This window comes from Actinomycetospora aeridis (assembly GCF_037400275.1).
In the GTDB taxonomy this organism is placed as follows: Bacteria; Actinomycetota; Actinomycetes; order Mycobacteriales; family Pseudonocardiaceae; genus Actinomycetospora; species Actinomycetospora aeridis.
The window spans coordinates 632,758-689,368 of the sequence record NZ_JBBEGL010000004.1; the positions used below are offsets into that span (position 1 = coordinate 632,758).

Below are 56,611 nucleotides of genomic sequence, written 5' to 3' on the forward strand. Positions count from 1 at the left end.
GTTCTCCTCCAGCGTGCGCAGCACGCCGTCGAGCGACTCGAGCGTGGGTCGCAGCGTCGCCTCGTTGTCGGCGACGAGCCCGCGCAGCTGCTCGGCGAGCGCGATCGTCCCGGTGAGCAGGTTGTCGATCGCCGCCTTGCGGGCCCGCAGCTCGGAGAGCAGCAGGTTGCCGTCGTTGATGAGGCGCTCGATCTCGCCGTCGCGGTCGGCGAGCACCTGGGTGGTGGTCCGGGTGTTCGCGAGCAGGCGGGCGAGCTCCTGGTCGCGCGACGAGATCGTCCGCGAGAGACGGCTGAGGCCGTCCAGCGCGCCGCGGACCGGTCCGGCCGCCCCGTCGAGGGTCTCGGACAGCACCCCGAGGCTCTGGGCGAGCTGGTTCGTGTCCAGGTCCTCGACCGTCGTCGAGAGCTGGGAGAACGCCTGGATGACGTCGAACGGCGCCCGGGTGCGTGACCGCGGGATCCCCTGGTCGGGGTCCAGTGGCTGGTCGCCAGCGGGCTCGAGAGCGATGTACTTCTGCCCGAGCACCGTCTTGATCTCGATCGACGCCGAGGTCCGGTCACCGATCCACGCGTCGGGCGCCTTGAAGGAGACCACGACGTCGTTGCCCTCGAGGGTGAGGTCGGTGACCGTCCCGATCCGGATGCCCGCGATGCGGACGTCGTCGTCGGGCTGCACGCCCGCCGACTCGCTGAAGCGGGCCGTGTACGTCGCGCCCTGCCCGATGAGGGGCAGGTCGCGGATGTTCAGGGAGGCGGCGGTGAGCAGCAGCAGGATCACCAGGCTGGCCGCGCCGATGGGGAGGGGGTTCCGCTTGCGGAACGGCTTCATCCTTGGCATCGCTGCGCCGTATCCGGGAGTTGGATGACCGACCCGAGGTCGATCTCGGGCAGGGGGAGCGGGTCGAAGCTGACGGTGCCGCCCACCGCGCACAGGTAGAAGTTGAACCAGGAGCCGTAGCTGCCGGCCCGTCCGAAGTTGTTCGCCTTCTGCGGGGTTCTCACGAGGAAGTTCTCCACGAGGCCCCGATTGCGGTTGAGGTTGTCGGACAGGCGCCCCAGCTGGACGATGTCGTCGCGCAGTGGCGGCCGCGCCTCGTCGAGGAGTCCCGCGGTGGTCGTGGTCAGGTCCGCGATGGGTTGCAGGGTCTCCCCGATGCGCACCCGGTCGGCCGCGAGGCCGCTGACCAGCTGCTGCAGCGACACGATGAGCCCCGAGAGCCTCTCGTCGCGAGCGTTGACCGTGTCGAGCACCAGGTTCAGGTTGTTGATCAGCGACCCGATGACGGCGTCGCGGTCGGCGATCGTCGACGTCAGCGACGCGGTGCGCGCGAGCAGGGAGTTGACGGTCCCGCCCTCGCCCTGGAGGACCTGGATGATCTCGAACGACAGCTGGTTGATGTCGTTCGGGCTCAGCGCCTGGAACAGGGGCTTGAAGCCGTTGAACACCACGGTGAGGTTGAGCGGCGGGCGCGTCTGGCTCATGGGGACCGTGTCGCCGGGCCGCAGGGTCGCGTTCATCGGCCCGTTGCCGCGGGCCACCTCGAGGTACCGCTGCCCGACGAGGTTCTGGTACTTGATCGAGAAGATCGACCCGACCGGCAGCCTCCGCGCCTGGTCGACCTTGAACGTCACCTCGGCGACGTTGCGGTCGACGAGCTGGACCTCGGTGACCTGACCGACGCGGACGCCCGCGATGCGCACGTCGCTGCCGGCGATGAGACCCGAGGCGTCGGTGAACCGCGCCTTGTAGTCCTCGGTGCTGCCGAAGTAGCTGTTCTGGATCGCCGTGAGCAGCAACGCAACCGACAGCACGGTGACGATCGTGAAGATGCCCAGCTTGATCAGTGGTGCCGCGAGCCCCCTCACCGGACCACCGCCTGCGCTCCGCGCAGCGTCGCCGCGTTCATGTAGGGCGCGAACGACGGCACCTCGGACGGGCGCAGGCCCATCTGCATGGCCGTCACCTCGGTCACCAGCCGGCGCTCCTCGGGTGAGTTGGGGGTGTTGGGCAGGCCGATGTTGGCGCCGTCGACGCGGCCGGACGCAGACTGACCCTCGGTCCGCCCGCCGCCGGACGTCCCGCGTGCCGACGCGGGCGAGTCGTCACCGGTCTGCGAGTCCTCGTCGATCTCCTCGCCCTGACCACCACCAAGGGCGTCGTCGGTGGCACGTGACCCCGCAGGCGGGTTCGACCCGTCCTGGATCTGGCCGCCCGGCGGCTGCTGGGGCGCCTGGCCCTCGATCTGGTAGCAGCGCGGGCCGCGGTCGTCGAGGTACTGGGGCTCCTCGCCGGGCACGTACTTGCCGTTGTCGATCGTGATCTCGGCCTCGATGAGGACGCCGGTCGTCGGACTCAGGACATTGTTGATCTTCGGCGTGAGGTCCGTGAGCTGTCGCAGCAGGCACGGGAACTCCGAGCTGTAGCGCGCGAGCGTCTCCAGCGTCGGCCGGGCCGAGGCGGCCAGCGCGATGATGTTGTCGCGGTTCGCGACGAGGAAGTCCGTCGTCACGTTCGCCGCCGACGTCACCGACCGGAACGTCGACTCGAACGCCGCGCGCTGCTCGACGAGCGTGCGGCTCGTGGTCACCAGGTTGTCCAGCGCCAGGATCAGGTCCGGCGCGGCCTGGTTGTAGATGTCCGCCGTCGGCGCGAGGGCCCGCAGGTTCGCCTGCAGGTCGGGCAGGGCCGGCTGGAGCCCCTCGACGTACTGGTTGAGCAGCACGAGGGTGTCACCGAGCTGCTCGCCGCGGCCCGAGAGCGCCTGCGAGACCGCCCCGAGGGTGTCGGAGAGCTTCTGCGGCTGCACCGCCGTGAGCACCGGGAGCAGGTTGTTGAGGACCTCTTCGGTCTCGGTCGCGTTCTCCGAGCGGTCCTGGGCGATCGTGTCGCCCTCCTGCAGCGGCCGGGGGCTCGCGTTCGGCGGGATCGCGAGCGACACGTAGCGCTCGCCGAAGAGCGTCTTCGGGATCAGCGTCGCCGTCGTGTTGCTCGGGATGGTCGGCAGGAAGTCCGGGTCCATCGCCATCTCGACGACCGCCCCCGACCCGTCGCTGTCGACCGAGGTGATCTCGCCGACGATGACGCCGCGGACCTTCACGTCGCCCTGCTTCGAGAGCTGGTTGCCCACCGTCGCCGTGCGCAGGTAGACGGTCTCGGTCGACTTGAAGACCTTGTTGAAGTTGGCCAGGCACAGCCCGACGATCAGCGCCATCACCAGGAGCAGCGCCAGGCCGGACATCCGCCGGCGGAACGGGCTCAGCGGCGGACGCTTGTCCTTGACCGGCGGCTCGTACGCCTCGCGCTCCTGCGTCGGGGCGGTCATCCGGCGATCCTGATCGAGGTCGTGGTGCCCCAGATGGCCAGCGTCAGCAGGTTGTCGAGGACGGTGAAGATGACGATCGAGTTCCGCACCGCGTTGCCGACCGCGACGCCCACGCCGGCCGGGCCGCCGCTGGCGTTGTAGCCGTAGAAGCAGTGGATGAGGATGATCGCCAGGGCGAACACCAGCACCTTGCCGAACGAGTACAGGACGTCCTGCGGCGGCAGGAACAGGTTGAAGTAGTGGTCGTAGGTGCCCGGCGACTGCGTGTAGAAGTTCGTGACCAGCAGCCGCGCGGCCAGGTACGACGCCACCAGGCCGATGACGTAGAGCGGGATGACCGCGATGAAGCCCGCGACCACGCGGGTGGTGACGAGGAACGGCAGCGACGGCACCGCCATGACCTCGAGCGCGTCGATCTCCTCGGACACGCGCTGGGCGCCGAGCTGGGCGGTGAAGCCGGCGCCGACCGTCGCGGACAGCGCCAGCGCCGACACCAGCGGCGCGACCTCGCGGGTGTTGAAGTACGCGGTGACGAAGCCGGAGAACGCCGAGGTGCCGATCTGGTTCAGCGCCGAGTAGCTCTGCAGACCGACGACCGAGCCGGTGAAGAACGTCAGCGTCGCGACGATGACGACGGTGCCGCCGATGAGGGCGAGCGCGCCGGAACCGAACGCGACCTCGGTGAGCAGCCGGAGGACCTCGCGCTGGTACCGCGTCACCGACTTGGGGATCCAGCCGATGGTGCGCGCGTAGAAGGACGCCTGGTCGCCGAGGGTGTCGAGGACACCGAGCGGCGCGTCGACGGCACGACGTGCGCGAGAAGTGATCGTCATCGAATCCTGGCCTGGGGAGCGGCGGTCAGAAAACAGACCTTGGTCAGAACTGTCGGGGCACTCAGAACTTGGTCGGGGGAACGAGGTTGAGGTACACGGCCGTCACGATCACGTTGATCGCGAACAGCAGGATGAACGTGATGACGACGGCCTGGTTGACCGCGTCACCGACGCCCTTCGGGCCACCCGCGGGGTTGAGGCCGCGGTACGCGGCAACGATCCCGGCGGCGAGCCCGAACAGTGCGGCCTTGATGAAGCCGACGAGCAGGTCGGTCGGCTTGGACAGGGCGGAGAAGCCCTGCACGTAGGCGCCCGGGGTGACGCCCTGGAGCACGACGTTGAAGTAGTAGCCGCCGGCGACGCCGACGATCGAGACCAGCCCGAACAGCAGGGCGGACACGAGGATCGACGCGAGGACGCGGGGCACGACGAGGCGCTGGATCGGGTTGATGCCCAGCACCTCCATCGCGTCGATCTCCTCGCGGATGGTGCGGGCGCCGAGGTCCGCGCAGATCGCCGAACCACCGGCCCCGGCCACCAGGAGCGCACAGATGACCGGCGCCGCCTGCTGGATGACGGCCAGCGTGCTCGCCGCGCCCGAGAACGACTGGGCACCGAACTGCCGGATCAGCGACCCGAGCTGCAGCGAGATGACCGAACCGAACGAGATCGACACCAGCGCCGCGGGGAGGATGCAGACCCGCGAGATGAACCAGCACTGGTCGATGAACTCGCGGGTCTGGAACGGGCGCTGGAAGATGCCGACGACCACGTCGAGGCCCAGGGCGAACAGCTTCCCGGTGGACGACAGGGCGCCCGCGCCGGGGAAGTTGCCGGCCGCGAGGCGGTTGCTCACGAGTCACCCCGGCGGAACATGCGGCGCAGGCCGCCGAGGACACCCTCGTCGTTGTCCTCCCGGCCCCGCGGGACGCCCTGCTGCCCCTCGGACGGGCCGCGGCCCGTGCCGTCGCCGGCCGGCGGGGCCTGCTCCGGGGAGCCCGGGCCACCCTCCGCAGCCGGGTCGGACGTCGCCCGCCCCTCGGGGTCGGGAGCGGCGTCCTGCCCGGGCGTCGGCTGCGCCCAGCCCGAGCGCTCCGCCTCCCGGCCGGTGCGCTGCTGCTGGCCCTGCTGCTGCTGGCCCTGCTGCTGCTGCACCGGCTGCTGGGTGGTCGGCTGCTCGTCGTCCCGCGCCGGCCGCGCCGCCATGGGGACGAGGCCGGCCACACCCTGCTCGCCGGTCTGCTCCGGGTTCTCCGGCTCGTCGCCGCGCCAATGGTGTCGTCCGGCGCCGGCGGCCCCAGCCGCCCCGGCGGCCCCTGCGGCCGCCGCGCCCTGCTGCTCCTGGGTCTGCTGCTCCCCGGACTGCTGCTGGGTCTGCTGCTGCTGGGTCTGCTGCTCGCCGGAGCCGTCGACCGCCTGGAACTGCTCGGTCTGCGCGTCGTCGGGGCCCTGGTCGCCCTGGTCGTCGCTGTCCTGGTCGTCGCCGGGCGCGTTGCCGGCCTCGTCGGACTGCTCGTCCTCGCTCTTGGTGTGCTCGCCCGCCTGCGGCAGCACCACGGTGCCGCCGGCCTCCTCGTCGGCGGGGACACCGACGAGGGGCTCGTCGGACTCCGGCGGGGCGGGCGGCGCCTTGCGGGCCTCGGCGTCGGCGTCGGGGTCGCCGCTGCCGGCCTGGTCCCCCTCGCCCTCGCCCTCCTTGGAGCCGCCCTCGACCAGCGAGTTGTCCTCGGCCTCGGCCATCGCCTGGTAGCCGAACGGGTCGGCGTCCTCCGGCGGCTGGTTGTAGGTGATCTCGATGAGCTCGGTGCGGTCCTGGTCGCGGGAGATCCCGTACCGCTCCATGTCGTCCTCGGTCAGCGACTCGAGGATCGCGGTCTGCGCCTTCGGCGGGAGGGTGTGCAGGACCTGCATGACGCGGTCCTTGCGCCGCTGCACCGCCTTGCGCTCGGGCAGGCCCTCCGACGGGTCGAGCTGGGGGTCGATGAACGACTCCTCCGACTCCGCCGAGCCGCCCTTCTTCTTCAGCTCCTTCATCTCGGCCTCCATCTGGGCCGAGTCCTTCTCCTCGGACATGCCGATCGGGCCGATGCGCCGGCCCTGCAGGAACTGCTGGACCACCGGCTCCTCGGAGGTGAGCAGCACCTCGCGCGGGCCGAACATGACCAGGTTCCGGCGGAACAGCATCCCGATGTTGTCGGGCAGCGACCGCGCGGTGCCGAGGTGGTGGGTGACGATGAGGATCGTCGCGTCGAGCTGGGTGTTGAGGTCGACGATCAGCTGGTTGAGGTACGCGGTGCGCACCGGGTCCAGGCCGGAGTCCGGCTCGTCGACCAGGATGATCTCGGGGTCGAGCACCAGCGCGCGGGCCAGCCCGGCGCGCTTCTTCATGCCGCCGGAGATCTCGCCGGGGAGCTTGTCCTCCGCACCGCCGAGCCCGACCAGGTCGAGCTTCTCCATGACGATGTCCTTGATCTCCGACTCGCCCTTGCGCGTGTGCTCACGCAGCGGGAAGGCGATGTTGTCGAAGATGTTCATCGACCCGAACAGCGCACCGTCCTGGAACAGCACCCCGAACAGCTTGCGGATCTCGTAGAGCTTCGACTCCGAGCACCGCACGAGGTCGGTGTCGTGGATGAAGATCGAGCCCTTCTCGGGCTTGAGAAGGCCGATGATCGACTTCAGGAGCACCGACTTGCCCGTGCCCGACGGGCCGAGCAGGACGCTCACCTCGCCGGCCGGGAGCGTCAGCGTCACGTCGGACCAGATGTTGGAGCTGCCGAAGGACTTCGACAGGTTCTTGATCCCGACTTCGACGCCGGCCATGCAGTTCCTCCCGCGATTGCCGTTGGTGTCGACACGTGCAACGCCTCGCTACCGACGTCATCGAGCCGGCACCCCCGGAGAGGGGCGTCACGTCTTCAACGACGGGTGGTGAGGGAGGTTACTCGGACGGAAAGTTGGGCAACGGCCGGGTCGTCGTAGGCCTCACACCCCGCGTGTGCTGGGCCGACCGGGTGGCGACGAACGGAAGGGTCCACGCGTTCGGTGGAGCCTCGGAACCGTTCGTCCCAGGAATCGGCATCTCGTCGCCGGGCCGGGCGACACCCGTTCGAACGGATCTTCCCGGGCGCCGCGCGGGCTCCGGACGGCCCCGGAGACGACGACGGGGCGGGGACCCGTTGGTCCCCGCCCCGTGCGTTCCGTGCTGCGCTCGCGCGCGTCGATCAGGTCAGGCTGATCTTCGCGCCGGCCTCCTCGAGCTTGGCCTTGGCCGCGTCGGCGGCCTCCTTGTTGACGCCCTCGAGGATAGGCTTCGGGGCGCTCTCGACGAGCTCCTTGGCCTCCTTGAGGCCCAGGCCCGAGACGACCTCGCGGACGACCTTGATGACCTGGATCTTCTTGTCGCCGGCGCCCTCGAGGACGACGTTGAACTCGTCCTTCTCCTCCTCGGCGGGCGCGGCGGCACCGCCGGCGGCGGGGGCGGCGGCCGCGGCGACCGGGGCGGCCGCGGTGACCTCGAAGGTGTCCTCGAACTTCTTCACGAACTCGGAGAGCTCGATGAGGGTCATGTCCTTGAAGGCGTCGAGCAGCTCGTCGGTGGACAGCTTCGCCATGGTGGCGCTCCTAACGGATGAAACGGTGATGGGGGTGGGTGGGCCCGGTCAGGCCTCGGACGTGGCCTCGGACGGGGCCTCGGTCGCGGCCTCGGCGTCGGCGGACTCGACGGCGGCGACGGCGTCCTCGGTGCTGGCGCTGCCCTCGGCCGCGCGCTTGTCCTGCAGAGCGGCCGCGAGGCGGGCGATCTGCGAGGCCGGGGCGTTGAACAGGCCGGCGGCCTTGGCGAGGTTGCCCTTCATCGCGCCGGCGAGCTTGCCGAGCAGCACCTCGCGCGACTCGAGGTCCGCGAGCTGCGTGACCTCGGTGGCGGAGAGCGCGCGGCCCTCCATGTAGCCGCCCTTGACGACCAGCGCCTTGTTGTCCTTCTGGAAGTCGCGGAGCGCCTTGGCGGCGTCCACGGGCTCCCCGCTGACGAAGGCGATGGCCGTCGGGCCGACGAGCAGGTCGTCGAGGCCCTCGACCCCGGCGTCGGCGGCAGCCCGCTTGACCAGGGTGTTCTTGGCGACCGTGTAGTTCACGTCCGAGCCCAGCGACCGACGAAGCTGCGTGATCTGCTTCATCGACAGGCCGCGGTACTCGGTGACGACCATCGCCGAGGCGTCGCGGAACTCCGCGGCGATCTCGGCGACCGCGGCCACTTTGTCGGCAGCCGGAGCCCGGGTCTCATCTGCAGCCATGCGCGCCTCCTCTCTCGTACTCGGGCGACCGCGATGGCTCTCGGTGGCCCGGAACGACGAACGCCCCGTGCACAGGTGCACGGGGCGTCGGGACGGCGCACAGGTCCGAGACCTGGCGGTGTCGCGACCCTCGTCCTCCTGCGCGGGACGCCCCGTCGTGGGGCCTTCGTCCACCCCGGGCGGGCCCGGGGCGGAGACCAGCGGTCTCGGGTGGATCGGGGTGTTCGATCTGGTGCTCACTGTACGCGGCCCCTCGGGGCGCCCTGCGCAGCAGGGTCGCCCCGAGGGAGCGCGCTACGCCTCGGCGGAGAGCAGGTTCCGCGTGCGGTTCGGGTCGACCGGGATGCCCGGGCCCATCGTCGTCGTGACGGTGATCTTCTTGATGTAGCGGCCCTTGGCGGCGGCCGGCTTGGCGCGCAGGATCTCGTCCAGCGCGGCGCCGTAGTTCTCGACGAGCTTCTCGGTGTCGAAGCTCGCCTTGCCGATGATCAGGTGCAGGTTCGCCTGCTTGTCGACGCGGAAGTTCACCTTGCCGCCCTTGATGTCGCCGACGGCGCGGGCGACGTCCGGGGTGACCGTGCCGGTCTTCGGGTTCGGCATCAGCCCGCGCGGGCCGAGGATGCGGGCGACGCGGCCCACCTTGGCCATCTGGTCGGGCGCGGCGACGGCGGCGTCGAAGTCGAGCCAGCCGCCCTGGATGCGCTCGATGAGGTCGTCGGACCCCACGACGTCGGCGCCGGCGGACTCGGCGGCCGCGGCCGTGTCGCCGGTGGCGAACACGATGACGCGGGCGGTCTTGCCGGTGCCGTGCGGCAGGTTCACGGTGCCGCGGACCATCTGGTCGGCCTTGCGCGGGTCGACGCCCAGGCGCATGGCGACCTCGACGGTCGCGTCCATCGAGGTGGTCGTCGTCTCCTTGGCGAGGTTGACGCCCTCGAGGGGGGTGTAGAGCTTGTCGAAGTCCACCTTCTCGGCGGCCTGCTGGTACTTCTTGCTGCGCTTCATCTCTGTCCTTCGGGAACGGATCAGGTGTGGTCAGGGCTGCGCGGCCCTCCCACGGTGCCGACCGGCGCGTGCCGGTCGACGCGGGTGACGCCGGTCAGTCGGAGACGGTCAGACCCATCGACCGGGCGGTCCCGGCGATGATCTTCGACGCCTGGTCGAGGTCGTTGGCGTTGAGGTCCTGCATCTTGGTCTGCGCGATCTCGCGGACCTGGTCCTGCGTCACCGAGCCGACCTTCTTGCTGTGCGGCGTGGCGCTGCCGGACTTCACACCGGCCGCGGCGAGCAGGAGCTTGGCCGCCGGCGGGGTCTTGAGCTCGAAGGTGAAGGAACGGTCCTCGTAGACCGAGATCTCCACCGGCACGACCTGACCACGCTGCGCCTCGGTGGCGGCGTTGTAGGCCTTGCAGAACTCCATGATGTTGACGCCGTGCTGACCCAGGGCCGGGCCGACCGGCGGGGCCGGCGTCGCCGCGCCGGCGCTGATCTGCAGCTTGACGACCGCGGAGAGCCGTCGCTTCTTCGGGGGCATGACTTCCTCGTTGTTGCGGGTGGGTTCGGGTTCTAGATCTTGGAGACCTGGTTGAACCCGAGCTCGACCGGGGTCTCCCGGCCGAAGATCGAGACGAGCACCTTGAGCTTCTGCGCGTCGACGTTGACCTCGGAGATGCTCGCCGGGAGCGTCGCGAACGGGCCGTCCATGACGGTGACCGACTCGCCGACCTCGAAGTCGACCTCGACGGCGGGCTTGCCGGCGAAGTCCTCGGCGCCGGCCTTCTCGGCACCCTTGGTCTTCTTCGGCGTCTCCTGGCGGGGCAGGAGGAACTTGACGACCTCGTCGAGGGTCAGCGGCGACGGGCGCGACGTGGCACCGACGAAGCCCGTGACGCCCGGGGTGTTGCGCACCGCGCTCCACGAGGCGTCGTTGAGGTCCATCCGCACGAGGATGTAGCCGGGCAGCACCTTGCGCTGGACCTGCTTGCGCTGCCCATTCTTGATCTCGGTGACCTCCTCGGTGGGCACCTCGACCTGGAAGATGAACTCCTCGACGTCCAGCGTCTGGACACGGGTCTCGAGGTTGGCCTTCACCTTGTTCTCGTAGCCCGCGTAGGAGTGCACGACGTACCAGTCGCCGGGGGCGAGGCGCAGCGAGTCCTTGAGGGCCTGCGCCGGGTCGACCTCCTCCTCCTCCTCGACCTCGGCGGCCTCGGCGGAGACCGGCGCAGCGTCGGTCCGGGGGTCGACCTGGAGGTCGTCCTCGGTGTCCTCGCGGGCGGCGATGTCGCCGGTGCCGGCCGACTCCTCGGGGAGGTCGGAGTCGTCCTCGTCCGCCGGGGCACCGAGCGCGGCACGCGCCGCCTGCAGGTCGGCCTCGGGGTCGACCGTGTCCTCGGCGTCGTCGGAGTCCTCGTCCTCCGCCTCGCGCGCCTCCTTGGCCACGCGGGCCACCTCGGCGTCGTCGAGCGTGGCGGGGTTCTCCTCGGTGCTGAGGTCCCCGTAGGTGCCACTGCCCTCACGGACCATGACACCGCGCGTGCGCGACTCGCCGACGAGCTCGGGCTCGCCGCCGTCGGGGGTGCCGTTCTCGGACTCTGCGCCGGATCCTGCGGAGGTCACTTCTGTCTCACTTCCTTTGCACGGCGGGCACCGCGACGGTGCCCGGCCGGCCGCTCGGCGGAACGGTCAGCCGAAGAGGGCGAACACGGCCTTGGCGAAGACCCAGTCGAGGCCTGCCACCAGCGCCACCATGAACGACACGAACACGAGGACGACGAAGGTGTAGACCACGATCTGCCGCCGGGTGGGCCAGTGCACCTTGCGGAGCTCGGCCACCACCTCGCGCAGGAACCGCTGCAGGCGGGCGAACAGCGACCCCTGCGACCCGGCCTGGGTCCGGTCCCGCGTCGGGGTGGCCGTGCCCTTGCCCGTCGCGCGACCGCTCTCGGTGTCCGCGTCCGCGCCGGCGCCGTTCCCGGCCGCCCCGGCGCGCCGTCGACGGCCGGCTGCGGTGACCGGACGGGCGTCGTCGTCGTCGCTCGCGCGCCGACGCCGGCTGCTGTCCTCGCTCACTGCGCCGTCCTCACCGTCCTCGTCCACCACCCCGCCGGGCCGGCGGGCTTCACCGTCGCATCGGTGCAGGGGCGACAGGACTTGAACCTGCAACCTGCGGTTTTGGAGACCGCTGCTCTGCCAATTGAGCTACGCCCCTGTGGCGTTCCCGGAGGAGCGCCGTGGGACGGGGCGACGTCGATCCACACGACGACGAGCGCGCGGGAGCGACGGACGAACCGTCCCGAGCAGCAATGCTACGTCAAGCACCGGAGCCGTCCGGCGCCGGGCCCCGGGGACCGCCCGGGCGACGAAGAGAGATGCGGCCGTCTCCTAGGATACCGGGACATGGCATCGGTCACGTCGTCGTCCTCGGTCTCCCTGCAGCCCTCCGCCACCGATCGCCGCATCTCGGCGCGTGTCGGCGGGATCGCGGAGTCGGCGACGCTGGCGGTCGACGCGAAGGCCAAGGCCCTCAAGGCCGCCGGCCGTCCGGTGATCGGCTTCGGGGCCGGGGAGCCGGACTTCCCGACGCCCCAGCCGGTGGTCGACGCCGCCATCGCGGCGTGCTCCGACCCCAAGAACCACCGCTACTCCCCCGCGGCCGGCCTGCCCGAGCTGCGCGACGCGATCGCCGCGAAGACGGCGCGCGACTCGGGGTGGCAGGTCGAGGCCCGCCAGGTGCTCGTCACCAACGGCGGCAAGCAGGCCGTGTTCGAGGCGTTCGCGACGCTGATCGACCCGGGCGACGAGGTGCTGCTGCCCGCGCCGTACTGGACGACCTACCCCGAGGCCGTGCGCATGGCCGGTGGCGACCCCGTCCAGATCGACACCGACGAGTCCACCGGCTTCCTACCGACCGTCGAGGCCCTCGAGGCGGCCCGCACGCCGCGGACGAAGGCGCTGCTGTGGTGCTCGCCGTCCAACCCGACGGGCGCGGTCGCGCCGCGCGAGCTCGTCGAGGCCGTCGGGCGCTGGGCCGCCGAGCACGGGGTCTGGGTGATCGCCGACGAGATCTACGAGCACCTCGTCTACGACGGCGCCGAGCACGTCTCGATGCCCGTTGCCGTGCCCGAGGTCGCCGACCACTGCGTGGTGCTCAACGGCGTCGCCAAGACGTTCGCGATGACCGGGTGGCGGGTCGGCTGGATGATCGGCCCCGCCGACGTCGTCGCGGCCGGCATCAACATGCAGTCGCACCTGACCTCGAACGTCTGCAATGTCGCGCAGCGCGCGGCGCTCGCGGCCGTCACCGGGCCGCTCGACGCGGTCGCCGAGATGCGCACGGCGTTCGACCGTCGCCGCCGCCTGATCGTCGAGCTGCTCTCCGGCATCGAGGGCGTCACGTGCCCGGTGCCGCAGGGCGCGTTCTACGCCTACCCCTCGGTGGCCGGGCTGCTCGGCAAGGAGATCCGCGGCGAGCGCCCGCAGACCAGCGTCGACCTCGCCGCGCTCGTGCTCGAGCACGCCGAGGTCGCGGTGGTGCCGGGCGAGGCGTTCGGGAGCCCGGGCTACTTCCGGCTCTCCTACGCGCTCGGCGACGACGACCTGCGCACCGGCGTCACGCGCATGGGCGACCTGCTGGCGGAGGCACGCTGAGACCCGCGAACATCCGCGCCGACGGTCCCGCCGGGACCCCGAGTACGTCCGAGGAGTGCCGGTGGGCCGTCCCCCGATCGTCCTGCGCCTGTTCGTCGCCGTCGCCGTCGGGCTCCTCGGGCTCGCCGTCACGCCCGTGGCGATGGGCGCCCCGGCGGCCGCCGGGCAGGCCTACGTCGCGCTCGGCGACTCCTACACGGCCTCGCCGCTGACCGGCCCCCTCGCCGGTCCGCCGCCGGGCTGCCTGCGCTCGACGAACAACTACCCCCACCTCGTCGCCGAGGCCACCGGCGACCGGCTCACCGACGTGAGCTGCAGCGGCGCGCAGACCAAGGACTTCGCGGCCCCCCAGGCCGTGCAGGGCGGCGAGAACCCGCCGCAGTACGACGCCCTCGGGGCGGGCACCCAGCTCGTCACCGTCGGCATCGGCGGCAACGACATCGGGTTCTCCGAGATCGTCCAGGCCTGCGTGAGCCCGACGCCGTTCGGGACGCCGTGCCGCGACCGGTACACCCAGGGCCCGCACGACGAGCTCTCCGCGCGCATCGACGACCTGGGCGACCGGCTCGACGACGTCCTCGACGAGGTCCACCGCCGCGCCCCGGGCGCCCGCGTCCTGCTCGTCGGCTACCCGTCGGTGCTGCCGGCCGAGGGCCCGGGCTGCTACCCCGTGGTGCCCTACACCCCCGGCGACGTCGAGTACCTGCGCGGCGTGCTCTCCCACCTCAACGAGGAGATCGCCGACGCCGCCTCGGACGGCGACGCGACGTACGTCGACACCGCGACGCCGACCGTCGGCCACGACGTGTGCGCCCTGCCCGGCGAGCGGTGGATCGAGGGCCTCGTGCCCACCGCCCCCGCGGCGCCGGTGCACCCCAACGCCCTGGGCTCGGCGGCCCTCTCCCGCGCCGTCCTCGCGACCCTCGGCGTCCCCGCCCCGGCCTGACCGTGCGCGGCGCGGGGTCCGCAGCGAACGGGTATCTCGCTGCTTCTAGGCGCGCAAACACCGCGTTCGCGAACGCCGCGCGCTGCTGAGCCGTTCGCGAACGGGGACTTTCGACGCCTAGAAGCAGAGAACAGCACGTTCGCTGCACACCCCGAGCGAGCCGAGCCGGCGGTGCCTAGCGGGGGCGGACGGTGGCGACGGCCTTGCCCAGCACGCCGCGCCCGTCGAAGGTCGCCGTGACGCTCACCGTGCGGGTGCCGTCGTCGGCGACGTCGGTGACCTTCGCGCCGAGCTCGACGGACGCGCCGGCGTCGTCGTCCGGCACCACGACGGGCCGGGTGAAGCGCGAGGTGAAGGCGACGACGGCGGCGGGGTCGCCGGCGAGATCGGCGACGTAGCGCGCCGCCAGGGACATCGTGAACATGCCGTGCGCGATCACCCCGGGCAGCCCGACCTCGAGCGCCACGCGCTCGTTCCAGTGGATCGGGTTGAGGTCGCCGGACGCGCCGGCGTAGGCGACGAGATCGGCACGGGTGATCGTCACCGTGCGGGTCTCGAGCTGGTCGCCCGCGCTCGCGTCGAACAGCGCGCTCACGCCTCGCCGTCCTCGTCGCCGGCGCGGCCCACGAGGGTGGCGCGGGTGGTGGCCACGGTCTCGCCGTCGGCGTCGGCGACGTCGACGCGGAAGGTGATGACGTCGTTGCCCGCGAGCTCGCGGATCTCGTCGACGGCCACGACCGAGGTGACCACGTCCCCGGCGTGGAGCGGGCGGGTCAGCTCGAAGGTCTGGTCGCGGTGGATCACGCGCGAGAAGTCGAGGCCGAGCGCCGGGTCGTCGACCACGCGCCGGGTCGCGGGCCAGGTGAAGACCACCGGGAACGTCGTCGGGGCGACGACGTCCGGGTGGCCCGCCTGCCGGGCGGCCTCACGGTCGTGGTGCACGGGGTCGTCGGCGCCGACCGCCGCGGCGAACTCCCGGATCTTCTCCAGCGAGACCTCGTAGGTCTCCGCGGGCCAGGTCCGGCCCACGAAGGACGCGTCGAGCGGCACGGGGCCGCGCGTCAGCGGGTCTCGCGGTGGCCGCGGTGCGTGCCGCAGTGCGGGCAGAACTTCTTGATCGTGAGGCGATCGGGGTCGTTCCGCCGGTTCTTCCGCGTGATGTAGTTGCGGTTCTTGCACTCCTCGCAGGCCAGCGTGATCTTCGGACGGATGTCGGTGGTGGCCACGGAGGTTCCTCTCGTCACGGTGTTGCAGCACTGGCCGCGGGGCGGACCCACGACCCGGGTGGTAGCGGTGGCCGGACTTGAACCGGCGACACAACGATTATGAGCCGTTTGCTCTACCGACTGAGCTACACCGCCGCGGTGAGCACTCGCCACATGACACTGAGACGATCACGTGGCAGGGCGAACCCTGGTCCGCCGGCCTGCTCACCGAGAGCCCCTTTACGGAATCGAACCGTAGACCTTCTCCTTACCATGGAGACGCTCTGCCGACTGAGCTAAAGGGGCCTGCCCCGGAGGGCCGGTCATCAGAGTACATCGGCGGGTCACGCGATCAGTGTCCGGGGTCCCGGCGCCGCGCCCGGCTCGCCGGGGTGCACGTCGAGCGAGTCGAGCCAGGAGTCGAAGCACCGCGCGGGCAGCGGCCGGGACACCAGGTAGCCCTGGGCGACGTCGCAGCCCATGTCGACGAGCGCGGCCCGGACGGCAGCGCGCTCGACGCCCTCGGCGACGACGGTGAGGCCAAGCGTGTGGCCCATCTCGACGATCGCGCGGACGACGGCGACGTCGCCGTACTCCGTGCCCATGCCGAGCACGAAGCTCTTGTCGATCTTGACCTGGTCGACGGGGAGGCGGCGCAGGTGGGCCAGCGACGACTGGCCGGTGCCGAAGTCGTCGACGGCGAGGTGGCAGCCCAGCGCGTGCAGACGCCGCAGGACGGGCAGCGCGACCTCGCGCTCGGAGGACACCCCGGACTCGGTGAGCTCGAGGGTGAGCAGCTCGGCGGGCACGCCGTGGACGGCGAGCAGCGAGGCCACCTCGTCGGGGAAGCCGGCCGACCCGAGGTTGCCGACGGACACGTTGACCGCCACGGACAGCCGCATCCCGCGGTCGAGCCAGCGCCGGGCCGCGGCGAGCGACTCGTCGAGCACGAACGATGTCAGCTCGGCGATCTGGCCGGTGGCCTCGAGGACGGGGACGAACTCGTCGGGCAGGAGCAGGCCGAGCTCCGGGTGGTCCCAGCGCGCGAGCGCCTCGACCCCCACCACGGTGCGCTCGCCGAGGGACACGACGGGCTGGAAGTCGACGCGGACGTCGCGGCGCGAGACGGCCGCCGAGAACCCGCGGATGAGGCGCAGCCGGCGGGCGGCGCGCTCCCCCATGCTCGGCTCGTAGCAGCGCACCGGGTCGCCGCCGTCGCGCGTCGCGGCGAGCGCCACGTCGGCGCGGCGCAGCAGGGCGGCCGTGCGCTCCGGGCCGGCCTGGACGTCGGCGAGCCACGGCCCGTCGGCGGCGACGCCCACGACGACCGGGGGCTCGAAGCGCACGCCCTCCACCAGGTACGGGGCGAGCAGCCGCTCCCGCAGGTCCTCGGCCGCGGCGTGGGCCTCGTGGCCGTCGACCCCGGGCAGCAGCACCGCGAACGTGTCGCCCTCGAGGCGGGCGGCGACGGGCTCGGCGCCCGCGAGAAGGGGGAGGCGGACGCTCACGAGCCGCTCGGTGGCGAGGCGGACGAACACCTCGCCGCGGGCGTGACCGAGCGTGTCGTTCACCTGGCCGAGCAGGGCCAGGTCGACCACGGCCACCGCGCCGCCCGGGGCGACCGCCGCGTGCAGGAAGCCCTCGCGGTTGAGCAGGCCGGTGAGGGGGTCGCGGTGGGCGTCACGGCGCAGGCGTGCGGCGAGCGCCTCGGCCTCCGCGTCGTGCCGGCGGCGGCGCGCCCACTGCACCAGCAGGCCGACCACCGAACCCACGATGACCAGCACGAGCAGGCCGCCCAGGACCAGCACGGCGACGGGTGAGACCTCGTCGGGGGCGGCGGGAGCGGGGGCGGCGAGAGCGGGGGTGACGACCGCGGCGACGGACGACGCCACGGGAGCGTGGCTCACGGCACCACACTCCTTCCCGGTCGTCCCCCGACGTCTTCCGGACCCGCCGCCGACCGCATCCTCGCCGCGTTCACGGTCGGCAACAATTCGTAATCACTTGACTGCCGAGTAGTTCACTCGCCCGGACCATCATGCACCTAGTACCCGCTCCAACGATGACCCACCGGTACAGATGTGCACGACGGCGCACCCCGTCCGTGTCGTTCGGGGGAGAACCACCCGACCGGCCCAGCACACGACCGTCCGGCCGCTCTCGCTGCGCTGCGGGACGTCCGCTCTGGTGGGATGGCGGGCGGCGTCGCACGGCGCCGGACGGCGGCGACCGGGAGTGGGGTACGACGTGGCCGACGAGGGGCGCGGGGCCGTCAGGGGTGTGCGGGCGGGGATCGTGGCGACCGGCAGCGAGCTGCTGACCGGGCGCATCACCGATCGCAACGGTCCCTGGGTGGCCGAGCACCTCGGCGAGCTCGGCGTCGAGGTCTCCCACCTCCTGCTCGTCGGCGACCGTGGCGAGGACATGGCCGCGGCGCTGCGGTTCCTCGCGGGCGACGGCGTCGACCTGATCGTCACCACCGGCGGGCTCGGTCCCACGGCCGACGACCTGACCGGTGAGGTCGTCGCCGCGGCGACCGGGCGGCCGCTCGAGCTCGACGAGCACATGGAGAAGGTCGTCGGCGACATCATCAGCAAGTTCGCCGACCGCCTCCGGTGGGACGCCGACGCCCTCGCGGCGGCCAACCGCAAGCAGGCGATGGTGCCGCGCGGGGCGACGCCGATCCGGCCCGCGGGCACCGCGCCGGGGCTGGCCGTGCCGCCGCATCCCGAGCGGGGCGGCCCGACGGTGCTGGTGCTGCCCGGGCCGCCGCGCGAGGTGCGCGCGATGTGGGACGAGGCGTTGGCGTCCGGGCCGGTGCGGGAGGTCCTCGCCCGGACCGCGCCCTACGACGAGACCCACCTGCGGCTGTTCGGCGTGCCCGAGTCCGAGATCGCCGCGACCCTGCGCGACGTCGGCGAGACCACGGACCTCGCGCCGCTGGAGATCACCACGTGCCTGCGCGACTTCACCCTCGAGGTCGACCTCCGCCACGCCCCGGGCTCGACGGCCGCGGCGACGGCGCGCGACGCGGTCGTCGCCGAGATCGACCGCCGGCACGGACGCACGGTGTTCTCCCGCACCGGCCAGTCGATCGACGAGCTCCTGTTCGAGCTGCTCGACGGGCAGGTCGTCGCGACGGCGGAGTCGTGCACCGGGGGTCTGCTCGCGGGGCGTCTCACCGCCCCGGCCGGCGCGTCCGCCCACGTCGCCGGGGGCGTCGTCTCCTACTCCAACGACGCCAAGGCCGACCTGCTGGGCGTGCCCCGCGAGCTGATCGAGGCCCACGGGGCGGTGTCACCGCAGGTCGCCGAGGCCATGGCTGACGGCGCGCTCGCCCGGTTCGGCGCGACGATCGCGGTGGCGATCACCGGCGTCGCCGGCCCGGGCGGGGGCACCGAGGCCAAGCCCGTCGGCTACGTCTGCTTCTGCGTGCGGACCTCGGACGGGCGCACGTTCTCCCGCGACCCGGTGCTGCCCGGCGAGCGCGGCGACGTCCGCGAGCGCTCGGTCGTGCTCGCCATGCACCTGATGCGCCGCGTGCTCACCGGCGAGGGTGAGCCCGCCCCGGTCTAACCGGCGACACGCGCGATGAACGCGCTGACGTCGTCGAGGATCTCGGCGTTGGTGGTCTCGTTGAGGACCTCGTGCCGGGCGCCGGGCTCGATCCGAGTCGTCTGGTCGCTGCCCGCGAGCTTCTCCATGACCGGGCGGGTGGAGTCCAGCGGCACGAGCTGGTCGTCCTCGCCGTGCACCCAGAGCACGGGCAGCGCCCCGAAGCCCGGCCCGGCGGCGATGGTGTCCACCGAGGCCACGAACGCCTCGAGCGTCGGGCGCCTGAACGCCCCGTGCCACACCAGCGGGTCGGCCGCGTAGGCCTCGCCGACGGCGGGGTCGCGGGAGAGCACCGCGGGGTCGATGGGGACCTCGGGGATGGGGTCGTACTCGAGCAGCCCGAAGATGCCCGGGCTCCCGCCGACGACGGGGCCGGTGAGCACGAGGCCGGCGAGCACGTCTCCGGAGCGCTGGGCGTAGCGCGCCGCGATCAGCCCGCCCATGGAGTGCCCGAGCAGCACGACCGGCAGGCCGGGGTGCTCGTCCTGCGCCAGGCGGCGGACCCGGTCGAGGTCCTCGACGACGTCCTCGAAGTCCTCGACGACCACGCGCTCGCCCTCCGAGCGTCCGTGGCCGACGTGGTCGGGCGCGTAGGCGACGCCGCCGTCGCCGGCGAGGCGGTCGAGGACGTGGGCGTAGCGCCCCGAGTGCTCGCCGTAGCCGTGGGCGACGAGCACCACCCGCCGCGGCGGGCCGTCGGGGTCGCGCCGGCGCACCACGATGCGCCCGCGGGTGCCGTCGATCTCGAGGTCGGTCTCGGTGCCGGTCATGCGGGCGTCTCCAGGGCTCGGTGGGCGGTGGTGACGCCCAGGACGGCGTCGACCACCAGGTCGGGGTCGTCCCACATCGGCACGTGGCCGACGCGGGGCAGGCGCACGAACTCCGCGCCGGGGAGACGCTCGCGCAGCGCGACGCCGTGACGTCGCCAGGGGATCAGCCGGTCGCGCCCGCACCAGGCGACGCGCACCGGGCAGGGCAGCGACGGGAACGGCGCGACGCCCCCGTGCTCGGCGGCGCCGTCGAGCAGCTCGCGGAGGATCACGCACCCGGCGAGGTCGTCGAAGAGCTCGCCGACGTCGGCGGTGGGCACCCGGTCGCCGCGCTCGAGCACGCGGGCCAGCAGCAGGCGGCGCAGCCACGGCCGGCGCGCCGCGGCGCGGGCCGTCGGCGACCCCGCGAGGGCCGCGCCCAGGCGGAACGACCAGCCGAGACGTCGCAGGTCCCAGGCCGAGCCCCACCCGCCGGCCGGCGACAGCGCCACCACCGACCGGGCGCGGCCGCGCCGGGCGAGCTCGAGCGCCACCCACCCGCCGAGGGAGTTCCCGACGAGGTGGGCGGTCGGTATCCCCGCGGCGTCCATCTGCGCCTCGACGTCGTCGACGATCCCGGCGACGCCGACCGGCGTGCCGTCCGGCCACGCCGCCCCGCCGCGGTGCCCGGCCATCGTGGGGACGAGCACGGTGTGGTGCGCCTCGAGCGCGCTCCGGACCGGGTCCCAGGCACGCGCGGACATGCTCGCTCCGTGCAGGAGCACCAGGGGCTCAGCCACGCGACCGCCCCAGCGCCAGCACCTCGGCGAACCCGTCGGCCAGGTCCTGCTCGAAGCCCGCGAGGTCGGTGAACGACGCGGCGTCGAGGTTCGCGGCGACGCAGCAGGTGTCGCCGTGGGTGACCATGGCGATCATGGCCGCGCAGCCGGGCAGCGGCGCGAACGGGTAGCTTCGCACGATCTTCGCCCCGGCGAGGAAGGCGTCGTCCCGCAGGCCCGGGATGTTGCTGGCCTGCAGGTCGTTGCTCTTCGTCGCGCCGCCGCCGAAGCCGGCGACGACCGCGCCCGGCAGCCGGGCGAGCCAGGCGCTGACGATCTCGACGCTCTCCAGCGCCGGCTCGCCGAGCGCGATCTTCATCCGCCGCCGGACGTCGACCACCCGCGCGGCCGGGTCGGCGATCCCCACCGGTGCCGACAGCCGGGCGGGCGCGAAGTGGTTGCCGCCGGGCTCGTGCTCCTCGCGGCGGATCGACACCGGCAGCGTCACGGGCATGAGGCGGTCCGGCGGCAGCGGTTCGCCACGGCGCTCGGAGTAGCGGCGGAACGCGCCCAGCAGGCCGGCGACGTAGGCGTCGTTCACCGAGCCGCCGACCGACTTCCCGGCCGCGCGCAGCTCGGCGAACGGGACGTCCAGCGTGCGGAAGCGCCACGACGGGCTGCGGTGGGCGAGCGCGGGCAGCGGCGGTGCCGGTGGCGGCGAGAGGACCCGGCGGGCCGAGACCACGTAGGCGACGGCGTCGCGGACCGCGCGGTCCGGCCGGACCAGCGAGGAGGCCACGCCCAGCAGGCTCCGGGCGGCCCCGCCCACGAGCCCGAGGTCGCTGCGGACCTGCCGCACCACCTCGTGGGACAGGGTCGCCGGCGGCCCCGACGGCGGCGGTGGCTGGGGCTTGTCGGTCATCGGCTCGCGGGAGCGCGAGTGCAGCCCGGCCAGCAGCTGCGCGAGGCCCATGCCGTCGGAGAGGACGTGGCTGAGCTTGAACACCAGCGCCGCCCCGCCGTCGGGCAGCCCGCCGACGAGCGTCGCCTCCCACAGCGGGCGCGACGGGTCGAGCGGCGTCATCGCGATCTGCTCGGCGAGGGTGAACAGGCCCGGTGTCCCGGCGCCCTCGGGCAGGCGCAGCCGACGCAGGTGGTAGTGCAGGTCGAAGTCGGGGTCGAGCGCCCAGTGCGGCGTCCCGGCCCCGAGGAACGGCGTGACGATCCGCTCCCGGAACCGCGGGACGACCCGCGACGCCCACTCGGTGGCCGCGACGAACCGGTCCCAGTCGGGCTCCAGGTCGAGGGTCTCGACGATGACGACGGTCGAGCGCATCCGCGGGTCGGCCTCGACGCGCCACATCAGCGCCTCGAAGCCCGTGAGCTCCTCGGAGCGCGACCACAGCAGACGGCCGTCGTCGCTGCGGGGCGGGGTCGGGTCGAGACTCATCGCGCCCCCTCCAGCACCGCGACGAACCGGTCACGGACGTCCTCGACGTGCTCGGCGAGCGTGTCCACCGACCACGACGAGGTGTCGACGGGCGGCAGCACGTCGACGTGCACCGTGCCGCCGCGCAGCGTCTGGTGCCCGCGCCACATCACCTCGCCGGCGTCGTGGATGACGATCGGGACCATCGGGACGCCCGCCTGCAGCGCGATGTGGAACGCGCCCTTCTTGAACCGGCCGAGCCGCGGGGTGGGCGAGCGGGTGCCCTCGGGCGCGATGGCGAGCGACCAGCCCTCGTCGCGCAGCTTGCGCACGGCGGGCTCCAGGGCCTCCTTCGCCTGCCGGGTGTTGCCCCGGTCGACGAACGCGACCCCCGCCAGCCTGAACATCGCCCCCCACAGCGGGATCGAGGCGGCCTCGGCCTTGGCGACGCCGGTGAACCCGCCGCGCAGCAGCTTCATGAGCAGGGCGACGTCGATCTTGGACTGGTGGTTGAAGACGAAGACGCACGGCCGCGACGACCACAGGTGCTCGGCGCCCGTGACCTCGACGTCGATCCCGGCGAGCGCGAGGCCGACGTCGCCGGTCACCGAGCACGTCAGGTCGACCATCTGGCGCCGCGAGCGCCGGGCGAGCCCGACCGCGGCCGCCGTCCCGGCCGCGCCCAGCAGCGCGCCGTAGAAGCCCGCGGTGCGCAGGACGTCGCCCGGGGTCGCGAGCGCGCCGCCCCGTGGCTCGGTGGGCAGGACCGGCCAGGGCCCGCCGACGGGGGTCCCCGACTCCGCGACCGCCACCACGAGCGGGTGCTCGGCACGGTCGAGCAGCGCCGCCGCGCCGGGCCCGGCGTAGGCGAAGGCCACCGCCCGCTCCCCCAGCGCGGCCGCCTTGCGCTCGCCGCGGCCGTCGAGGAGCACGGGTCCGGCGACCTCGCCCGTGAGCTCCTCGCCCGTCGCCGCGACCTCGGTGGCCACCAGCTCGTCGGCGCCGAGGTCCTCGGCGACCGGCGCGAGCACCGGGCGGGGCGCGTGCCCGGTCAGCACGACGTGGTGCCCGGCGCGTCGGTGCTCCATGACCAGCGACCACATCTCGGGGCGCAGCGCGGCGCCGAGGTCGTCGCGCAGGACGGTCCGCGCGCGCCGGGCGAGGGTCGTCGCGTCCTCGCCCGCCCAGCCCGCGACGAGCCGGCGGACCGCGGCCTCGTCGTCACCCGCCCCGGCGAGCAGCGCGACGTCGCCGGGCAGCGCGCCCCACGCGGTGCGGCCCGACCGCAGCGCCTCCCCGGCGTGCGCGGCGACCGCGGAGCTCGCCAGCAGGGCCGTCTCGTCGACGACGGCGACGCTGCCCGCGGGCGCGGCGCGGACGGCGGCGCGGTGGGTGTCGAGCACGGAGAGCTCACTGCGGCGCGGCACCGAGCACCTCCTCGCGCAGCTCGCCCTCGCGCTCGCCGGCGCGGCGCAGGCGGTCGCGCACGGCGGCGACCTCGTCGCGCCAGGCCGCGCGGGCGGCCGGTGTCGCGTCCGCGCCGAGCAGGCCGCGGTTGTCGGCGGCCCGCAGGGCCGTGGTGAACAGCTCGCGGGAGACCACGTCGGCGCCCTGCAGCCGCTGCTGGCGCCACCACTGCTGCCCGAGCCCGGTGCACGCGTCGAGGAAGGGACCGCGGTCCTCCAGCGCACCCCCGGACGCTCCACCGTGCTCGGCGAGCACCGTCGCCACCACCCACTGCGACTCGACGAACGGCAGCAGCGTGCGGGGCGCCACCAGCAGGTCAGCCTTCCCGAGGAGGTCGGCGACGGCGCCGGTCGACGTCGGCGCGTCCCGCCCGGGCGCGAGGCGCTCGAGCTCGCCGAGCAGCTCGTCGCGGAAGTCGCGCTTGCGGGGGAAGAAGAACTCGAACTTGAGCAGGTCGCGCAGGGCGAGCGCCTCCTCCCAGCACGCCTCGAGGACCTGGTCGCCGGTGAGGTCGCGGCCGGAGTCGGCGACGGCCACCAGCGCCGTCTCCAGCACGGCGCGGGTGAGCAGGTGGTGCAGCACGCCGTTGCGGTAGAAGGCCGCGACGTGGTGGCGGTCCGGCCCGATCGACCACACCGTCTGCGGGCCCTCGTCGAAGCGCTCGACCACGCCGACCGACACGAGCCGCTCGAGCGTCTCCGCGAGCCCGTCGTCCGCGTCGAGGTCGCCGATGGCGGGCTCGTCGGCGAGCAGCCGCCGCACGGGCGCGACGACCCCGCGGACCTGCTCGAAGGTCAGCGCGCGCCCGGCGGCGCCGAGCAGCGCGAACGTGACCACCGACGTCGGCGTCACCGGGGTGGCCCGGTTGATCCCCACGCAGACGCGGAAGGCGACCTTCTCCAGCTGCGACGGGCCGTCGCCGGCGTCGTCCAGAGCCGCGCGCAGCGCGACGGGCTCGCCGAAGCGGATGCGCGCGGAGCCGATGCGGCGCTGCTGGTCGCGCATGTAGCCCGCGAGCCAGCCGAGCCCCTCGGCCTTCTTCCCCGCGCCCCCCTGCTCCGCGGCGAGCGCGCCCACCTCGTGGAGCTGGTCGTAGTGCAGCGACACCGGCACGAGCAGCGGGTCGTACCCCGGCGAGTCGGCGGGGAGCTGGTCGGCGGCGTCGACGAGGTAGCGCAGCAGCCCGTACTTCGGCGGGCGCAGCTTCCCGGTGCGCGTGCGGCCGCCCTCGATGTACCACTCGAGGTTGAAGCGCTTGTCGAGCAGATGGCCGAAGTACTCGCGGACCGCGAACTTGTAGATCGCGTCGTCGCCGAAGCTGCGGCGGATGAACACGATCCCGGCCCGCCGGCCGAGGGTGCCGAGCGGCCAGAACGCGAGGTTGTTGCCGCCGAGGACGTGGTTGCGCGGGAAGTCGTGGGCGTGCAGCACCTCGGCGAGCACCAGGGGATCGGCGTAGCTCCGGTGCGAGGGCAGGAACACCAGCGGCCGGGTCCGGCCGAGCTCGCGCAGGTCGGGCAGGCTCGAGGTGTCGACGTCGAGGTCCCACGCCCGGCGGTGCAGCGGGCTCATCACCGACCGGAACGCCTCGATCGCGGGCGGGCTCTGCACCGCGGCCATCTCCGCCAGGCAGCTCGCCGTGCGCGCGAGCACGTCGTCCACCGACATCCCGAGCTCCCGCGCGAGCGCCTCGGCCCGCGCCCGGACCGCCGACGACGCGACGATCTGCTCGGCCATGAGGCGCGGCACCTTGTAGCGGTCACCGGTCAGCCGGCGCTCGGCCCGGTCGCAGGCCAGCGTCGCCCGTCGCCGCACGAACGCGACGAAGCCGGCGCCGTCGGGCGCGCCGACCTCCTGGTCGCCCTCGCGCCGCAGCTGCTCGACCGTGGCCGCGTCGCCCGCGACCACCCGGCCGCGCGCCGGCGACCAGCCCCGCACGCGGGCGTGCGCGTGGCGCAGGCCGCGGCGACGGGCGCTCAGCGAGAGCAGGTCGCCCAGCGCCGGGGCGTCGGACGAGGCCCGCTCGGCGGGCGGCCAGACCACGCGGACCGGCACCACCGTGGTGTCCGGGCCCGCGCCGTCGAGGGCCCCGGCGAGCTCGCGGGCGCCGTCGGGGACGACGCGCACCCCGTTCCCGCCGTAGGTCGTCTCGGTCCACTCGCGGACGAGCTCGCGCTCCGCCCGTGACCGTGCCCCGGACAGCACCAAGGTCGCCACTCTGCGCCCCCTCACCGCCCCGTGGGGGACGGGCTCAGCCCCCGAGCGAGCAGGGCATGGTCTTCACCGCGTGCACGAAGTTGCTGCGCAGCATCTCCGGCGGCCCGACGGTCAGGCCGGGGGCCCGCGTCAGGAGCTCGGAGAAGATCTGCCGCAACTGGGTGCGCGCGAGCATGTTGCCCAGGCAGAAGTGCGGTCCGCCACCCCCGAAGCCGACGTGCGGGTTGGGGTCGCGGGACAGGTCGAAGGACTGCGGGTCGGCGAAGACCTCGTCGTCCCGGTTGCCCGACTCGTAGAACATGACGACCTTGTCGCCCGCCGCGATCCGCTGTCCGCGCAGCTCGGTGTCCTCCACCGCGGTCCGGCGGAACGTCAGCACCGGCGAGGCGTGCCGGACGAACTCCTCGACCGCGGAGCGCATCCGGCCGTCGAGGTCCTCGGCGAGCCAGGCCCGCTGGTCGGGATGCTCGGTGAGCCGGAGCATGGAATGGGCGATGGTGTTGCGCGTGGTGTCGTTGCCGGCCACCGACAGGAGCACGAAGAAGGCGCCGATCTCCGGGTCGGTGAGGCTCTCGCCGTCGACCTCCGCCTGGACCAGGTTGGTCATGAGGTCGTCGCGGGGGTCCTGGCGGCGGGTCGCGACGAGCTCCATCGCCGGGCCGAGCAGGTCGTTCAGCGCCTGCCCGGCGGCCGCGACCGGGTCCTCGAGGCCCAGGTTCTCGAGCACGTCCGGGTCGTTGGTCGCGACGAGCAGGTCGGCGGCCTCGGCGAGCGAGTCCTGGTGCTCCTCGGGCGCGCCCATGAGGTCGTAGATCGTGCCCATCGGCAGCTGCTTGGCCACGAGCTGCACGAAGTCGCCGTCACCCTCCTCGAGGAGGCGGTCGACGATCGTGCGGGCGCGCTGCGCGATCCGGTCCTCGACCCGCGCCACCTGCTTCGGGGTGAACGCGGCGCTGACGATCTTGCGGAGCTTCGTGTGCCGCGGCGCGTCCATGGCGAGGAACGACTGCGTCGCCTCGAGGATCTCCGGCGGCGCGTCCTGGAGCTGCACGCCCTGCCCGGAGCAGAACAGCTTCGGGTTCTTGCTGACGTGCCCGATGTCGGAGTGACGCACGACGGCCCAGAAGCCGGGGTCGTCCGGGTTCGGCATGAGCATGCCCTCGGCCGGACGGTGCCAGGAGACCGGTCGCTCGCGCCGGAGCTCGGCGAACGTCGCGTCGCGCTCGGCCATCGGCCGGCCCCAGAAGTCCAGCGAGGACAGGTCGAGGGGGTCGAGGTCGGGCTTCGATGCGGTGGTCACGTGCTCGCTCCCTGCTGGGCCTTCTTCGCCTCGCGCTGCTGGCGTCGCTGCTCGGCGAGCTCGAGGGCGTCGTCCCAGGTCTTGCGCCCGCCGATGAGCCGGCGGTACTTCATGACCTCGGCGGGCATGTCGACGGCCAGGGCGCCGACGATGCGGTCGCCGGCGCGGTAGATCGCGGTGAACGGCCCTCCCTCGGCGTCGTCACCCGCGACGACCTCGACGTGGTCCCCGGCCGCGATCCCCACGAACTGGACGCGGCCGTCGTACCAGTCCGACCAGAAGTACGGGACGGTCTCGTAGGGCTTGGCCGACGACGGGTCGACGGCGTGCCGGGCCGCGCGCCCGCCCTGGTCGGCCGCCGAGGTCCAGTGCTCGAGGCGCATGGTGCCCCCGGCGACGTCGCTGAACAGCGCGTTCGGCCAGCGCGCGATGTCGCCCGCGACGTACACGCCCGGCGCCGCGGCGAGGGTCTCGTCGGCCACGACCCCGTCGTCGATCGTCAGCCCGGAGCCCTCGAGCCAGTCGGTGGCCGGGCGGGCGCCGATGCCGACGACGAGCACGTCGCTGTCCACCCGGCTGCCGTCGCCGAGGCGCACGCCGGTGACCCGGCCGTTCTCGGCCAGGACCTCCTCCACCGCCACCCCGGTGCGCACCTCGGTGCCGTGACGGCGGTGCAGGTGGGTCAGCGCGCGGCCCATGCGCTCGCCGACCGCGCGGGCCAGCGGGGTCTCGAGCGCCTCGAGGATCGTCACCTCCAGGCCCAGCGTGCGGCCCACCGCGGCCACCTCGGAGCCGATGAACCCGGCCCCGACCACGGTCAGCCGCCGCGCGCCGCCGCGCAGGGCCGCGCGCAGGGCGATCGCGTCGTCGAGGGTGCGCACGGTGTGCACGCCCTCGATCCCCTCGGTGCCGGGCAGAGCCCGGGCGTGCGCACCGGTGGCGATGACCAGGCCGTCGTAGGACAGCGTGCGCTCGCCCACGGTGACCGTGCGCGCGGTGGTGTCGAGCTCGGAGGCCGGCGTGCCGAGCACCAGCTCGACGTCGAGGTCGCCGGCGAAGGTCTCCTCCTCGCGGTAGCGCGGGTCGGGGCACTCCTCGGCGGAGAGGTACTCCTTCGACAGCGGCGGCCGGTCGTAGGGCAGGTGCTCCTCGGCCCCGACCAGCGTCACCTCCCCGTCGAACCCGTCCCGCCGGACGGCCTCGACCGCCCGCAGCCCGGCCAGCGACGCCCCGACCACCACCAGGTGCGTCACGCCCTCACTCGCCCTCGAGCGACAGGGCCTCGGTCGGGCACGCGGCGACGGCCTCGCGGACGTCGCTCTCCATCCCCTCGGGGACCTCCTCGGCGTGCACGATCAACGACCCGTCGTCGTCGACCTCGAACACGTCCGGGGCGAGCGACTCGCACATGCCCATCCCGGTGCAGCGGTCCCAGTCCACGTTGATCTTCATCCGTCGGCCTCCCTGCGGGTGGTGTCCTCGGCGGCTGCGCTCGCCCCGAGGCCGCGCGGGGCGACCATAACGTACGTTGTGCTACGGAGCGAGAGCTGCGTCACCGTGCCGACACCGTAGGTGACGCCACCCCCGACCGGGCGGGAGCGCGCCACGACAAGCCAGCCGCGGCAGAGGACGGAGGCGACGAGCCGCGCCGTTCCCGTCGTGAGAGCGTCCCCGGTGAACTGTTCGTGCACGGGGAGGGAGCACCGGACGTGAGCACGCCGACCGCGCTGTCGATCACCCGCGACGGCGGTGTCGCCACGGTGCGCCTCGAGCGCCCGCAGGCGGCGAACGCCCTGGACCGCACTCTGTGGCACGAGCTGCGCGCGACCTTCCGCGAGCTCGACGAGGACCCCTCGGTGCGCGCGGTGGTCCTCGCCGGTGCCGGGAAGCACTTCTGCGCCGGCATCGACCTCTCCATGCTGGGCGAGATCGCGGGGATGGCCCCGGAGGGCGCCGACCCGGGCCGGGCACGCGAGGCGCTGCGCCGCCTGATCCTCGACCTGCAGGACGTGCTGACCACCGTCGAGCGCTGCCGGGTGCCCGTGCTCGCCGCGATCCAGGGCGCGTGCGTCGGCGCCGGACTCGACCTCGCCGTGGTCTGCGACCTGCGCTACGCCACGCCGCGCACGAAGTTCTCGCTGAAGGAGGTGGACATGGGGCTCGCCGCCGACGTCGGCGTGCTCCAGCGCCTGCCGCGCCTCGTCGGCGAGGGCCGTGCCCGCGAGATGGCGTACACGTGCCGCGACGTCCGCGGTCCCGAGGCCCAGGCCACCGGCCTGGTCAACGCGTGCCTCGAGTCCGACGACCCCGAGGCGCTGCTCGCCCACGTCACCGAGGTCGCCCGGGGCCTCGCGGCCAAGTCGCCGCTGGCCCTGCGCGGCACCAAGCACGCGATCACCTACGCCCGCGACCACTCCGTCGCCGACGGCCTCGACCAGATCGCGACGTGGAACGCCTCGGCGCTGATCTCCGACGACCTCACCGAGGCCGTGACCGCCTTCACCCAGGGCCGCGCCCCGGACTACAGCGACTGATCTCCGGTCGCCTCCGCCCGCCACGGGTCCGCGGCGGGCTCCGGCGACACCCAGCCGAGGTCGGCCTGGGCCCGCACGGCGACCTCGTACTCGTCGAGCAGGTCCGACAGGTCGACGTCGACGACGCCCGCGATCTGCTGGTGCCCGGCGAGCACGGCGATCCCGAGCGCGGCGAGGCGCTCGCGCGCCCGGGCGTCGGCGACGACGGGGGCGAGCACGTCGGCGAGCGCACCCACCCGGCCCCGGTCGACGGCGCGCTGGGCCGCCTCGACCGTCGGGTCGACCGTGGCCCAGGCGCGGATGGCGGTCTCGGCCTCGTGCGGGATGGTCAGGGCGAGGTGCTTCATCAGCGTCACGCGCTCGACCGGGTCCTCGCTGGTCGCGTTGACCATCTCGACGAGACGCCCGACCTCCTCGCGCTCCCAGTGCTCGAGCAGCGCGGCGACGAAGCCCTCCCAGCTGCCGAAGTGGTGGTAGAAGGACCCGCTGGTGACGCCCACCGCCGCGCACAGCTTCCCGATGCGCAGGCCGTTGCGGCCCTCGCGGGCGAGCAGGCGCAGCGCGTGGTCGAAGTAGGCCTGCCGGGTCGCCGTCGGCATCGGCCTCGTCCTCCCCGCGGCGATCGGTTCCCCTCGAACAGAACATAATCTACTCTACGGCCGCCGCTCAGACGTGATCTCCGAGGAGCCGACGATGTATCCCGGGACGTTCGCCGCCACCCATCCCGACCGCCCCGCGGTGATCATGGCCGAGACCGGGGAGGGCCTGACCTACCGCCAGCTCGAGGACGGCTCGGTCCGGCTCGCCCGCACGCTGCACGAGCACGGCCTGCGCCGCGGCGACGTCGTGGCCCTGCTGTCGGACAACCATCCGCGCGTCTTCGAGGTCTACTGGGCCGCCCAGCGCGCCGGCCTGCTCGTCACGGCCGTCAACCACCACCTCTCCCCCGACGAGGCGGCCTACATCGTCGACGACTGCGGAGCGCGTGCCCTCGTCGTCTCCGCGGCCAAGGACGACCTCGCCACGGCGATCGTGGACGCGACGCCGCACGTCACCCTGCGCCTCGCCTTCGGCGGCACGGTGGCCGGCCACCGGGACTACGACGAGGTCGTCGGCGCGCAGAGCGCCGAGCCGATGGCCGACCAGCCCCGCGGCGGCGACATGCTCTACAGCTCCGGCACCACCGGGCGCCCGAAGGGCATCAAGCCGAACCTGCCCGAGCGGCAGATCGACGAGCCCGGCGACCTCTACATCGCCGTGTTCAAGCCGATGTACGGGTTCGGCGAGGACACCGTCTACCTGTCGCCGGCGCCGGTGTACCACGCCGCGCCGCTGCGCTTCGGCGCCACGATCCAGTCGACCGGCGGCACCGTCGTGATGATGCACCGCTTCGACCCCGAGCAGGCCCTGGCCGCGATCGAGCGCTACTGCGTCACCCACAGCCAGTGGGTGCCGACGATGTTCGTGCGCATGCTCAAGCTCCCCGACGAGACGCGGCACCGCTACGACGTCTCCAGCCTGCGCGTGGCCATCCACGCCGCGGCGCCGTGCCCGGTCGACGTCAAGCGGGCGATGATCGACTGGTGGGGCCCGGTCCTGTACGAGTACTACAGCTCGAGCGAGGCCAACGGGATCACGTTCATCAACTCGGCGCAGTGGCTCGAGCGTCCCGGCTCGGTCGGGCTGGCCGGGCTGGGCACCATCCACGTGTGCGACGACGAGGGCCGCGAGCTCGCGTCCGGCGAGGTCGGCACCGTCTACTTCGAGCGCGACATGGTGCCCTTCCGATACCACAACGACCCCGAGAAGACCCGGGGCGCGCAGCACCCCGAGCACGAGACGTGGACGACCACCGGCGACCTCGGCTACGTCGACGACGACGGCTTCCTGTACCTCACCGACCGCAAGAGCTTCATGATCATCTCGGGTGGCGTGAACATCTACCCGCAGGAGATCGAGGACGTCCTCACCCTCCACGACGCGGTGTACGACGTCGCCGTGATCGGCGTGCCCGACGAGGAGATGGGCGAGTCGGTGTTCGCCGTCGTCCAGCCCGCCCCCGGCCACGAGCCGACCGACGCGCTGGCCGAGGAGCTGCTCGAACACGTCCGCGCGCGCATCGCGCGGTACAAGACGCCGCGTCGCCTGGTGTTCACCGACGACCTGCCGCGCACGCCCACCGGCAAGCTGGTCAAGCACCGCCTGCGTGAGCGCTACGCGGCCGGGGAGTTCGCCGTCCTGTAGGCCCGCTCAGAACAGCGAGCGGAAGAACTGCGCGATCGACGACAGCGCCTGGCCGATGATCGCGACGATCGACCGGACGACGTCGGCGGCGCCCTCGGGCTGCGAGATCACGAAGAACAGCAGCACGGCCACCACGACCAGGATCAGGAACCGCCTCGCCTGTTTGGACATGCGCTCGCGCCGCTCCCGTCGTGCCCCGTCGTGCCCCGGCTCCCCCGCGCCGCGTCCGTGGGTGGGCGCGGTGCGCACCGACCGTAACGCGCCGGCTCCGTGCGGGGGTCCTCCTTCGGAGGACGTGTCGCGGCGCGTCGGACCGTCGGACGACAAGATCGACGCGGCGGCGCCGGCGCGGCACGATCCCGGGGTGGACTCCTTCACCCGCGACGGGCTGCGCTTCGACGTGATCGAGTGGGGCGACGACGGTGGCGGCGGCGACGGCGTGCCCGTCCTGCTCCTGCACGGCTTCCCGCAGACCGCGGCGAGCTGGGAGCCGGTCGCGCGGCGCCTCGCCGCGGCCGGTCACCGCGTGCTCGCCCCGGACCAGCGCGGCTACTCACCGGGAGCGCGTCCCGAGGGCCGCCGTGCCTACCGCGTCGAGGAGCTCGTCGACGACGTCGTCGCCCTCGCCGACGCCGCCGGCGCGCAGACCGTGCACGTCGTCGGGCACGACTGGGGCGCCGTGGTCGCCTGGGCACTCGCGGCCCTGCACCCGGAGCGGGTGCGCACCCTCACCGCGGTCTCGGTGCCGCACCCCGCCGCGTTTGTCAAGGCCATCGCCACGAGCCGGCAGTTCGCCCTGTCCTGGTACATGTACTTCTTCCAGCTCCCGGGGCTGCCGGAGCGGGTGATCGGGCGGCCGGGCGGTCTGGCGGACGCCGCGCGCCGCGCCGGTCAGAGCCCCGAACGGGCCCGCCGCGACGAGGCCGCCCTGACGGCGAGGGGCGGGCTGCGTCCGGCGCTCACCGGGGCGATCAACTGGTACCGCGCGATGCCGTTCTGGGAGCACCGTGGCCTGCAGCTCACGGTGGCCACGCCGACGATGCTCGTGTGGAGCGACGGCGACGTCGCCATCTCACGCGTGTCCGTCGACGCGACCCCGCGCTGGGTCACCGGGCCCTACCGGCTGGAGGTGCTCCACGGCGTCAGCCACTGGATCCCCGACGAGACCCCCGACCGGCTCGCGGACCTCGTGCTCGAGCACCTCGGCACCGGGGCGGCGTAGGCCGGAGAAGCTGGGGGTTCCGGGAGCGCGGGGGGATGCGCTCCCGGAACCATGGTCGGCCGAGGGGGGCGCGGCCGACACAAGTCATGTTACGGCCGGAGTGTGGGGCGCGCGTTGCGATTCATGCCATAACGGGACGTCTAACCGGCAACGGGCACCCGAACGGGGGTCGGGCGCGACACGTGCGGCGGTGTCCCGCCATCACCCCGGGAGTCACCGCCGTCCGGGAAAGGGCCACCGCGGTACCCGCCGTTCCCGTGCCGCAGGAGCGAGTTGCGGTGGGCGACGATCGCGGTCGCCAGCTCGCGGGCACGTTCCTCGGCACCGGACGCGCTCTCGCCGGACACGCGCTCGACCGCGCGGCCGAGTCGCTCGGCCAGCCGCGCCAGCTCGTCGAGCACGTCTGCGGACCAGGTGAAGTGGTCGACGCCGTCCGGCCGGAGCGATCGCCCCTCGTCGTCGAGACGCCGCAGCGCCTCGGTCGCCTGCCGGACCAGCGCGACGCCTGTGTTCTCAACCGTCACGGCCACGCTGTACCCGCGCACGGGACCGGCGACGCACCGCGTCGTCCAGGACCGGAGAAGGGAGAAAGGGGTCGGTCCCCGCTCCTGGCTGCTCCCCAGCGCCAGGAGAGGGACCGACCTCCGGACGGCCGACCGTCGAACCCCCGAAGCCCGACGTGGCCTGTCGAGACCAGCGTGCCCCAGTCCTGAGCAGCGAAAACAGGGCTTCCCGTCTTGGATCGGTTCAGCGCACCGGATCCGGCACCGGAGGGGTTCGACCGGCGGGGACCGGGTTACCCCTCCTTGCTTTCCCGGCGAGAGCGCCGTCAGGGGAGCCAGGCGCGCGGCAGCGGCCGCTCGCCGCAGCGCGGGGTGGGCGCGACGTGCCGGCCCAGCGTGGCCCCGCGCCCGAGGTGCCCGAGCCCGACGACCAGCCCGTCGAGCAGGTCGGCCAGCTCCGCCGGGGAGGCGGGCGCAGCGGCCGCGCGCCACGACACGTCGCGCTCGCCCACGCTGAGGGCACGCACCGCTCCCCGCAGGGCCTCGACGGCCGCTGATTCAAAGGCTGGCATCGGAAACATGGTGCCCGATGCCTCGCCGCCGGGATGCGGCGGCCTTCCCTCCGCCGATCCCCTGCCAGCCCGGCGAACCGTTGTGCGCCGTCAGGGCAGGCGCCGAGCGGAGAGGATCGCCTGGGGCGCCTCGCCGCCCGGATCGAGGACGGTCTGCGCCTCCACCTCGAAGCCGCCGACGCCGAGCACGGTCGCGACCTCGTCGGGCTGACGCCGGTGGACGCGGACGTTCATCGGGTGCCCGCCGTACCCCTCGGTCTTCACCCACGAGCCCTCGCCGGCGTGGAAGAGCAGTTGCAGTCTCCCGCCCGGCCGCACGGCGTCGTGGAAGCCGGAGATGACGGCGGGCACCGCCTCATCGGGGACGTGGATCAAGGACTGCCAGGCGAGCACGCCGGCGAGCGACCCGGTGGCGAGCTGCATGTCCGTCATCGAGCCGACCTCGAACCGCGGCGAGGGGTGACGACGTCGGGCGATGTCGACCATGCGGGGCGAGAGGTCGATGCCGAGGACGTCGAGACCCAGGGCATCGAGACGTGCCGCGACCTCGCCCGGCCCGCATCCGACGTCGGCGACGAGGCCACCACCGCACGCCGTGACCTGCTCCGCGAACAAGGAGAGGGCCGACATCAGGTAGGCGTGCCCGTCCAGCGCGCCGCGCACGAGCTCGGCGTAGCTCTCGGCAACCGTGTCGTAGGACGACTCGACATCGGCCAGCCAGTCCTCATCGCGCACGGCCCGCACCGTAGTGCCGGTACGGACGTACACCACGTGCATCGGACACCGGACGTTCGCCCAGGTCAGCGCAGGACTCAGCCGATCTGGCGCCCCTCGGCGTTCTCCCAGTACGGCTTGCGCAGGTCCTTCTTGAGGATCTTCCCCGACGGGTTGCGCGGGAGGGCGTCGATGACGTCGATCGAGCGCGGGCGCTTGAAGCCCGCGATCCGCTCCTTGCACCACTCGAGCAGCGCGTCGGTGTCGATCTCCGAGCCCTCGTTGGCGACGACCACGGCCTTGACCGTCTCGCCCCACCGCTCGTCGGGGACCCCGATGACGGCGACGTCGGCGATGTCGGAGTGGCCGGACAGAACGTTCTCGACCTCGATGGGGTACACGTTCTCGGCCCCGGTGACGATCATGTCCTTGATCCGGTCGGTGAGGAACAGGTAGCCCTCGTCGTCGAGGTAGCCGGCGTCGCCGGTGTGGAACCAGCCGTCGGAGAGCGCGGCCGCGGTCTCCTCGGGACGCGCCCAGTAGCCCGGCGTGACCTGCGAGGACCGGATCCAGATCTCGCCCACGACGTTCGGGGCGACGTCCTCGCCGGTCGCCGGGTCGACGGCCTTGAGCTCGACCCACGGGTAGGCCTTGCCGGCCGAGCGCATGAGGTGGGCGCGCGGACCGTCGGGATCGTGGTCCTCGGGATCGAGCTGGCTGATCGCCCCGGTGGTCTCGGTGGAGCCGTAGACCTGGAACAGGGGCGCGCGGAACGTCGTCAGCACCCGGTTCAGGACGGTGCTCGTGATCGGCGAGGCGCCGTAGGCGATCGCCCGCAGCTTCGACCAGTCCTTGTCGGCCGCACCAGGGACGCCGGTGAGGAATTGCAGTACCGCCGGCACGAGGAACGCGTTGGTGACGCCCTCGTCGGCCATCGTCGCGAGCAGCTGGTCGGGCACGATGTCGGCGATCAGGACGCAGCGCGCCCCGAAGGACAGGCACACCAGCGCGAAGCCCGAGCCGCCGATGTGGAACAGCGGCATGGCGACGAGGCCGACCGACTCGGTGTCGAAGCTCCAGTGGTCGCCCACCGAGAGCAGGGCGGCGAACTGGACGTGCGTGAGCACGACGCCCTTGGGGAGCCCGGTGGTCCCCGAGGTGTAGAGCTGCAGGACGCAGTCGTCGTCCTGCGCGTCGTCCGGCGGGTCGAGCACCTCGTCGGAGGCGGTGAGCCAGCCCTCGTAGTCGTCGCCCACGACGAGCACGCGGCGCACGGCGTCCAGCGACTCGACGCGGCCGCGGAGGTCGGCGAAGTCCGGTCCGAGCACCACGAGAGGCGCCGCCGAGTCCTCGATGATCGCGACGAGCTCGTCGTGGGTGAGCCGGTTGTTCAGCGGCGCGGTGCCCGCGCGCACCCGCGGGGCACCGAAGAGGAGGTCGAAGAACTCGGGGCGGTTCTTCCCGAGCCACACCACGCGGTGCCCGGCGCCGACGCCGTCCGCGGCCATCGCCCGGGCCGCGAGGCCGCCGCGGCGGTCCATCTCGGCGTAGGTGGTGTTCTCGCCCTCGAAGGTCATCGCCACCAGGTCGGGGGTGTCCACGTACTGGCGCACGACGTCGGTCAGCCGGAACGGCACTGGGGGACCTCCACGAGAACGGGCGGAAAGCGGACGAATCGGGACAGTGGTGACGCCGACCACAGGCCAGGCGCGACCGTAACCGCTCATACGGAACGACGGAAGAGTCAGGCTTGACTGTTACCGGTCGGTCCAGCCACGCTGAGCCACACCGGCACGGTCCTCGGCGTCACCCGGACCGCGACGGCGTCCGAACGTCCCCACAGTGGAGGCCACCCGGTGGAGCGCACGATCTTCTCCGACGAGCACAACGACTTCCGGCAGATGGTCCGGGACTTCCTGGAGAAGGAGGCCGTCCCGCACCACCCCGAGTGGGAGAAGCAGGGCCACGTCAGCCGCGAGATCTGGCAGGCGGCCGGCAGCACGGGCCTGCTCGGCATGGACGTCCCCGAGGAGCACGGCGGCGGCGGCTCGCCCGACCTGCGCTTCCAGTGGATCGTCACCGAGGAGGTCGCCCGCGCCGGCACGAGCGGGCTCGGCTTCACGCTCCACAACGACGTCATCGCGCCGTACCTCATCGAGCTCGCGAACGACGAGCAGAAGGCGCGCTGGCTGCCCCGCTTCTGCAGCGGGGAGATGATCACGGCGATCGCCATGACCGAACCCGGCACGGGGTCGGACCTGCAGGGCATCCAGACCCGCGCCGTGCGGGACGGCGACGAGTGGGTGATCAACGGCCAGAAGACCTTCATCACCAACGGGATCATGTCCGACCTGGTGATCGTGGTCTGCAAGACCGACCCGGACGCGGGTGCCCACGGCTTCAGCCTCATCGTCGTCGAGCGCGACGCCCCCGGCTTCGAGCGCGGCCGCAACCTCGAGAAGATCGGCATGTCCGCGCAGGACACCGCCGAGCTGTCCTTCACCGACGTGCGCGTGCCCGCGACGAACCTCCTCGGCGAGGAGGGCAAGGGCTTCATCTACCTGATGCAGAACCTGCCGCGCGAGCGGCTCTCGATCGCCGTCGGCGCCATCGCGGGCGCCGAGAAGGTCCTCGAGGACACGATCACCTACGTCAAGGAGCGCACGGCGTTCGGCAAGCCGCTCGCCAAGCTCCAGACGGTGCGGTTCTCGGCCGCGGAGATGGCGACCAAGCTCGCCGTCACCCGCGCCTTCGTCGACCGCTGCATCACCGAGCTCAACGAGGGCAAGCTCGGGCCCGCGGACGCCTCGATGGCCAAGTACTGGTCGAGCGAGACGGCCAAGGAGGTCATCGACGGATGCCTCCAGCTGCACGGCGGCTACGGGTACATGAAGGAGTACCCGGTCGCGAAGGCCTACCTCGACACCCGCGTCCAGACGATCTACGGCGGCACCACCGAGATCATGAAGGAGATCATCGGGCGGGTGGTGCTGGGATGAGCACCATGAAGGTCGGGATGGGGATCGCCTACGCCCAGGGCGGCTTCCGCGAGACCGTCGAGAAGCTCGTCGAGCTCGAGGAGATCGGGCTCGACGCCGTCAGCGTCGCGGAGCTCTACAGCTTCGACGCGGTGAGCCAGCTCGGCTACATCGCGGCGCGCACCTCGCGGGTGCACATCGAGTCCGGGATCGTGCAGATCTACACGCGGACCCCGTCGCTGACGGCGATGACCGCCGCCGGCCTCGACTACGTCTCCGACGGCCGGTTCGTGCTCGGCATGGGCGCCTCGGGACCGCAGGTCATCGAGGGCTTCCACGGGGTCAGGTACGACGCCCCCGTGGGCCGGACCCGCGAGATCGTGGAGATCTGCCGACAGGTCTGGCGCCGCGAGAAGGTGCAGTACTCCGGCAAGCACTACACGATCCCGCTGCCGCCCGAGCAGGGCACGGGCCTCGGCAAGCCGCTGAAGATCATCAACCACCCGGTGCGGGCGCAGATCCCGATCATGCTGGCGGCGCTCGGACCGAAGAACGTGGAGATGGCCGCCGAGCTCGCCGAGGTGTGGGAGCCGATCTGGTTCCACCCCGGCAAGGCGCACGACGTCTGGGGCGCGTCGCTCGAGGCCGGGAAGGCCCGTCGCGACCCGTCGCTCGGCGAGCTGCAGACGTCGGTGAACGTGCCGTTCGCCGTCGGCCCGGGCGCGGGGAAGCTGCGCGAGCACGTGCGGCCGCAGCTCGCGCTCTACGTCGGCGGGATGGGCGCGAAGGGCAAGAACTTCTACAACGACCTCGCCGCGCGCTACGGCTTCGCCGACGAGGCGGCCGAGATCCAGGACCTCTACCTCGCGGGCCGCAAGGAGGAGGCGGCCGAGAAGGTGCCTGAGGAGCTCGTCCACGCCGTGTCGCTGATCGGCAGCGAGGACGAGGTCGCCGCGCAGGTCCGCGAGTTCGCCGCCGCCGGCGTCACCCAGCTCAACATCGCGCCGTTGGAGCCGGACCACGACACCGTCAAGGCGTCGCTGGAGACGCTGAAGTCGCTGCTCTGACGGGTTCCTAGCCGGTCGACCCGCCCTCGGGCATGAGCAGCATGCGGGCGAGCTGCTTCCACTGCTCGAGGTGCGGGTCGGTCCGCGGGTCACGTGGGTCGAACCCGTAGGTCAGCGCGACGCCGCGCATGCTGGTCAGCAGCGTCTCGCGCAGCAGCGCGGCCCGCGCCGGGTCGGCGTAGTCCTCGAAGAACGCGTCGACGGTCTGGCGGATGGCCGCACCCAGCCGCCGCTCGGCGGGCAGGAGCGCGGCGGCGAGGGACTGGTCGGTGCGCGCCGCGGTCCACAGCTCGACCGAGGCCCAGAAGTAGGCCTGCTGGTAGGTCCACCACATGACCTCGACGGCCCGGTCGAGGCGCGCGTCGGCGTCGACGTCCGCGGCGGGGAGGTCGGCGCGGGCGAGGCCGTCCTCGGCGAAGCGGCTGGTCGCCAGGTGCTGGGCCGCCGCGACGAGCAGGTTCTCCTTCGACGGGAAGTGGTGCAGCAGCCGCCCGCGGGAGACCCCGGCGCGGTTCTGGATCGTCAGCGTCGTCGTGCCGGCATAGCCCGACTCCACGAGGCAGGCCACGGCGGCGTCGAGGATGCGCGTGCGGCTGTCGGACGTCCGCTGCTCGCGGGACCGTCGTTCCGGCTCGGCAGCGGTACGGCTGCTCACCATCTCGCCCCCTCCCGTCTGCTCCCCGGTCACCCTGTCGCCGACGATCGTGCCGCCGGGACCGCGAACGGTCAAACCTGACTGTCTGAGCGGGCAGGACCGTCCAGGACGGCGAGCAGGACGTCGACGAGCAGCGCCCGCGTGCCGGCGCGGTCGAGCGTGCCGCGCACCAGCCACTCCCGGGACGCCGAGCGCACCAGACCGAAGAACGAGCGCACCCGCGCCCGGTAGGGGTCGTCGGGCGCGTCGGGGGCGAGGGCGGCGAGGACGCGGTCGGCGGCGATCTCGTCGGCCTCGGCGAGGATCGCGTCGACGTCGATGTCGCCCGCGGCGCCCGTGCCGACCGAGAGCCAGAGACCGCGGTGGCGCTCGACGGCGTCGAGGAACCAGTCCACCGCCGCCCCGGCGCGCACGACGACCGTGCCCGGCGGCAGCTCGGCGACCGCGACCTCGGGGATCGTGGTCAGGCGGCGCACGACCTCGAGGTAGAGCCCGCGCTTGGTGCCGAAGTAGTGGTTGATCAGCCCGCGCGCGACGCCGGCCTCGCGGGCGAGGTCGGTGGTGGAGACCGCGGCGTACGGGTGGTCGGCGAACAGGCGCAGGGCGCCGGCGACGATCTCCTCGCGCCGCGCGTCCGGGTCGAGGCGCCGGCCGCGCGTGGGGGCGGTCATCGGTGTGTCGCGGTACCGAGCTGGGGGCTTTCCTGACGTTCAACGTCTGTGTCACGCCTCCGGCGCGGCAGCTCTCGCTCCGCTTCGTGCCGCCCGTGGCCGCCAGGCTGACCCACTCGCTCGCGGTCGGTCGGCGTCATCCCGAACAGCATCGCGAAGTCGTGCAGGGTCGCCGAGACGACGGGGCGCCTGCCGGCCAGGAACTGCAGCGGGCCCTCGACGTCGAAGCGCCAGTCGGCGTGCAGCGCCCCCAGCCCGGCGCGGGTGGTCACCGGGCTCTCCCAGCGCCGGCCGTGGAGGTCCTGGGCGAGGGTGAAGCCGACGCGCGGGCGGCCCGGCAGGCGCGGGCCGTGGCGCAGGAACGCGCGGGCGGCGGGCCGCTCGGCGCCCTCGGGCGTCATCGACGGGGCGCCCTCGTCGAAGCCCGTGAAGGTCGCGAGGCCCTTCGGGATGCCCCACAGCTCGCGCCCGCCGTCGCGCGAGGCGGGGCTGTCCACCCAGATCGCGACGATGTGCGGGCGGACGCTCAGGCCGACCCGCCCCGCCACCGCGACGAGCAGCTCGCGGTAGCTCATGACCCCGCCGGGCGCGTACTCCACCCACGCCGCCCCGACCGGCGTGCGCCCGCCGAGCGCGAGGGGACGCCAGTCGTCGGGCCAGGTCGCGGTCGGCAGGGTCTCCGTCGGCACGACGAACATCGAAAGGTCCATGCGGCCGACGAGCGTCCAGGGCTCGGGCGGGTAGGTCGTCACGAGCTCACTCCGAAGGTCGGGGTCGGGAGGTCCGTGCCCGTGCGCAGCGCGCCGGGGGCGTCCGCGGGCACGGCGGGGTGGTGCGGCGCCACCGGCGTCACGCGCTCGTAGGGCGCACCGGGGGCGGGGCGCGGGTCGGTCTCGTCGCGGTTGGGCCACAGCGACATCGCCCGCTCGGCCAGCGCGGTGATCGTCAGCGACGGGTTGACCCCGAGATTCGCCGGCACCGTCGAGCCGTCGACGACGTGGACGCCGGGGTGCCCGTGCAGCCGGTGGTAGGGGTCGACGACGCCCGTCGCGGGCGTCTCGGAGATCACGGCGCCGCCGAGGAAGTGGCCGGTCACCGGCAGGTTCACCAGCGTCGAGCTCGCGCCGACGGGGAAGCCGCCCATCCGCCGCGCCACGCGGCGGGACACCTCGTGGCCGGCCGGGATCCACGCCGGGTTGGGCGTGCCGGCGCCCGGGCGCGAGCGCAGGCCGGGCAGGAGGCGCCGCGGCCGCAGCGTCAGCGAGTTGTCCAGCGTCTGCATGACCAGCAGCACGATCGACTGCTCGGCCCAGTGCCGCGGCCGGTGCAGCGCCCACAGCCGCTTCCGCGAGCGCACGAGCTCGCCCGCGATCCGCCGCCAGGACGGCCCCCGCGCGCCGAGCGTGGCGTCGTCCGCGGCGGCGGTGCCGTCGACGAGGACCGCGGAGAGCAGCGCCAGCAGGTTCGACCCGCGCCCGTAGCGCACCGGCTCGACGTGGGTGTGCTCGTCGGGGTGCATCGACGAGGTGATGGAGACGCCGCGGGTGTAGTCGGCGGCCTCGCTGGCCGTGCGCGCCGCGAGGATCGCCTCGGAGTTGGTCCGCGAGAGCTCGCCGAGCCGCGGGGAGATGCGGGGCAGGTCGCCGGAGCGCCGCAGCCGGTGCAGCAGCCGCTGGGTGCCGAGCGCGGAGGCGGCGACGACCACCTGCCCGGCGCGCAGGGTGCGGCGGCCGCCGGGGCGGCCGGTGGCGCGCACCTCGACCTCGTAGCCCGACGCCCCGGACAGGTCGCCGTCGCGCGGGCGGATCGCCGTCGCCGTCGTCATCGGGTGCACGCGCGTCCCGGCCGCCTCGGCGAGGTGGAGGTAGTTCTTGACCAGCGTGTTCTTGGCGTCGTGGCGGCAGCCGGTCATGCACTCGCCGCAGTGCAGGCAGCCGTGGCGCGCCGGTCCGGCGCCGCCGAAGAACGGGTCGGGCACCTCCTGCCCGGGCGCGGCACCGAAGAAGACGCCCACGTCGGCGGCCCGGTAGGTGTGACCGACGCCCATCTCCTCGGCGACGTCGCGCATCACGGCGTCCGAGGGCGACACGCGCGGGTAGGTCGAGACGCCGAGCATGCGGGACGCCTGGTCGTACGGGGCGTCCAGCTCGTCGGCCCAGTCGGTGATGTCCGCCCACTGCGGGTCGTCGTAGAACGTGCGCGGCGGTCGGTAGAGCGTGTTGGCGTAGACGAGCGAGCCCCCTCCGACGCCGGCCCCCGACAGGACGAGGACGTCGCGCAGCGGGTTCGCCCGGAAGATGCCGAAGCAGCGGGCCCAGGGCGCCCAGAGGTAGTCGCGCAGGTGCCAGGAGGTGGCGGGGAACTCGTGGTCGGCGAAGCGGCGGCCCGCCTCGAGCACCCCGACGCGGTAACCCTTCTCGGTCAGGCGCAGGGCGCTCACCGCGCCGCCGAAGCCCGACCCCACCACGATGACGTCGTAGTCGACGGCCGGAGCGTGGATCACGCCGCCAACCCTCGCGAGTCGTTGGCAGCGTGTCAACGAGAGCCGGACCTCCCTACTCGCCAGTAGGGCACGTTGACACGCACACAAAACAGTCCATGATGACTGTTGAGAGCAGTCGGCTCGCATCCGCGAAGGGACTCACCCGTGACCGAGGCATACATCTACGACGCCCTCCGCACCCCACGCGGCCGGGGCAAGGCCACCGGATCGCTGCACGCGACCAAGCCGGTGTCGCTGGTCGTCGGCCTGATCGACGAGCTGCGCAAGCGCAACCCGTCGCTCGACCAGGACAAGATCGAGGACGTCGTGCTCGGCTGCGTCAGCCCGATCGGCGACCAGGGCGGCGACATCGCCAAGACCGCGGCCATCGCCGCGGGCCTGCCCGACCACGTCGGCGGCGTGCAGCTCAACCGCTTCTGCGCCTCGGGCCTCGAGGCCGTCAACCAGGCCGGGCAGCGCGTCCGCTCCGGGTTCGAGGACCTCATCGTCGCCGGCGGCGTCGAGTCGATGTCCCGCGTCCCGATGGCGTCCGACGGCGGGGCCTGGGCGATGGACCCGGAGACGAACTTCAAGACCTCGTTCGTCCCGCAGGGCATCGGTGCCGACCTCATCGCCACCCTCGAGGGCTTCAGCCGCGAGGACGTCGACGCCTACGCGCTGGAGTCGCAGACCCGCGCCGCGAAGTCGTGGGCCGACGGCGCCTTCGAACGCTCGATCGTGCCCGTCGTCGACCGCAACGGCCTCGTCGTGCTCGACCACGACGAGCACGTCCGCGAGACGACGATGGAGGGCCTCTCGGGGCTCAAGCCGTCGTTCGCCGGCATCGGCGAGATGGGCGGCTTCGACGCCGTGGCGCTGCAGAAGTACCACTGGGTCGAGTCGATCAACCACGTGCACCACCCGGGCAACAGCTCGGGCATCGTCGACGGCGCCGCGCTCGTGCTGCTCGGCACCGAGGAGGCCGGCCAGCAGAACGGCCTCACCCCGCGCGCCCGGATCGTCGCCACCGCCGTCTCCGGCGCCGACCCGACGATCATGCTGACCGGCCCGACGCCGGCCTGCGAGAAGGTCCTGGCCAAGGCCGGCATGACCGTCGACGACATCGACCTGCTCGAGATCAACGAGGCGTTCGCCGCCGTGCCGATGAAGCTGATGAAGGACCTCGGCTTCCCGCACGAGCGCACCAACGTCGCCGGCGGCGCCATCGCGCTGGGCCACCCGCTGGGCGCCACCGGCGCCATGCTCGTCGGCACCATGGTCGACGAGCTCGAGCGCCGCGATCTGCGCCGCGCCATCGTCACGCTCTGCATCGGTGGCGGCATGGGCGTCGCCACCATCATCGAGCGCGTCTGACCACCCCCGGAACCGACCGACGAGCACGAAGGAGCAGCCAGAGCAGTGTCCGAGAACATGTTCCGGTGGGAGGCCGACGGGGACGGCATCGTCACGCTGACGATGGACGACCCGACCGCCTCGGCCAACACGATGAGCGCCAAGTGGGGCGAGGACTTCGCCGAGACGCTGCAGCGTCTCGAGGCGGAGAAGGACTCGATCACCGGCGTCGTGCTGACCTCGGCGAAGAAGACCTTCTTCGCGGGCGGCAACCTCGACGACCTCGTCAAGTACACCCAGGCCGACGCGCAGAAGGTCTTCGACCAGTCCCAGGAGATCAAGGGGCTGCTGCGGCGCCTCGAGACCCTCGGCAAGCCGGTCGTCGCCGCCATCAACGGCGCGGCGCTGGGCGGCGGGCTCGAGATCGCGCTGGCCTGCCACCACCGCATCGCCCTCGACGCCAAGGGCTCGAAGATCGGGCTGCCCGAGGTCACGCTCGGCCTGCTGCCCGGCGGCGGCGGCGTCGTGCGCGTCGTGCGCCTGCTCGGCCTGGCCGACGGCCTCATGAACGTCCTGCTCCAGGGCCAGCAGCGCAACCCGCGCGCCGCGCTCGAGGCGGGCCTCGTCCACGAGGTCGTCGACAGCCCCGAGGAGCTGCTGTCGACGGCCAAGCAGTGGGTGAAGGACAACCCCGAGGCCGTGCAGCCGTGGGACGTCAAGGGCTACAAGATCCCCGGTGGCACGCCGTCGACGCCGAAGTTCGCCGCGAACCTCCCGGCGTTCCCGGCCAACCTGCGCAAGCAGCTCAAGAACGCCCCGATGCCGGCCCCGTACCTGATCATGGACGCGGCCGTCGAGGGCTCGCAGGTCGACATCGACAACGCCGGCAAGATCGAGTCGCGCTACTTCGCCGAGCTCGCCTGCGGGCAGGTGTCGACGAACATGACGCGCGCGTTCTTCTTCGACCTGCAGGCCATCAACAAGGGCGCCTCGCGCCCCGACGGCTACGAGAAGCACACCGCCCGCAAGGTGGTCGTGCTCGGCGCCGGGATGATGGGCGCGGGCATCGCGTACTCGTGCGCGATGGCGGGCCTCGAGGTCGTCCTCAAGGACGTCTCGCAGGAGAACGCCGACAAGGGCAAGGCGTACTCGCAGAAGATCCTTGAGAAGGCCGTCTCGCGCGGGAAGTCGACGCAGGAGAAGGCCGACGAGGTCCTCGCCCGGATCACGCCGACCGCCGACGCCTCGGCCGCCTCGGGTGCCGACCTCGTCATCGAGGCCGTCTTCGAGAGCCCGGACCTCAAGAAGCAGGTCTTCGGCGAGATCCTCCCCCACCTGGCGCCCGACGCCGTGCTGGGCTCGAACACCTCGACGCTCCCGATCACCGGGCTCGCCGAGGGCGTCGACCGCCCCGAGGACTTCGTGGGCCTGCACTTCTTCTCGCCGGTCGACAAGATGCCGCTCCTGGAGATCATCAAGGGCGAGAAGACCAGCGACGCCACGCTGGCCAAGGCGATCGACATCGCCCTGCAGATCAAGAAGACCCCGATCGTCGTCTCCGACAGCCGCGGCTTCTTCACCAGCCGCGTCATCGGCACGTTCATCAACGAGGCCGTGGCGATGCTCGGCGAGGGCGCGGCGCCGTCGTCGATCGAGCAGGCCGGGTCGCAGGCCGGCTACCCGGCCCCGCCGCTGCAGCTGATGGACGAGCTGACCCTGACGCTGCCGCAGCACATCCGCGAGGAGACCCGCAAGGGCGTCGAGGCCGCCGGCGGCACGTGGGTCGGGCACCCGTCCGACGCCATCGTCGACCGGATGGTCGAGCTCGGACGCAAGGGCCGCTCCTCGGGCGCCGGGTTCTACGAGTACGACGAGTCGGGCAAGCGCACGCGACTCTGGCCGGGCCTGTCCGGGGAGTTCGGCGCGGCGCAGGGCGACCTGCCGTTCGAGGACATGCAGGAGCGCATGCTCTTCGCCGAGGCCCTCGAGACCGTGAAGTGCTTCGACGAGGGCGTGCTGCACACCATCGCCGACGCCAACATCGGCTCGATCATGGGCATCGGCTTCCCCGCCTGGACCGGCGGCGTGGCGCAGTACATCGACGGCTACCCCGGCGGCCTGCCCGGGTTCGTCGAGCGCGCCCGCATCCTCGCCAAGGCCTACGGCGACCGCTTCGCCCCGCCGGCGTCGCTGGTCGACAAGGCGGAGAAGGGCCAGTCCCTGCGCGGGGAGTGACCCGCCCGTCGTAGCCGGCACGCCCGGTTGCGCACGCCCTCGACGAACGAACGGCGCTCTCGCTGCTTCCGATGCAGCGAGAGCGCCGTTCGTTGTTTCCGGGCGCGCGCAGACGGCCCTCGCCGGGCCGACGAACGGGGCAGCATGCACCCATACCGTCAGGGCTGACTGTCTCGTAGGCTCGCGCCGGACCGCGTGACCACGAGGAGGACGAGGGCCCCATGGGTGTGCTGGACGGCGTCAAGGTCATCGAGGTCGCCGGGATCGGGCCGGGCCCGTTCGCGGCGATGATGCTCGCGGACATGGGCGCCGACGTGCTGCGCGTCGACCGGCCGGCCGGGGGCCGGGGGCTCTCGATCGGCAACGCGAGCAAGGACGTGCTCGCCCGCGGGCGGCGGTCGGTGGCCCTCGACCTCAAGTCCCCCGAGGGCCTGGCGGTGCTGCTCGACCTCGTCGAGAACGCCGACGTCCTGCTCGAGGGCTACCGGCCCGGGGTGGCGGAGCGGCTCGGGTTCGGTCCGGACGACTGCCACGCCCGCAACGAGCGCCTCGTCTACGGCCGCATGACCGGCTGGGGCCAGGACGGCCCGAACGCCCCGCGCGCGGGGCACGACCTCACCTACCTGTCGACCGCCGGCGTCGTCGCCCACATCGAGGGTCCCGACGGGGCGCCGGGCATCCCGATCAACCTCGTCGGCGACTTCGGCGGCGGCGGCATGCTGCTGGTCGTCGGGATCCTCGGCGCGCTGGTCGAGCGGGCGACGTCGGGCCGCGGGCAGATCGTCGACGCCGCGATCGTGGACGGCGCCGCGCTGCAGATGGCGATGGTCCACGGCATGCGCGCGGGCGGCCTGTGGCCCAACCCGCGGGGGCAGAACCTCCTCGACGGCGGCGCCCCGTTCTACGAGCACTACCGCTGCGCCGACGGCGGGTGGATCGCGGTCGGGGCGATCGAGCCGCAGTTCTACGCCGAGCTCATGACGGGCCTGGGCCTCGAGGACGAGGACGTCGCCGCGAACCAGTGGGACATGGCGCGCTGGCCGGAGTTCCGCGCGCGGATCGCCGAGGTGTTCGCGACCCGCACCCGTGACGAGTGGGCCGCGGACCTCGAGCCGACCGACGCCGTGGCGGCCGCGGTCCTCGATCTCGACGAGGCCCACGAGCACCCCCACAACAAGGCCCGCGGGACGTTCGTCGACGCGTTCGGCGTGCGCCAGCCCGCGCCGGCCCCGCGCTTCAGCCGCACCCCGAGCGCGACGCCGACGGCCCCGGCCGCGCCGGGCCAGCACTCCGCCGAGGCGCTGGCCGACTGGGGCGTCGACCCGGACCGCATCGCGAAGCTGCAGGAGGCGGGGGTCGTCCACCAGACCTAGGCTTTGGCCTCCGGCCGTGTGCGCGCTTGTCCGTGCCAGAGCACGGACAAGCGCGCACGAGCGCGAAGCGCAAAGGGGAGCACCGTGATCCTGACCCCGGCCGGGGCGTGGCGCGCCGTGGGCAACATGCGCTCGCGCGTCCTGGAGGGCCCGCTGGCCGACCTGCGCCGCATGCCGCGCACCGCGTTCGACACCGGACCGGGCGAGGTCGGCGCCGACGGGATCGGGCGGGCGCACGGGCTCGCGCGGTCCGGGTCGGTGAGCACCTACCGCTACGCCGTGCACCCCACGGCGCGGCTGCGGGGCTCGCCGGTGGTGCTGGTGTCCCCGCTGGGGGCGTGCGGGGTGGCGTTCGACCTGCGACGCGGCAACAGCCTCGTCGAGCACCTCGTCGGCGAGGGCCGGCCGGTGTACCAGGTCGACGACGAGGACCTCGTCGGCCACGGCGCCGCGATCTCGCCGGGGCCCGCCGACCTCGAGCGCTGGGTGGACGACATCCTCCCCCACGTCGTGCGCACGGTCAGTGACGCACACCAGGGCGCGCCCGTGCACCTCGTGGGCTGGTCGATCGGCGGCCTGCACGCCGTCCTCAGCGCCGCGGGCCACCCCGACCTCCCCATCGGCTCGGTCACCGGCATCGCGACGCCGTTCGCGCTCGACGAGGTGCCGCCCGTGGTCGGGGCGCGCCCGCTCGCCGTCGCCGCCGGTGGCCCCGTGCTCGCGACGGTGCAGACGTTGCTGGCCCTCATGCCGCTGCCCCGGCTGCTGCGCGCGCTCGGGCTCGGGTCGCTCGACGAGCTGCTCACCGCTCCGCTGACGATGATCGCCCGCCTCGACGACCGCGAGTTCCTCGCCCAGCTCGAGGCCGTGGACGACCTGCGCGCCATCGTCGGCGACCAGTCCCGGTTCATCGGCGCGTACTTCCGCGCCATGGTCGCGCCCGAGGATCTGGAGGCCGGCCGCGTGCCCGTCGGGCACCGCGTGGTCGACCTGTCCGACCTGCGCCGCCCCACGCTGCTCGTCGCCGGCGAGACCGACCGGGTCGTGCCACCGCGCGCCGTCCGGGCCGGGGCGCGGCGTCTGACGCGCGCCGACACCCGCCTGACGACGGCCCCGGGTGGTCACCTCGGGGTGCTCACCGGGCGCGGCGCCAAGGGCACGACGTGGGCGCGCTTGTGCGAGTTCCTCGACCACCACGACGCCCCGGCCACCGTCGAGGGCGGCAGCCCGGGCAGCCGCCGGGTGCTGCGCCCGGCGCAGTCACGCCCGCGCGCCGCCGTGGAGCCGCTGCGTCCGGCCCCGGCCCCGGCCCCCGCCCCGGCCGAGGACGGGGACGCCGAGCAGGACACCCCGTCTCCGCCGCGGGCCCCGGCCCGCCGGTCGACGCGCCTGCCCGCGCCGAAGCGGGCGTCACGCTCACCCCGCCGCTGACGCTCCGGGGACCGGCCTGCTTCACCCCGACCTGTCGCCGCGGTCGTCTACTGTGACGGCGTGGTCTCGTTGCGCGATGCCCGTCGTGAGCGGGGCTGGTCGCAGACCACGGCGGTGGCCAGGCTGCGCGAGCTCGCCGAGCGGGGCGAGGTCGACGTCGCCAGCGCCGCGAGCCTGAAGACCCAGCTGTCGCGCTGGGAGAACGGCACCGTGCCCGACGAGCCGTACCGCACGCTGCTCGCGGAGCTCTACGACAGCGAGCTGGGCGAGCTCGGCGTCGACCTCACGCCGCACTGGGAGCGCAGCCACGAGATCCCGGGGCTGCTCACCGAGATCCGCGACGAGCTGCGCACGCTCAACGGCCTCCTGCGCGAACGCGGCGGGGCCTGACGCGCGTCAGGTCTGCGGGGGCCGCCCGACCACCCGGAGGTGGCTGACGTGCCCGCGCTCCTCCGGCATCTCGACGCGCGCGAGCACCAGCCCGAGGGCGGCGACCGACACGGTGCCCACGGCGGCGACGGCCTCCGCGGTCAGGTCGAGGACATCGGCCAGAGGGCGCAGCGGCGCCAGCAACACGTTCACGAATCCCCTACGGCGTTCGGCGGTGCGACGGACCGGGCCCCTGCCCCGGCGAGACCCTCACGACATCGCGGCATCGGTGCCGCGGGACGTCGGGGCCTCTCGCAAGCTCGTGACACCATCGTGCCAGTCGCGCTGGGGGGCGGAACCCGCTGTCGCGGGAATTCACACGTCGGCCACAGGAACCTCCGTCGACCGGTCGATGGCCTGCGCCGATCGGCGCTGCGCTTCCGATGACCGGGAGTGTCGATCTCTGCGCAGGCCGTGACGGGCGCGGGCTCCTACGGTACGGGGGTGCGCCTTCGCCAGCTCGGATCGAGCGACCTGCAGGTGTCCGAGATCTCCCTCGGCTCGTGGCTGACCTACTCCGGCGGCGTCGAGGCCGACGCCACGGCCGCCTGCACGCGGGCGGCCTTCGACGCCGGCATCACGTTCTTCGACACCGCCAACGTCTACGGACGCGGGGCGGCCGAAGAGGCGTGGGGAGCGATCCTCGCCGACTACCGGCGCGAGGACTACGTGCTCGCGACCAAGGTCTACTTCCCGATGTCGGACACCGACCGGGGCCTGTCGCCGGAGCAGATCCACAAGCAGGTCGACGCGTCGCTGCGGCGGCTGCGGACCGACCACGTCGACCTCTACCAGTGCCACCGCTTCGACGCCGAGACGCCGATCGAGGACACGATGGAGGCGCTCGCCGAGGTGGTCCGCGCCGGGAAGGCCCGCTACCTCGGCGTCAGCGAGTGGACCCCGGAGCAGATTCGGGCAGGCATCGAGGCGTGCCCGGACGACGTGCGGATCGTGTCGTCGCAGCCGCAGTACTCGATGTTGTGGCGCGCCCCTGAGGCCGAGGTCTTCCCGACGACGGCGGAGCTCGGCATCGCCAACATCGTGTGGTCGCCGATGGCCGAGGGCGTGCTCACCGGGAAGTACCGGCCCGGCGAGCCGGTGCCCGTCGACTCCCGGGCCGCCAGCGACGAGATGAACGGCTTCATCCGCCAGAAGCTCACCGACCGGACGCTCGAGGCCGTGCAGCGCCTCGCCCCGATCGCCGAGGGCGCCGGGCTGTCGATGGCCGAGATGGCCCTCGCGTGGGTGCTGCGCCGCTCCGAGCTGGCGTCGGCGATCGTCGGCGCGTCCCGGCCGGAGCAGGTGCACGCCAACGCCGCGGCCGCCGGGATCGAGCTCACGGCCGACACCCTCGCGGCGATCGACGAGGCCCTCGGCGACGTGCCCGTCACCGGCCAGCAGCTCGGCCCCGGCGCCTCCCCCGCGATCACCCACCGCTGAGGTGGGCCTCCGGCCCATGTGAGCACTTTCGCGTGCTGGAGCACGCGAAAGTGCTCACATGCCCGCAGGGCACCTCAGCGCGGCAGCCGCCGCCACGCCCAGCGCGGGAGCAGGCGCATCGCGGTGAAGAGCAGGCGCAGCACGCCCGGCACCCACACGACGTCGCGCCCGGCGGTGAGCGCGTCGGCCGTGGCGTCGGCGACCTGGCCCGGCGTCGACGAGAACGGCGCCGGGTCGAGGCCGCTGTCGGCGGTCATCCGCCCGACGACGAAGCCGGGGCGCACGAGCGTCAGGTGCACACCGCTGCCGTGCAGGGCGTCCGCGAGCCCCGAGCAGTAGCCGTCGAGGCCGGCCTTCGCCCCGCCGTAGACGAAGTTCGCCCGCCGGACGCGGACCCCGGCGACCGATGAGAACACGACGATCTCGCCGCGGCCCCGGGCCCGCATCCGGGCTGTGACCTCGGTGAGCACGGCGACCTGGGCGACGAAGTCGGTGTGGACGACCGCGGCGGCGTGCGCGGCGTCGCGCTCCGCGCGGGCCTGGTCACCGAGCACGCCGAACGCCACGACGACGGTGTCGGGCAGGCCGTGCGCGGCCTCCACGGCGTCGAGCACGGCGGGCTGGCCCGCGAGGTCGTCGGCGTCGAACTCGACCGTCGCCACCTCCGCGCCGGCACTGCGGACCGCCGCCGTCTCGGCGACGAGGTCGTCGGCCCGGCGCGCCGCCAGCACGACCGTGCCGGCCCGCCCGGACGTCGCGAGGCGGCACGCGAGCGCCACCCCGATCTCGCTGCGGCCGCCGAGGACCAGGACCACGGGAGAAGTCTGCGCGGGCACCGCGGCAGCGTAGGAAGACGGTCCTCGCCCCGGGACGTCCGGGCCCGTAGCGTCACGGCGACCGACGGGAGGACGTGCGGTGAAGACGGTGCACGCGATGATCCCGGCCCACGCGCTCGACGCGGCGCGCCGGGCGCTCGAGCGGCACGCGGTGCTGGGCATGACCGTCGCCGAGGTCCTCGGACCGGGCAACGGCCAGCGCACGGTGCAGCGGGGGCAGGTCCTCCGGGACGTCTTCGCGCCCTGCCTGCGCCTGGAGGCGATCGTCCACGACGAGCTCGTCGACCGGGTGCTCGACGAGATCGCCGGGGCGGTGCACCCCGAGGGGCGCCTCTGGGTCACGCCGGTGGACACCGTCCTGCGGGTGCGCACCGGCGAGCGCGGCGAGGACGCGGTGTGAGGTCCGGGTGACCCGAGGTGAGCAGTGCGGGGACCGTCTGCCGCAACGCCCCTCCCGCTGAGCGGCACACGCTGTCGCGAGCGTGCATGATCGGACGAGTATCGGTCCGGTCGGGGGACTCGGGGGACCCCGCGGGACGAAGCCATCGGCGAGTGATGGTGGGGGTGAGCACGTCGGACGACACCGGACGTCATCGCCGCGGTGACGGCGCGCCCGTGTTCGAGCACGCCGCGCTCTTCTACGACAGCGACGAGCAGTTCGTCGCGACCGTCGTCGACCATGTCCGGACCGGCCTCGAGGCCGAGGACGCGATCGTCGTCGCCCTGCCCGCGGAGGAGCTCGGCCCGGTGCGCGAGGCGCTCGGCGACGACGCGGGCGCCGTCGTCCTGCAGGACGTGCGGCGTCTCGGACCCAACCCGGCCCGGCTCGTGCCCGCGCTGCACCGCTTCGTCGAGGGGCACCCGGACCGCCGCATCCGCGCCGTCGGCGGCGGCTTCTGGCCGGCCCGTCCGGCGGACGAGCGCGCGGCCTACCTGCAGCACGACGCGCTGACCAACGTCGCGTTCGCCGGCCGCCCGGTGACGATGCTGTGTCCCTACGACACGCGGACGATGGACGCCGACACCGCCGCCGACGCCCGCGCCGCGCACCCGCTGCTCGTCGAGGGCGGCGCGCCCGTGCCGAACACGACGTTCGGCGACCCGGCCAAGCTCGCCGAGGCGGTGCTCGGGCCCCTGGACGAGCCGCCCGACCTCGGCGAGACGCTGGTCTACACGGCTCCCCACGGCCCCCGCGCGGTCCGGCGGGCCGTCGCCGACCACGCGGCCGGCGCCGGCCTGTCGTCCGAGCGGATCGTCGACCTGTGCCTGGCCGTCCACGAGGTCGCGATGAACACCGTCGTCCACACCGACGGCCCGGGGATCCTCTCGCTCTGGCACACCGACGACCGCGTGGTCGCCGAGATCCAGGACGCGGGGTACATCGACGACCCCCTCGTCGGCCGGTACCCGCCCGAGGACGCGGACGGCCGCGGCTACGGCCTGTTCCTCACCCACCGGCTCTGTGACCTCGTCCGGCTGCACAGCGCGCGGGACGGCGGCACGACCGTCCGGATGACGATGTACCTGGACCGACCGCGAGGCTAGGTTCTGGGGGCGTGGACAGCGCCGCACTGCACGCCGCCATCACGTCCGAACGCCTCCGGCTGGCCGACGTCCTCGAGGAGCTCGCGCCCGAGGAGTGGGACGACGAGTCCCTGTGCACCGGGTGGACGGTGAAGACCCTCGTCGCGCACCTGACGCTGACCTCGCGGCTGTCGCGGCTCGAGGCGTTCCGGGGGGTGCTCGCCGCGCGCTTCGACATCAACGCGTTCATCGACCGTTCCGCCCGCGCCCGGGCCGCGCAGTACTCCCCGGCCGAGCTGATCTCCCAGTTCCGCGAGTCGGCGGGGTGGACGCAGCGCCCGATGGGCGCGAAGCCCATGGACCCCCTCGTCGACATCCTCGTGCACGGCCAGGACCTCACGCGTCCCCTGCGCAGGACCCTGCCGATCGCGCCGGAACGCGCGGTCCCCGCACTCGACTTCGTGCTCTCGACCTCGTTCTACGACGCGCCGAAGCGGCTGGCCGGCCTGCACCTCGTCGCGACCGACACGGACTGGTCCCACGGCGACGGCGACCGCGACCTCCGCGGCCCGGCGGGCGACCTGCTCCTCGTGGCCACCGGCCGCTCCGCCGGCCTGCCCGCCCTCGACGGCCCCGGCGTCGCCGAGCTCGCCGCGCGCCTGTAGCCGTGTCCGCGGAGTGGCTCCGCAGACGGTGAGTGTCCGTATCTCCACTCACACGGGCGCACTGTCCGAGGAGCCGGTGGCCACCGCCGTCCGCCGGTAAGCTCGTGCCCGCCCGCCAGGGCTGCCGACGGGACGGAGCGAGCACATCGCTGGAGGGGTGGCGGTGAGCGACGAGCTGCTCGCGACGGCGCACGGCTGCCAGGACCTCGCCGACCCCGAGCGTCTCGCCTCGCTGGCCGCGTCCGGGCTCGGGGCGGAGTCCGACCCCGAGATGGACTGGTTCGGCGAGCGCGTCCGGCGCTGGCTCGGCGTCCCCGTCGCCCTGGTCTCGCTCGTCCGCGCGGACGAGCAGGTGTTCCCCGGCGCCGCCGGCCTGGGGGAGCCCTACGCGACCTCGCGGCGCACGCCGCTGACGCACTCGTTCTGCCAGCACGTGGTCGCGTCGGCGCAGCCCCTGGTGGTGCGGGACGCCCGCTCCGATCCGAGGGTCGCCGAGAACCTCGCCGTCCGCGACCTCGCCGTCGTCGCCTACGCCGGCATGCCCCTGACCGACGGATCGGGCCGCGTCCTCGGCTCGCTGTGCGCGATCGACGACCAGCCCCGGGACTGGAGCGAGCAGGAGCTCGAGGCGCTGCGGGACCTCGCGACCGGGTGCTCGAGCACGTTGCGGCTGCGGTTGGCCCGGGTCGACGCCGACCGCGAGCGGGCGCGCCGCGACGAGCTCGAGGACTCGCTGCGGACGTCGTTCCACCGCAGCCAGGCCCTGCTGGAGCTCTCCCGGTCCGTGGCCGACAGCGTCACCCTCGACGACGTCCGGGCCGGCCTCGACATCCTGGCCCGCGGCGGGCTCGAACCCGACCACGTGTCGCTGCTCGTGGCCGACGGGGACGGGGTGTTCCGCGGCTTCCACGACCGCGACGGCGCCGACAGCCCGTGGGCCGGGCTCGGCCGCGACGAGGACATGCCGCCGGCGCGGGCCGTGCGCGAGCGGCGCGTGCTGCACTACCCGGACCGGGAGAGCTTCGACCGGGACTTCCCCGGGTCGGCCCGCCGTCGCCTGCGGACACTCGGCCTGCACGCCGTGGTCGCGGCACCGGTCGTCGGCGCCCGCGCCGCGCGGGGTGCCCTGGTCCTGGGCTGGCGCCAGCCCCGCCCGTTCACCACGGCCGACCTGCTCCTGGTCAGCACGGCGAGCGCCTACACAGCGCAGGCGATCGACCACGTCTCCTGGGTCCAGCACCGGGTCACCGTCGCGCGCGAGATGCAGCAGGCCCTGCTGACCCGCATCCCGGCCGTCGACGGTCTGGCACTGGCGGCCCGCTACGAGCCCGCGGACGCGGAGGAGTACGTCGGCGGCGACTGGTTCGACGTGTCGTCCCTGCCCGACCAGGACGACGACACGGTCGTCGCGGTCTCGGTGGGCGACATCATCGGCCACGAGCTCGACGCCGCGATCCGCATGGGCCAGGTCCGGTCGATGCTGCGGCAGGCCGAGTGGGACCGCGCCGGCGGCCCGCCCTCGGCGATCGTGCACGCGTTCGAGACCGCGAACGCCGGCGTCGGGCTCCACGCGGCCGGGACGGCGGTGGTGGCCGTCCTGCGTCGCCGGCGGGAGAGCGACCGCTGGTCGATGAGCTGGGTCAACGCCGGGCACCCTCCGCCGATCCTGCTGCGTCCCGACGGCACCACCGAGCTCCTCGACGAGCACGGGCGGCTCTTCGGGCTCCCGCGCGGCCTCGTCGAGACCCGGCGGGACAGCGAGATCGCGATCCCCGCGGGCAGCCTCCTGCTCCTCTACACCGACGGGCTGGTGGAGCGGCGCGGCACCGAGGCCGACGAGCAGATCGAGGTGCTGCGCCGCGTCGCCGCCGACCACCGCCACCTCGGCCCGCAGGGGCTCGCCGACGCGGTGATGGACCGGGTCGGGCGCGGCGTCGACGACACGGTCGTGATGGTGCTGGGGTTCAGCTGAGCCGTCGCCCAGGACGACGACGTCCTGGCGGACGTACCCGAGGCGCGCGTAGAACGCGGCCGCCGCGGCGTTGTCGTCGCGCACCATCAGCTGGATCTTCGGCACGTCCCCGGCCAGCCACTGCTCGGCGGCGGTGACGAGTGCGCGCCCGAGGCCTCGGCCGCGGTGGTCGTCGGCGACCGCCAGGTAGTAGAGCCAGCCGCGGTGCCCGTCGTGACCCACCATGACCGTCCCGACGAGCCGGTCCTCCACGGTAGTGGCGAGCACCGTCGACGACGGCCCGTCGAGCGCCCGCCGCAGATCGGCGCCCGGGTCGTTCCACGGACGGGTCAGCCCGGCGGCGTGCCACAGGGCGACGGCCTCGGTGCACCGGTGGGGCGGCAGGGTGTCGATCACCGACATGACCGTAGACCCGGACCGGACCTGTCCGCTCCTGCCGGTGCACTCGACTCCACCGAGCCCGAGGAGGAACCGTGCTGTCCCGTTTCCCGCTGAACCCCGTCCTCCCCGCGGCGGACGGCGACCGCGCCCGCGCCTTCTACCGCGACGTGCTCGAGCTGACGATGCTCTCCGGCCCCGGCGACGACCCGATGATGTTCGCTGCCGGCGAGGGCACCCGGATCGTCCTCACCGAGATCCCCGACCGCCGTCCCACCGCCCACCCGGTGGTCGCGTTCCTCGTCACGGATCTCGACGAGGTCGTGGGCGAGCTGATGGCGCGCGGCGTGGCGTTCCACGACCCCGGCGGCGAGCGCGGGTCGTTCGCGGGTCGCGCGGGACGCGCCGAGGGGGTCATCACCGACTACGGCCCGGTGCGCTCGGCGTGGCTGTACGACTCCGAGGGCAACATCCTGGCGCTCAACGAGATCGTCGGCTGAGGTCTTGCCCCGCGGAGGATGCT

The 56,611-nt window shown here is 73.3% G+C and carries 54 protein-coding genes, 3 tRNA genes and 2 pseudogenes (1 of these 59 cut by a window edge); 19 read left to right on the forward strand and 40 right to left on the reverse strand.

Translation table 11 applies throughout. From position 1 onward, the window contains the following. From WCD41_RS17605 to WCD41_RS17665, 13 genes and pseudogenes are all read right to left on the reverse strand, one after another. On the reverse strand, positions 1 to 831 hold the 5' portion of the coding sequence (locus WCD41_RS17605) for an MCE family protein (protein ID WP_337714750.1). 513 nt of this gene lie to the left of the window's left edge; 831 of the gene's 1,344 nt are visible here — the first part of the coding sequence; the start codon lies at positions 829 to 831; its stop codon lies off the left edge, out of view. Continuing rightward, on the reverse strand, positions 828 to 1,868 hold the full coding sequence (locus WCD41_RS17610) for an MCE family protein (RefSeq protein WP_337714751.1): 1,041 nt from the start codon (positions 1,866 to 1,868) through the stop codon (positions 828 to 830). The genes WCD41_RS17605 and WCD41_RS17610 overlap by 4 nt, the downstream gene beginning before the upstream one ends. Beyond that, positions 1,865 to 3,325 carry an MCE family protein gene (locus WCD41_RS17615; RefSeq protein ID WP_337714752.1) on the reverse strand — a complete coding sequence of 487 codons (1,461 nt, stop codon included), beginning with the start codon at positions 3,323 to 3,325 and terminating at the stop codon, positions 1,865 to 1,867. The genes WCD41_RS17610 and WCD41_RS17615 overlap by 4 nt, the downstream gene beginning before the upstream one ends. Then, positions 3,322 to 4,158 (reverse strand): MlaE family ABC transporter permease, encoded by an 837-nt coding sequence (locus WCD41_RS17620; protein ID WP_337714753.1) that lies wholly within the window; start codon positions 4,156 to 4,158, stop codon positions 3,322 to 3,324. The genes WCD41_RS17615 and WCD41_RS17620 overlap by 4 nt, the downstream gene beginning before the upstream one ends. A 61-nt stretch (positions 4,159 to 4,219) precedes the next feature. Continuing rightward, positions 4,220 to 5,014, reverse strand: a complete 795-nt coding sequence (locus WCD41_RS17625) for an MlaE family ABC transporter permease (RefSeq protein WP_337714754.1) — start codon at positions 5,012 to 5,014, stop codon at positions 4,220 to 4,222. 968 nt (positions 5,015 to 5,982) lie between these two features. Next, positions 5,983 to 6,981, reverse strand: a pseudogene (locus WCD41_RS17630) (ABC transporter ATP-binding protein); the annotation flags it as partial. A gap of 401 nt (positions 6,982 to 7,382) precedes the next feature. Beyond that, positions 7,383 to 7,772 carry a 50S ribosomal protein L7/L12 gene (rplL, locus tag WCD41_RS17635; RefSeq protein ID WP_133829635.1) on the reverse strand — a complete coding sequence of 130 codons (390 nt, stop codon included), beginning with the start codon at positions 7,770 to 7,772 and terminating at the stop codon, positions 7,383 to 7,385. A gap of 48 nt (positions 7,773 to 7,820) precedes the next feature. Then, entirely contained in the window at positions 7,821 to 8,453 is a 633-nt protein-coding gene (gene rplJ / locus WCD41_RS17640) for a 50S ribosomal protein L10 (protein ID WP_337714755.1), read from the reverse strand. Between the two features lie 294 nt (positions 8,454 to 8,747). Beyond that, the gene (gene rplA / locus WCD41_RS17645; RefSeq protein WP_337714756.1) at positions 8,748 to 9,458 is read right to left on the reverse strand and encodes a 50S ribosomal protein L1; all 711 of its coding nucleotides are present in this window, start codon (positions 9,456 to 9,458) and stop codon (positions 8,748 to 8,750) included. Positions 9,459 to 9,552: 94 nt separating this feature from the next. Then, entirely contained in the window at positions 9,553 to 9,987 is a 435-nt protein-coding gene (gene rplK / locus WCD41_RS17650; protein ID WP_337714757.1) for a 50S ribosomal protein L11, read from the reverse strand. A 32-nt stretch (positions 9,988 to 10,019) separates the two neighbouring features. Continuing rightward, positions 10,020 to 11,072 (reverse strand): transcription termination/antitermination protein NusG, encoded by a 1,053-nt coding sequence (gene nusG / locus WCD41_RS17655; protein WP_337714758.1) that lies wholly within the window; start codon positions 11,070 to 11,072, stop codon positions 10,020 to 10,022. A 66-nt stretch (positions 11,073 to 11,138) separates the two neighbouring features. Continuing rightward, positions 11,139 to 11,525, reverse strand: coding sequence for a preprotein translocase subunit SecE (secE, locus tag WCD41_RS17660; protein ID WP_337714759.1), 387 nt, complete (start codon positions 11,523 to 11,525; stop codon positions 11,139 to 11,141). A 66-nt stretch (positions 11,526 to 11,591) separates the two neighbouring features. Then, positions 11,592 to 11,664 (reverse strand) — tRNA-Trp (locus WCD41_RS17665). A 188-nt stretch (positions 11,665 to 11,852) separates the two neighbouring features. Between WCD41_RS17665 and WCD41_RS17670 the strand changes: the two genes are divergently transcribed. Beyond that, positions 11,853 to 13,103 carry a pyridoxal phosphate-dependent aminotransferase gene (locus WCD41_RS17670; protein WP_337714760.1) on the forward strand — a complete coding sequence of 417 codons (1,251 nt, stop codon included), beginning with the start codon at positions 11,853 to 11,855 and terminating at the stop codon, positions 13,101 to 13,103. Between the two features lie 61 nt (positions 13,104 to 13,164). Further along, the gene (locus WCD41_RS17675) at positions 13,165 to 14,049 is read left to right on the forward strand and encodes an SGNH/GDSL hydrolase family protein (protein WP_337714761.1); all 885 of its coding nucleotides are present in this window, start codon (positions 13,165 to 13,167) and stop codon (positions 14,047 to 14,049) included. Positions 14,050 to 14,224: 175 nt separating this feature from the next. Here WCD41_RS17675 and WCD41_RS17680 read toward each other — a convergent pair whose 3' ends face one another. From WCD41_RS17680 to WCD41_RS17705, 6 genes are all read right to left on the reverse strand, one after another. Beyond that, on the reverse strand, positions 14,225 to 14,644 hold the full coding sequence (locus tag WCD41_RS17680) for a MaoC/PaaZ C-terminal domain-containing protein (RefSeq protein ID WP_337714762.1): 420 nt from the start codon (positions 14,642 to 14,644) through the stop codon (positions 14,225 to 14,227). Next, positions 14,641 to 15,099: an FAS1-like dehydratase domain-containing protein gene (locus tag WCD41_RS17685; RefSeq protein WP_337714763.1), complete on the reverse strand. Its 459-nt coding sequence runs from the start codon at positions 15,097 to 15,099 to the stop codon at positions 14,641 to 14,643. Before WCD41_RS17685 ends, WCD41_RS17680 begins: the two co-directional genes overlap by 4 nt. Positions 15,100 to 15,110: 11 nt before the next feature. Then, positions 15,111 to 15,275 carry a 50S ribosomal protein L33 gene (gene rpmG / locus WCD41_RS17690; protein ID WP_116708438.1) on the reverse strand — a complete coding sequence of 55 codons (165 nt, stop codon included), beginning with the start codon at positions 15,273 to 15,275 and terminating at the stop codon, positions 15,111 to 15,113. A gap of 59 nt (positions 15,276 to 15,334) precedes the next feature. Continuing rightward, positions 15,335 to 15,410, reverse strand: a tRNA-Met gene (locus tag WCD41_RS17695). 77 nt (positions 15,411 to 15,487) lie between these two features. Next, positions 15,488 to 15,560: transfer RNA gene (locus WCD41_RS17700), tRNA-Thr, on the reverse strand. A gap of 38 nt (positions 15,561 to 15,598) precedes the next feature. Beyond that, a complete protein-coding gene (locus WCD41_RS17705; RefSeq protein WP_337714764.1) occupies positions 15,599 to 17,161 on the reverse strand; it encodes a putative bifunctional diguanylate cyclase/phosphodiesterase in 1,563 nt (520 codons plus the stop codon). Positions 17,162 to 17,549: 388 nt separating this feature from the next. Here WCD41_RS17705 and WCD41_RS17710 point away from each other — a divergent pair, with 388 nt between their 5' ends. After that, entirely contained in the window at positions 17,550 to 18,830 is a 1,281-nt protein-coding gene (locus WCD41_RS17710) for a competence/damage-inducible protein A (RefSeq protein ID WP_337714765.1), read from the forward strand. Here the strand turns inward: WCD41_RS17710 and WCD41_RS17715 are convergent. From WCD41_RS17715 to WCD41_RS17750, 8 genes are read right to left on the reverse strand one after another with little or no spacing between them, the layout of a single operon-like run. Beyond that, positions 18,827 to 19,639, reverse strand: coding sequence for an alpha/beta hydrolase (locus WCD41_RS17715; RefSeq protein ID WP_337714766.1), 813 nt, complete (start codon positions 19,637 to 19,639; stop codon positions 18,827 to 18,829). The two genes, WCD41_RS17710 and WCD41_RS17715, sit on opposite strands and share 4 nt — an antisense overlap. Further along, complete coding sequence (locus WCD41_RS17720; RefSeq protein ID WP_337714767.1) at positions 19,636 to 20,418, reverse strand: alpha/beta fold hydrolase; 783 nt, start codon at positions 20,416 to 20,418, stop codon at positions 19,636 to 19,638. Before WCD41_RS17720 ends, WCD41_RS17715 begins: the two co-directional genes overlap by 4 nt. After that, positions 20,411 to 21,847, reverse strand: a complete 1,437-nt coding sequence (locus tag WCD41_RS17725; RefSeq protein ID WP_337714768.1) for a wax ester/triacylglycerol synthase domain-containing protein — start codon at positions 21,845 to 21,847, stop codon at positions 20,411 to 20,413. Before WCD41_RS17725 ends, WCD41_RS17720 begins: the two co-directional genes overlap by 8 nt. After that, on the reverse strand, positions 21,844 to 23,253 hold the full coding sequence (locus WCD41_RS17730; protein WP_337714769.1) for a 1-acylglycerol-3-phosphate O-acyltransferase: 1,410 nt from the start codon (positions 23,251 to 23,253) through the stop codon (positions 21,844 to 21,846). The genes WCD41_RS17725 and WCD41_RS17730 overlap by 4 nt, the downstream gene beginning before the upstream one ends. Further along, on the reverse strand, positions 23,237 to 25,510 hold the full coding sequence (locus tag WCD41_RS17735) for a glycerol-3-phosphate 1-O-acyltransferase (protein ID WP_337714770.1): 2,274 nt from the start codon (positions 25,508 to 25,510) through the stop codon (positions 23,237 to 23,239). Before WCD41_RS17735 ends, WCD41_RS17730 begins: the two co-directional genes overlap by 17 nt. A gap of 34 nt (positions 25,511 to 25,544) precedes the next feature. Further along, complete coding sequence (locus tag WCD41_RS17740) at positions 25,545 to 26,810, reverse strand: cytochrome P450 (protein WP_337714771.1); 1,266 nt, start codon at positions 26,808 to 26,810, stop codon at positions 25,545 to 25,547. Further along, positions 26,807 to 28,063, reverse strand: coding sequence for an NAD(P)/FAD-dependent oxidoreductase (locus tag WCD41_RS17745; RefSeq protein WP_337714772.1), 1,257 nt, complete (start codon positions 28,061 to 28,063; stop codon positions 26,807 to 26,809). Before WCD41_RS17745 ends, WCD41_RS17740 begins: the two co-directional genes overlap by 4 nt. Positions 28,064 to 28,067: 4 nt before the next feature. Continuing rightward, complete coding sequence (locus WCD41_RS17750) at positions 28,068 to 28,262, reverse strand: ferredoxin (protein WP_274280567.1); 195 nt, start codon at positions 28,260 to 28,262, stop codon at positions 28,068 to 28,070. 257 nt (positions 28,263 to 28,519) lie between these two features. Between WCD41_RS17750 and WCD41_RS17755 the strand changes: the two genes are divergently transcribed. After that, positions 28,520 to 29,344 (forward strand): crotonase/enoyl-CoA hydratase family protein, encoded by an 825-nt coding sequence (locus tag WCD41_RS17755; protein WP_337714773.1) that lies wholly within the window; start codon positions 28,520 to 28,522, stop codon positions 29,342 to 29,344. Here WCD41_RS17755 and WCD41_RS17760 read toward each other — a convergent pair. Further along, complete coding sequence (locus tag WCD41_RS17760) at positions 29,332 to 29,943, reverse strand: TetR/AcrR family transcriptional regulator (RefSeq protein WP_337714774.1); 612 nt, start codon at positions 29,941 to 29,943, stop codon at positions 29,332 to 29,334. The genes WCD41_RS17755 and WCD41_RS17760 overlap by 13 nt on opposite strands. Before the next feature lie 94 nt (positions 29,944 to 30,037). Between WCD41_RS17760 and WCD41_RS17765 the strand changes: the two genes are divergently transcribed. Further along, positions 30,038 to 31,588: an acyl-CoA synthetase gene (locus WCD41_RS17765; protein ID WP_337714775.1), complete on the forward strand. Its 1,551-nt coding sequence runs from the start codon at positions 30,038 to 30,040 to the stop codon at positions 31,586 to 31,588. A 6-nt stretch (positions 31,589 to 31,594) separates the two neighbouring features. Here the strand turns inward: WCD41_RS17765 and WCD41_RS17770 are convergent, their stop codons facing one another. Then, complete coding sequence (locus WCD41_RS17770; RefSeq protein WP_337714776.1) at positions 31,595 to 31,759, reverse strand: hypothetical protein; 165 nt, start codon at positions 31,757 to 31,759, stop codon at positions 31,595 to 31,597. Between the two features lie 193 nt (positions 31,760 to 31,952). Here WCD41_RS17770 and WCD41_RS17775 point away from each other — a divergent pair, with 193 nt between their 5' ends. Continuing rightward, on the forward strand, positions 31,953 to 32,810 hold the full coding sequence (locus WCD41_RS17775) for an alpha/beta fold hydrolase (RefSeq protein WP_337714777.1): 858 nt from the start codon (positions 31,953 to 31,955) through the stop codon (positions 32,808 to 32,810). Positions 32,811 to 32,950: 140 nt separating this feature from the next. Here WCD41_RS17775 and WCD41_RS17780 read toward each other — a convergent pair whose 3' ends face one another. From WCD41_RS17780 to WCD41_RS17795, 4 genes are all read right to left on the reverse strand, one after another. Continuing rightward, positions 32,951 to 33,334, reverse strand: coding sequence for a hypothetical protein (locus WCD41_RS17780; RefSeq protein ID WP_337714778.1), 384 nt, complete (start codon positions 33,332 to 33,334; stop codon positions 32,951 to 32,953). Between the two features lie 305 nt (positions 33,335 to 33,639). Next, entirely contained in the window at positions 33,640 to 33,885 is a 246-nt protein-coding gene (locus WCD41_RS17785; protein ID WP_337714779.1) for a hypothetical protein, read from the reverse strand. A gap of 90 nt (positions 33,886 to 33,975) precedes the next feature. Further along, a complete protein-coding gene (locus WCD41_RS17790; protein ID WP_337714780.1) occupies positions 33,976 to 34,620 on the reverse strand; it encodes a class I SAM-dependent DNA methyltransferase in 645 nt (214 codons plus the stop codon). 77 nt (positions 34,621 to 34,697) lie between these two features. Then, on the reverse strand, positions 34,698 to 36,236 hold the full coding sequence (locus tag WCD41_RS17795; protein ID WP_337714781.1) for a long-chain-fatty-acid--CoA ligase: 1,539 nt from the start codon (positions 36,234 to 36,236) through the stop codon (positions 34,698 to 34,700). Positions 36,237 to 36,455: 219 nt separating this feature from the next. Between WCD41_RS17795 and WCD41_RS17800 the strand changes: the two genes are divergently transcribed. Then, a complete protein-coding gene (locus WCD41_RS17800) occupies positions 36,456 to 37,598 on the forward strand; it encodes an acyl-CoA dehydrogenase family protein (RefSeq protein ID WP_337714782.1) in 1,143 nt (380 codons plus the stop codon). Between the two features lie 5 nt (positions 37,599 to 37,603). After that, on the forward strand, positions 37,604 to 38,644 hold the full coding sequence (locus tag WCD41_RS17805) for an LLM class F420-dependent oxidoreductase (protein ID WP_337714884.1): 1,041 nt from the start codon (positions 37,604 to 37,606) through the stop codon (positions 38,642 to 38,644). Between the two features lie 7 nt (positions 38,645 to 38,651). Here the strand turns inward: WCD41_RS17805 and WCD41_RS17810 are convergent, their stop codons facing one another. From WCD41_RS17810 to WCD41_RS17825, 4 genes are all read right to left on the reverse strand, one after another. After that, positions 38,652 to 39,302, reverse strand: coding sequence for a TetR/AcrR family transcriptional regulator (locus tag WCD41_RS17810; protein WP_337714783.1), 651 nt, complete (start codon positions 39,300 to 39,302; stop codon positions 38,652 to 38,654). Positions 39,303 to 39,370: 68 nt separating this feature from the next. After that, entirely contained in the window at positions 39,371 to 39,970 is a 600-nt protein-coding gene (locus WCD41_RS17815; protein WP_337714784.1) for a TetR/AcrR family transcriptional regulator, read from the reverse strand. Continuing rightward, complete coding sequence (locus tag WCD41_RS17820) at positions 39,967 to 40,722, reverse strand: acetoacetate decarboxylase family protein (protein ID WP_337714785.1); 756 nt, start codon at positions 40,720 to 40,722, stop codon at positions 39,967 to 39,969. The genes WCD41_RS17815 and WCD41_RS17820 overlap by 4 nt, the downstream gene beginning before the upstream one ends. After that, positions 40,719 to 42,473 (reverse strand): GMC family oxidoreductase N-terminal domain-containing protein, encoded by a 1,755-nt coding sequence (locus WCD41_RS17825; RefSeq protein WP_337714786.1) that lies wholly within the window; start codon positions 42,471 to 42,473, stop codon positions 40,719 to 40,721. Before WCD41_RS17825 ends, WCD41_RS17820 begins: the two co-directional genes overlap by 4 nt. A gap of 144 nt (positions 42,474 to 42,617) precedes the next feature. Between WCD41_RS17825 and WCD41_RS17830 the strand changes: the two genes are divergently transcribed. From WCD41_RS17830 to WCD41_RS17850, 5 genes are all read left to right on the forward strand, one after another. After that, complete coding sequence (locus tag WCD41_RS17830; RefSeq protein WP_337714787.1) at positions 42,618 to 43,826, forward strand: acetyl-CoA C-acetyltransferase; 1,209 nt, start codon at positions 42,618 to 42,620, stop codon at positions 43,824 to 43,826. Between the two features lie 57 nt (positions 43,827 to 43,883). Continuing rightward, positions 43,884 to 46,040, forward strand: a complete 2,157-nt coding sequence (locus WCD41_RS17835) for a 3-hydroxyacyl-CoA dehydrogenase NAD-binding domain-containing protein (protein WP_337714886.1) — start codon at positions 43,884 to 43,886, stop codon at positions 46,038 to 46,040. A 221-nt stretch (positions 46,041 to 46,261) separates the two neighbouring features. Then, positions 46,262 to 47,413: a CaiB/BaiF CoA transferase family protein gene (locus WCD41_RS17840; RefSeq protein WP_337714788.1), complete on the forward strand. Its 1,152-nt coding sequence runs from the start codon at positions 46,262 to 46,264 to the stop codon at positions 47,411 to 47,413. A gap of 84 nt (positions 47,414 to 47,497) precedes the next feature. After that, complete coding sequence (locus WCD41_RS17845) at positions 47,498 to 48,844, forward strand: alpha/beta fold hydrolase (RefSeq protein WP_337714789.1); 1,347 nt, start codon at positions 47,498 to 47,500, stop codon at positions 48,842 to 48,844. 60 nt (positions 48,845 to 48,904) lie between these two features. After that, positions 48,905 to 49,234 (forward strand): helix-turn-helix domain-containing protein, encoded by a 330-nt coding sequence (locus WCD41_RS17850; RefSeq protein WP_337714790.1) that lies wholly within the window; start codon positions 48,905 to 48,907, stop codon positions 49,232 to 49,234. A gap of 6 nt (positions 49,235 to 49,240) precedes the next feature. Here WCD41_RS17850 and WCD41_RS17855 read toward each other — a convergent pair whose 3' ends face one another. Further along, on the reverse strand, positions 49,241 to 49,426 hold the full coding sequence (locus tag WCD41_RS17855) for a hypothetical protein (protein ID WP_337714791.1): 186 nt from the start codon (positions 49,424 to 49,426) through the stop codon (positions 49,241 to 49,243). 291 nt (positions 49,427 to 49,717) lie between these two features. Between WCD41_RS17855 and WCD41_RS17860 the strand changes: the two genes are divergently transcribed. Beyond that, positions 49,718 to 50,713: an aldo/keto reductase family protein gene (locus WCD41_RS17860; protein WP_337714792.1), complete on the forward strand. Its 996-nt coding sequence runs from the start codon at positions 49,718 to 49,720 to the stop codon at positions 50,711 to 50,713. A gap of 74 nt (positions 50,714 to 50,787) precedes the next feature. Here the strand turns inward: WCD41_RS17860 and dprE2 are convergent, their stop codons facing one another. Then, the gene (gene dprE2, locus WCD41_RS17865; RefSeq protein WP_337714793.1) at positions 50,788 to 51,528 is read right to left on the reverse strand and encodes a decaprenylphospho-beta-D-erythro-pentofuranosid-2-ulose 2-reductase; all 741 of its coding nucleotides are present in this window, start codon (positions 51,526 to 51,528) and stop codon (positions 50,788 to 50,790) included. A gap of 100 nt (positions 51,529 to 51,628) precedes the next feature. Here dprE2 and WCD41_RS17870 point away from each other — a divergent pair, with 100 nt between their 5' ends. From WCD41_RS17870 to WCD41_RS17885, 4 genes are all read left to right on the forward strand, one after another. Further along, positions 51,629 to 51,949: a P-II family nitrogen regulator gene (locus tag WCD41_RS17870; RefSeq protein ID WP_337714794.1), complete on the forward strand. Its 321-nt coding sequence runs from the start codon at positions 51,629 to 51,631 to the stop codon at positions 51,947 to 51,949. 164 nt (positions 51,950 to 52,113) lie between these two features. Beyond that, positions 52,114 to 53,094 carry an anti-sigma factor RsbA family regulatory protein gene (locus WCD41_RS17875; protein ID WP_337714795.1) on the forward strand — a complete coding sequence of 327 codons (981 nt, stop codon included), beginning with the start codon at positions 52,114 to 52,116 and terminating at the stop codon, positions 53,092 to 53,094. Positions 53,095 to 53,105: 11 nt separating this feature from the next. Continuing rightward, positions 53,106 to 53,738: a maleylpyruvate isomerase family mycothiol-dependent enzyme gene (locus WCD41_RS17880; RefSeq protein WP_337714796.1), complete on the forward strand. Its 633-nt coding sequence runs from the start codon at positions 53,106 to 53,108 to the stop codon at positions 53,736 to 53,738. 163 nt (positions 53,739 to 53,901) lie between these two features. Continuing rightward, positions 53,902 to 55,710 carry a GAF domain-containing SpoIIE family protein phosphatase gene (locus tag WCD41_RS17885; protein WP_337714797.1) on the forward strand — a complete coding sequence of 603 codons (1,809 nt, stop codon included), beginning with the start codon at positions 53,902 to 53,904 and terminating at the stop codon, positions 55,708 to 55,710. A gap of 12 nt (positions 55,711 to 55,722) precedes the next feature. On the opposite strand, the pseudogene WCD41_RS17890 reads toward WCD41_RS17885, so the two are convergent. Continuing rightward, positions 55,723 to 56,112 (reverse strand): annotated as a pseudogene (locus WCD41_RS17890) (GNAT family acetyltransferase); the annotation flags it as partial. A 71-nt stretch (positions 56,113 to 56,183) separates the two neighbouring features. On the opposite strand from WCD41_RS17890, the gene WCD41_RS17895 reads away from it, so the two are divergent. Next, positions 56,184 to 56,588 carry a VOC family protein gene (locus tag WCD41_RS17895; RefSeq protein ID WP_337714798.1) on the forward strand — a complete coding sequence of 135 codons (405 nt, stop codon included), beginning with the start codon at positions 56,184 to 56,186 and terminating at the stop codon, positions 56,586 to 56,588. Positions 56,589 to 56,611 lie beyond the last annotated feature (23 nt).

Excerpts from the sequence above, each read along its gene's own strand:
- WCD41_RS17615 (WP_337714752.1), bottom strand. The coding sequence starts at position 3,325 with ATGACCGCCCCGACGCAGGAGCGCGAGGCGTACGAGCCGCCGGTCAAG.
- WCD41_RS17620 (WP_337714753.1), bottom strand. The coding sequence starts at position 4,158 with ATGACGATCACTTCTCGCGCACGTCGTGCCGTCGACGCGCCGCTCGGT.
- rplL (WP_133829635.1), bottom strand. The coding sequence starts at position 7,772 with ATGGCGAAGCTGTCCACCGACGAGCTGCTCGACGCCTTCAAGGACATG.
- rplJ (WP_337714755.1), bottom strand. The coding sequence starts at position 8,453 with ATGGCTGCAGATGAGACCCGGGCTCCGGCTGCCGACAAAGTGGCCGCG.
- rplA (WP_337714756.1), bottom strand. The coding sequence starts at position 9,458 with ATGAAGCGCAGCAAGAAGTACCAGCAGGCCGCCGAGAAGGTGGACTTC.
- rplK (WP_337714757.1), bottom strand. The coding sequence starts at position 9,987 with ATGCCCCCGAAGAAGCGACGGCTCTCCGCGGTCGTCAAGCTGCAGATC.
- WCD41_RS17670 (WP_337714760.1), top strand. The coding sequence starts at position 11,853 with ATGGCATCGGTCACGTCGTCGTCCTCGGTCTCCCTGCAGCCCTCCGCC.
- WCD41_RS17715 (WP_337714766.1), bottom strand. The coding sequence starts at position 19,639 with ATGACCGGCACCGAGACCGACCTCGAGATCGACGGCACCCGCGGGCGC.
- WCD41_RS17725 (WP_337714768.1), bottom strand. The coding sequence starts at position 21,847 with ATGAGTCTCGACCCGACCCCGCCCCGCAGCGACGACGGCCGTCTGCTG.
- WCD41_RS17750 (WP_274280567.1), bottom strand. The coding sequence starts at position 28,262 with ATGAAGATCAACGTGGACTGGGACCGCTGCACCGGGATGGGCATGTGC.
- WCD41_RS17760 (WP_337714774.1), bottom strand. The coding sequence starts at position 29,943 with ATGCCGACGGCGACCCGGCAGGCCTACTTCGACCACGCGCTGCGCCTG.
- WCD41_RS17765 (WP_337714775.1), top strand. The coding sequence starts at position 30,038 with ATGTATCCCGGGACGTTCGCCGCCACCCATCCCGACCGCCCCGCGGTG.
- WCD41_RS17770 (WP_337714776.1), bottom strand. The coding sequence starts at position 31,759 with ATGTCCAAACAGGCGAGGCGGTTCCTGATCCTGGTCGTGGTGGCCGTG.
- WCD41_RS17785 (WP_337714779.1), bottom strand. The coding sequence starts at position 33,885 with ATGCCAGCCTTTGAATCAGCGGCCGTCGAGGCCCTGCGGGGAGCGGTG.
- WCD41_RS17805 (WP_337714884.1), top strand. The coding sequence starts at position 37,604 with ATGAAGGTCGGGATGGGGATCGCCTACGCCCAGGGCGGCTTCCGCGAG.
- WCD41_RS17810 (WP_337714783.1), bottom strand. The coding sequence starts at position 39,302 with ATGGTGAGCAGCCGTACCGCTGCCGAGCCGGAACGACGGTCCCGCGAG.
- WCD41_RS17815 (WP_337714784.1), bottom strand. The coding sequence starts at position 39,970 with ATGACCGCCCCCACGCGCGGCCGGCGCCTCGACCCGGACGCGCGGCGC.
- WCD41_RS17835 (WP_337714886.1), top strand. The coding sequence starts at position 43,884 with ATGTTCCGGTGGGAGGCCGACGGGGACGGCATCGTCACGCTGACGATG.
- WCD41_RS17840 (WP_337714788.1), top strand. The coding sequence starts at position 46,262 with ATGGGTGTGCTGGACGGCGTCAAGGTCATCGAGGTCGCCGGGATCGGG.